Origin of the sequence: Zooshikella ganghwensis, from assembly GCF_018263875.1 — a bacterium.
GTDB classification, from domain to species: Bacteria; Pseudomonadota; Gammaproteobacteria; order Pseudomonadales; family Zooshikellaceae; genus Zooshikella; species Zooshikella ganghwensis.
This window is the reverse complement of record NZ_JAEVHG010000003.1, coordinates 115,344-173,014: the sequence shown is the minus strand read 5'-3', so window position 1 is coordinate 173,014 and position 57,671 is coordinate 115,344. Positions and strand designations below refer to the sequence as shown.

50 protein-coding genes and 1 tRNA gene (2 of these 51 cut by a window edge) are annotated in these 57,671 nt (G+C 42.6%); 29 read left to right on the top strand and 22 right to left on the bottom strand.

Translation table 11 applies throughout. From position 1 onward, the window contains the following. A protein-coding gene (locus tag KHS79_RS06785) for an osmoprotectant NAGGN system M42 family peptidase (RefSeq protein ID WP_027706805.1) crosses the window boundary here: on the top strand, nt 1–747 show its 3' portion. Its footprint begins 423 nt before the window's first position; 747 of the gene's 1,170 nt are visible here — the last part of the coding sequence; the start codon falls outside the window, past its left edge; its stop codon occupies nt 745–747. A 40-nt stretch (nt 748–787) separates the two neighbouring features. Here the strand turns inward: KHS79_RS06785 and KHS79_RS06780 are convergent, their stop codons facing one another. From KHS79_RS06780 to KHS79_RS06770, 3 genes are all read right to left on the bottom strand, one after another. Further along, nucleotides 788–1,234, bottom strand: a complete 447-nt coding sequence (locus tag KHS79_RS06780; RefSeq protein ID WP_212717779.1) for a chemotaxis protein CheW — start codon at nt 1,232–1,234, stop codon at nt 788–790. A 146-nt stretch (nt 1,235–1,380) separates the two neighbouring features. Beyond that, nucleotides 1,381–1,803: a hypothetical protein gene (locus tag KHS79_RS06775; protein ID WP_212717778.1), complete on the bottom strand. Its 423-nt coding sequence runs from the start codon at nt 1,801–1,803 to the stop codon at nt 1,381–1,383. 272 nt (nt 1,804–2,075) lie between these two features. After that, complete coding sequence (locus KHS79_RS06770) at nt 2,076–2,507, bottom strand: Rrf2 family transcriptional regulator (RefSeq protein ID WP_212717777.1); 432 nt, start codon at nt 2,505–2,507, stop codon at nt 2,076–2,078. A 124-nt stretch (nt 2,508–2,631) separates the two neighbouring features. Here KHS79_RS06770 and hmpA point away from each other — a divergent pair, with 124 nt between their 5' ends. Both hmpA and KHS79_RS06760 read left to right on the top strand, forming a co-directional pair. Continuing rightward, nucleotides 2,632–3,852 carry an NO-inducible flavohemoprotein gene (hmpA, locus tag KHS79_RS06765; protein ID WP_212717776.1) on the top strand — a complete coding sequence of 407 codons (1,221 nt, stop codon included), beginning with the start codon at nt 2,632–2,634 and terminating at the stop codon, nt 3,850–3,852. Nucleotides 3,853–4,151: 299 nt separating this feature from the next. After that, nucleotides 4,152–4,922 (top strand): methyltransferase domain-containing protein, encoded by a 771-nt coding sequence (locus tag KHS79_RS06760; RefSeq protein WP_212717775.1) that lies wholly within the window; start codon nt 4,152–4,154, stop codon nt 4,920–4,922. 21 nt (nt 4,923–4,943) lie between these two features. Here KHS79_RS06760 and KHS79_RS06755 read toward each other — a convergent pair whose 3' ends face one another. Continuing rightward, nucleotides 4,944–5,945, bottom strand: a complete 1,002-nt coding sequence (locus KHS79_RS06755) for a zinc transporter ZntB (RefSeq protein WP_212717773.1) — start codon at nt 5,943–5,945, stop codon at nt 4,944–4,946. A 442-nt stretch (nt 5,946–6,387) separates the two neighbouring features. On the opposite strand from KHS79_RS06755, the gene ptsP reads away from it, so the two are divergent. Then, on the top strand, nt 6,388–8,061 hold the full coding sequence (gene ptsP / locus KHS79_RS06750; RefSeq protein ID WP_212717771.1) for a phosphoenolpyruvate--protein phosphotransferase: 1,674 nt from the start codon (nt 6,388–6,390) through the stop codon (nt 8,059–8,061). Nucleotides 8,062–8,064: 3 nt separating this feature from the next. Here ptsP and KHS79_RS06745 read toward each other — a convergent pair whose 3' ends face one another. Next, nucleotides 8,065–9,033: a hypothetical protein gene (locus tag KHS79_RS06745; RefSeq protein WP_212717769.1), complete on the bottom strand. Its 969-nt coding sequence runs from the start codon at nt 9,031–9,033 to the stop codon at nt 8,065–8,067. A 600-nt stretch (nt 9,034–9,633) separates the two neighbouring features. On the opposite strand from KHS79_RS06745, the gene KHS79_RS06740 reads away from it, so the two are divergent. Then, nucleotides 9,634–10,365 carry a substrate-binding periplasmic protein gene (locus tag KHS79_RS06740; RefSeq protein WP_212717767.1) on the top strand — a complete coding sequence of 244 codons (732 nt, stop codon included), beginning with the start codon at nt 9,634–9,636 and terminating at the stop codon, nt 10,363–10,365. A gap of 30 nt (nt 10,366–10,395) precedes the next feature. On the opposite strand, the gene KHS79_RS06735 is transcribed toward KHS79_RS06740, so the two are convergent. Then, nucleotides 10,396–13,719: a DEAD/DEAH box helicase gene (locus KHS79_RS06735; protein WP_212717765.1), complete on the bottom strand. Its 3,324-nt coding sequence runs from the start codon at nt 13,717–13,719 to the stop codon at nt 10,396–10,398. Between the two features lie 401 nt (nt 13,720–14,120). Next, nucleotides 14,121–14,211, bottom strand: a tRNA-Ser gene (locus KHS79_RS06730). A gap of 300 nt (nt 14,212–14,511) precedes the next feature. Here KHS79_RS06730 and KHS79_RS06725 point away from each other — a divergent pair. The 5 genes from KHS79_RS06725 to KHS79_RS06705 all read left to right on the top strand — a co-directional run bounded on the left by KHS79_RS06725 (nt 14,512) and on the right by KHS79_RS06705 (nt 16,733). Then, complete coding sequence (locus tag KHS79_RS06725) at nt 14,512–15,195, top strand: Bax inhibitor-1/YccA family protein (protein ID WP_230400358.1); 684 nt, start codon at nt 14,512–14,514, stop codon at nt 15,193–15,195. A gap of 94 nt (nt 15,196–15,289) precedes the next feature. Next, on the top strand, nt 15,290–15,682 hold the full coding sequence (gene tusD, locus KHS79_RS06720; RefSeq protein ID WP_212717763.1) for a sulfurtransferase complex subunit TusD: 393 nt from the start codon (nt 15,290–15,292) through the stop codon (nt 15,680–15,682). An 11-nt stretch (nt 15,683–15,693) separates the two neighbouring features. Continuing rightward, the gene (tusC, locus tag KHS79_RS06715) at nt 15,694–16,086 is read left to right on the top strand and encodes a sulfurtransferase complex subunit TusC (RefSeq protein ID WP_212717760.1); all 393 of its coding nucleotides are present in this window, start codon (nt 15,694–15,696) and stop codon (nt 16,084–16,086) included. A 2-nt stretch (nt 16,087–16,088) separates the two neighbouring features. Then, nucleotides 16,089–16,394 carry a sulfurtransferase complex subunit TusB gene (tusB, locus tag KHS79_RS06710; RefSeq protein WP_212717757.1) on the top strand — a complete coding sequence of 102 codons (306 nt, stop codon included), beginning with the start codon at nt 16,089–16,091 and terminating at the stop codon, nt 16,392–16,394. A 3-nt stretch (nt 16,395–16,397) separates the two neighbouring features. Further along, the gene (locus tag KHS79_RS06705; protein WP_027706818.1) at nt 16,398–16,733 is read left to right on the top strand and encodes a TusE/DsrC/DsvC family sulfur relay protein; all 336 of its coding nucleotides are present in this window, start codon (nt 16,398–16,400) and stop codon (nt 16,731–16,733) included. A 51-nt stretch (nt 16,734–16,784) separates the two neighbouring features. Here KHS79_RS06705 and cysG read toward each other — a convergent pair whose 3' ends face one another. The 6 genes from cysG to KHS79_RS06675 all read right to left on the bottom strand — a co-directional run bounded on the left by cysG (nt 16,785) and on the right by KHS79_RS06675 (nt 24,280). After that, nucleotides 16,785–18,191: a siroheme synthase CysG gene (cysG, locus tag KHS79_RS06700; RefSeq protein WP_212717756.1), complete on the bottom strand. Its 1,407-nt coding sequence runs from the start codon at nt 18,189–18,191 to the stop codon at nt 16,785–16,787. A 42-nt stretch (nt 18,192–18,233) separates the two neighbouring features. Next, entirely contained in the window at nt 18,234–19,520 is a 1,287-nt protein-coding gene (serS, locus tag KHS79_RS06695; protein WP_212717755.1) for a serine--tRNA ligase, read from the bottom strand. Between the two features lie 61 nt (nt 19,521–19,581). Then, nucleotides 19,582–19,962: a fluoride efflux transporter CrcB gene (crcB, locus tag KHS79_RS06690; RefSeq protein ID WP_212717753.1), complete on the bottom strand. Its 381-nt coding sequence runs from the start codon at nt 19,960–19,962 to the stop codon at nt 19,582–19,584. Nucleotides 19,963–19,965: 3 nt separating this feature from the next. Then, a complete protein-coding gene (locus KHS79_RS06685) occupies nt 19,966–21,297 on the bottom strand; it encodes a replication-associated recombination protein A (protein ID WP_027706822.1) in 1,332 nt (443 codons plus the stop codon). Then, nucleotides 21,298–21,921, bottom strand: a complete 624-nt coding sequence (gene lolA / locus KHS79_RS06680) for an outer membrane lipoprotein chaperone LolA (RefSeq protein WP_027706823.1) — start codon at nt 21,919–21,921, stop codon at nt 21,298–21,300. 28 nt (nt 21,922–21,949) lie between these two features. After that, on the bottom strand, nt 21,950–24,280 hold the full coding sequence (locus KHS79_RS06675; protein WP_212718117.1) for a DNA translocase FtsK: 2,331 nt from the start codon (nt 24,278–24,280) through the stop codon (nt 21,950–21,952). 381 nt (nt 24,281–24,661) lie between these two features. On the opposite strand from KHS79_RS06675, the gene aat reads away from it, so the two are divergent. The 3 genes from aat (at nt 24,662) to infA (ending at nt 26,664) form a co-directional block, all read left to right on the top strand. Then, nucleotides 24,662–25,360, top strand: a complete 699-nt coding sequence (gene aat / locus KHS79_RS06670) for a leucyl/phenylalanyl-tRNA--protein transferase (protein WP_212717751.1) — start codon at nt 24,662–24,664, stop codon at nt 25,358–25,360. Nucleotides 25,361–25,389: 29 nt separating this feature from the next. Continuing rightward, on the top strand, nt 25,390–26,097 hold the full coding sequence (locus KHS79_RS06665; protein WP_027706825.1) for an arginyltransferase: 708 nt from the start codon (nt 25,390–25,392) through the stop codon (nt 26,095–26,097). 348 nt (nt 26,098–26,445) lie between these two features. Beyond that, the gene (infA, locus tag KHS79_RS06660) at nt 26,446–26,664 is read left to right on the top strand and encodes a translation initiation factor IF-1 (protein WP_027706826.1); all 219 of its coding nucleotides are present in this window, start codon (nt 26,446–26,448) and stop codon (nt 26,662–26,664) included. 323 nt (nt 26,665–26,987) lie between these two features. On the opposite strand, the gene clpA is transcribed toward infA, so the two are convergent. Next, nucleotides 26,988–29,246, bottom strand: a complete 2,259-nt coding sequence (gene clpA, locus KHS79_RS06655; RefSeq protein ID WP_027706827.1) for an ATP-dependent Clp protease ATP-binding subunit ClpA — start codon at nt 29,244–29,246, stop codon at nt 26,988–26,990. A gap of 37 nt (nt 29,247–29,283) precedes the next feature. After that, entirely contained in the window at nt 29,284–29,682 is a 399-nt protein-coding gene (gene clpS, locus KHS79_RS06650; protein WP_407704221.1) for an ATP-dependent Clp protease adapter ClpS, read from the bottom strand. A 210-nt stretch (nt 29,683–29,892) separates the two neighbouring features. Here clpS and cspD point away from each other — a divergent pair, with 210 nt between their 5' ends. After that, a complete protein-coding gene (gene cspD / locus KHS79_RS06645; RefSeq protein ID WP_094787400.1) occupies nt 29,893–30,174 on the top strand; it encodes a cold shock domain-containing protein CspD in 282 nt (93 codons plus the stop codon). A 121-nt stretch (nt 30,175–30,295) separates the two neighbouring features. On the opposite strand, the gene icd is transcribed toward cspD, so the two are convergent. From icd to moaC, 3 genes are all read right to left on the bottom strand, one after another. Beyond that, a complete protein-coding gene (gene icd, locus KHS79_RS06640; RefSeq protein ID WP_212717749.1) occupies nt 30,296–31,552 on the bottom strand; it encodes an NADP-dependent isocitrate dehydrogenase in 1,257 nt (418 codons plus the stop codon). Between the two features lie 311 nt (nt 31,553–31,863). Then, nucleotides 31,864–32,319 carry a molybdenum cofactor biosynthesis protein MoaE gene (locus tag KHS79_RS06635; protein WP_212717748.1) on the bottom strand — a complete coding sequence of 152 codons (456 nt, stop codon included), beginning with the start codon at nt 32,317–32,319 and terminating at the stop codon, nt 31,864–31,866. Beyond that, nucleotides 32,316–32,804, bottom strand: coding sequence for a cyclic pyranopterin monophosphate synthase MoaC (gene moaC, locus KHS79_RS06630; protein WP_212717747.1), 489 nt, complete (start codon nt 32,802–32,804; stop codon nt 32,316–32,318). The genes KHS79_RS06635 and moaC overlap by 4 nt, the downstream gene beginning before the upstream one ends. Before the next feature lie 151 nt (nt 32,805–32,955). Between moaC and KHS79_RS06625 the strand changes: the two genes are divergently transcribed. The 9 genes from KHS79_RS06625 (at nt 32,956) to KHS79_RS06585 (ending at nt 41,749) form a co-directional block, all read left to right on the top strand. After that, complete coding sequence (locus tag KHS79_RS06625) at nt 32,956–33,420, top strand: NUDIX hydrolase (RefSeq protein ID WP_038289776.1); 465 nt, start codon at nt 32,956–32,958, stop codon at nt 33,418–33,420. Nucleotides 33,421–33,467: 47 nt separating this feature from the next. Continuing rightward, nucleotides 33,468–34,595 (top strand): tRNA 2-thiouridine(34) synthase MnmA, encoded by a 1,128-nt coding sequence (gene mnmA, locus KHS79_RS06620; RefSeq protein WP_212717746.1) that lies wholly within the window; start codon nt 33,468–33,470, stop codon nt 34,593–34,595. Between the two features lie 19 nt (nt 34,596–34,614). Next, nucleotides 34,615–35,238 (top strand): high frequency lysogenization protein HflD, encoded by a 624-nt coding sequence (gene hflD, locus KHS79_RS06615; RefSeq protein ID WP_094787396.1) that lies wholly within the window; start codon nt 34,615–34,617, stop codon nt 35,236–35,238. Between the two features lie 55 nt (nt 35,239–35,293). Continuing rightward, nucleotides 35,294–36,661, top strand: a complete 1,368-nt coding sequence (gene purB / locus KHS79_RS06610; protein WP_212717745.1) for an adenylosuccinate lyase — start codon at nt 35,294–35,296, stop codon at nt 36,659–36,661. A gap of 73 nt (nt 36,662–36,734) precedes the next feature. Further along, nucleotides 36,735–37,898: a cupin domain-containing protein gene (locus tag KHS79_RS06605; protein WP_212717744.1), complete on the top strand. Its 1,164-nt coding sequence runs from the start codon at nt 36,735–36,737 to the stop codon at nt 37,896–37,898. Beyond that, a complete protein-coding gene (locus KHS79_RS06600; protein ID WP_212717742.1) occupies nt 37,885–38,934 on the top strand; it encodes a DUF7931 domain-containing protein in 1,050 nt (349 codons plus the stop codon). The genes KHS79_RS06605 and KHS79_RS06600 overlap by 14 nt, the downstream gene beginning before the upstream one ends. Continuing rightward, nucleotides 38,931–39,752 carry a secretin N-terminal domain-containing protein gene (locus KHS79_RS06595; RefSeq protein WP_212717739.1) on the top strand — a complete coding sequence of 274 codons (822 nt, stop codon included), beginning with the start codon at nt 38,931–38,933 and terminating at the stop codon, nt 39,750–39,752. Before KHS79_RS06600 ends, KHS79_RS06595 begins: the two co-directional genes overlap by 4 nt. A 143-nt stretch (nt 39,753–39,895) precedes the next feature. Next, entirely contained in the window at nt 39,896–40,501 is a 606-nt protein-coding gene (locus KHS79_RS06590; protein WP_027706839.1) for a hypothetical protein, read from the top strand. A gap of 480 nt (nt 40,502–40,981) precedes the next feature. Further along, entirely contained in the window at nt 40,982–41,749 is a 768-nt protein-coding gene (locus KHS79_RS06585) for a PEP-CTERM sorting domain-containing protein (RefSeq protein ID WP_212717738.1), read from the top strand. A gap of 205 nt (nt 41,750–41,954) precedes the next feature. Here the strand turns inward: KHS79_RS06585 and KHS79_RS06580 are convergent, their stop codons facing one another. Beyond that, the gene (locus tag KHS79_RS06580) at nt 41,955–42,725 is read right to left on the bottom strand and encodes a substrate-binding periplasmic protein (RefSeq protein ID WP_212717736.1); all 771 of its coding nucleotides are present in this window, start codon (nt 42,723–42,725) and stop codon (nt 41,955–41,957) included. Nucleotides 42,726–43,510: 785 nt separating this feature from the next. Between KHS79_RS06580 and KHS79_RS06575 the strand changes: the two genes are divergently transcribed. The 3 genes from KHS79_RS06575 to aceB all read left to right on the top strand — a co-directional run bounded on the left by KHS79_RS06575 (nt 43,511) and on the right by aceB (nt 50,507). Beyond that, nucleotides 43,511–43,966: a hypothetical protein gene (locus tag KHS79_RS06575; protein ID WP_212717734.1), complete on the top strand. Its 456-nt coding sequence runs from the start codon at nt 43,511–43,513 to the stop codon at nt 43,964–43,966. 303 nt (nt 43,967–44,269) lie between these two features. Continuing rightward, nucleotides 44,270–48,499 (top strand): family 16 glycoside hydrolase, encoded by a 4,230-nt coding sequence (locus KHS79_RS06570; protein ID WP_212717732.1) that lies wholly within the window; start codon nt 44,270–44,272, stop codon nt 48,497–48,499. Nucleotides 48,500–48,902: 403 nt separating this feature from the next. Further along, the gene (gene aceB, locus KHS79_RS06565; RefSeq protein WP_212717730.1) at nt 48,903–50,507 is read left to right on the top strand and encodes a malate synthase A; all 1,605 of its coding nucleotides are present in this window, start codon (nt 48,903–48,905) and stop codon (nt 50,505–50,507) included. Nucleotides 50,508–50,576: 69 nt separating this feature from the next. On the opposite strand, the gene KHS79_RS06560 is transcribed toward aceB, so the two are convergent. Next, nucleotides 50,577–51,533 carry a LysR family transcriptional regulator gene (locus tag KHS79_RS06560; protein WP_212717728.1) on the bottom strand — a complete coding sequence of 319 codons (957 nt, stop codon included), beginning with the start codon at nt 51,531–51,533 and terminating at the stop codon, nt 50,577–50,579. A gap of 115 nt (nt 51,534–51,648) precedes the next feature. Between KHS79_RS06560 and aceA the strand changes: the two genes are divergently transcribed. The 3 genes from aceA (at nt 51,649) to KHS79_RS06545 (ending at nt 55,794) form a co-directional block, all read left to right on the top strand. Then, entirely contained in the window at nt 51,649–52,956 is a 1,308-nt protein-coding gene (gene aceA, locus KHS79_RS06555; protein WP_027706844.1) for an isocitrate lyase, read from the top strand. 469 nt (nt 52,957–53,425) lie between these two features. Next, nucleotides 53,426–54,883, top strand: a complete 1,458-nt coding sequence (locus tag KHS79_RS06550) for a S8 family peptidase (RefSeq protein ID WP_212717726.1) — start codon at nt 53,426–53,428, stop codon at nt 54,881–54,883. 242 nt (nt 54,884–55,125) lie between these two features. Next, nucleotides 55,126–55,794 (top strand): outer membrane beta-barrel protein, encoded by a 669-nt coding sequence (locus KHS79_RS06545; RefSeq protein ID WP_094787384.1) that lies wholly within the window; start codon nt 55,126–55,128, stop codon nt 55,792–55,794. Between the two features lie 88 nt (nt 55,795–55,882). Here the strand turns inward: KHS79_RS06545 and KHS79_RS06540 are convergent, their stop codons facing one another. Further along, a complete protein-coding gene (locus KHS79_RS06540; protein WP_212717725.1) occupies nt 55,883–56,383 on the bottom strand; it encodes a GNAT family N-acetyltransferase in 501 nt (166 codons plus the stop codon). A gap of 326 nt (nt 56,384–56,709) precedes the next feature. After that, a protein-coding gene (gene pntB / locus KHS79_RS06535) for a Re/Si-specific NAD(P)(+) transhydrogenase subunit beta (protein ID WP_212717723.1) crosses the window boundary here: on the bottom strand, nt 56,710–57,671 show its 3' portion. Its footprint extends 418 nt past the window's final position; 962 of the gene's 1,380 nt are visible here — the last part of the coding sequence; its start codon lies beyond the right edge, outside the window; the stop codon is at nt 56,710–56,712.

Below are 57,671 nucleotides of genomic sequence, written 5' to 3'. Positions count from 1 at the left end.
ATTAACTGGGATCAGGTTGAAGTACGAATTGATGAACATATTCGCAGTGCGGCAGATGTCTACAAGCTAGGTATGGATGTGGGCGATTTTATTGCTTTTGATCCAAACCCTGAGCTTTTGGATAACGGTTATATAGTCTCTCGCCATTTGGATAATAAAGCGGGAACCGCTGCACTGCTGGCTGCACTGAAGGCTGTTTTGGAATATAAGATACCGCTGGCAATTGATTGCCATCCAATTTTTACCTTGACTGAGGAAGTAGGTTCTGGGGTGGGCCATGCCTTGGATGAGATGGTGACCGAATTTGTCGGGGTTGATATAGCCCCTGTTGCTCCCGGTCAGAACTCTACAGAGTTTGGTGTAACTATCGCGTTAAAAGACTCCAGTGGTCCTTTTGATTATCACCTGTCGAGACATTTAATTGGCTTATGCAAAGAGAATAATATTCCTTATCAGCGTGATGTTTTTCGTTTTTATTATAGTGATGCATTATCTGCTGTGCAGGCAGGACATGATATTCGCCATTCGCTCATTACCTTTGGAACAGATGCAACCCATGGTTATGAGCGAACACACTTATCCGCACTTGAGAGTGTGGCAAAATTATTGGTGGCTTATATGGAAAGTGGTCCAGCGCTCGATAGTGATAAGGTCGATGCAGCGCCTATGGAGGAGTTTGCCAAGCAGCTTAAGCCTGAAAATATGCCTAAAAAAAATACTAATGTACCCGACATTAACTGTTTATGATCTTTTGTCGTTTTATGGAAGGACTGATTATTAAGTGAGGTTAGTCGGCTTTATTTATACTGAGGAAGTTATGAATAAACGTTGGAATATCAATGGCACAAAATATCTCATCATTTATTTCAACAGAACCGGTGATGAGCTTATAAGGGTCATCAAGAGGGGATTCACTTTGGTCAATAACATCCTCAGTGAAATTTAAAATTTCGCCAACACCATCAACTTTAAGGCCATAAATGCCATGATTTATTTCATAGGTGATGATTTTTTGGTCTTGGGTTGGGTTGGTATAGTTCAAGTGTAGTATACTGCTGGCGTCTATAAGGGTAAGGATTTCACTCCGATAATTAATGATACCACTTACAAACTCTGGTGCGCCTGCAACACCAACAGGGGCGATGAAGTCGAGAATTTCTCTGATCACGCTGGTTTCGTGAAGGCACCACACTTCACCAATCTGAATCGTCAGCCATTGTTTTGTCTGAGACATAACGCTCGCTTGTGTTGGTGTATTGAATAGTTGAAGTATAGTCAACTATGCTCAGGCGGCGTCTAAAAATCCCTTATTTTTACATGATAACCTTTATGTCTCTTTGTTTAACCGACAAGTTGTATTTGCCTTCGGGCGGTAATGGATTACGGCGTCGCCTTAATATCTGAGTTATTGATTGATGCTTTGATAAGTACTTGCCAAATAATGGGAGTATTGGTAGTTGGATCAATTTTACGGAGTGTCTGCTGTTCTTTTGGTTTGATGATATGTTCAGGAAGAAAGAGGTAATCACTGTTTTTTAAAGAGTGCTTGGTTTTTACTTTTGCTAATAAAGATAGTTTCCCATCAGGTAATGTCGTGAGCAAAAGCTCCAGGCGTGTTTTCTGGTCTGATAAGAGAATACTGGCTTCTTTATTACTTTTTAGATCTTTAGAGATGACATTAAACTGTTGTTTGCCAAGCTGCAGCTTGCCTTGTAAATGATAAAAAGCATCTGCTAAGTTGAAGGGAGAATACATCAAAGTAATACTGGTTATACCAGTCAACAGTGCACGTTTAAGCAGCATAAAACTATTGTTCCTGGTCAATGTGTACTCCTGAAAAGAAAAGGTTTAGGCAAAGCATACTCATTTTTCTAGGAGTCTGAAGGGTTGTAAGGTAAATTATTATAGGGAACTTGCGGTATAACGACAGTCTTTTCAGCGGAGAATCGCGGCCTAACTTGAAGAATTACTCGCTTTGTGACGTGGTTTAATTTTTCTCCGTGGAGAACTGTTTTCGATTTGGCCAGAGTGACCACCACCACTTTTCAATCATTTACCACAGGCTTTTATGTCAGTTACGGTGGAAGCGTTAATAGCTGAACAAGTTCCGTTTTATTTTGGGTAATATCAGCCAGGGTATAACCATCCATTACTTGTAAAAAAGCATCCATAGCGTTGGCTAATGCTTGTTGTAATGCACAGTGCTCAACAAGCTTACAGCGCGGCGCATGGCATTCAACCGCTTGCAAATTGCCTTCCAATGCACGAATAACGGCACCAAGAATAATATCTGTGGGCTTTTTCGCTAGTCGAATGCCCCCTCCTTTGCCTCTGACACTGCAAATATACCCAAGCCTTGTAAGCTGGTTAACGACCTTCACTAAATGGTTTCGTGAAATAGCGTAGCGTGCAGCTACATCGCCGACGTTGCTTAATGTGTTAGGCGGTAGCGTGGTCAAGTAAATGAGGGTACGTAAACCATAGTCTGTGTATTGGGTGAGTTTCATAGTCGTTAAATGTGTTCAACTTAAATAGCTTGCTACCTAATAAATATATATTTAAGATGCATATTTTAAAATATGTATTTAGAATGCAACTTTATGATGTTTTTGAATGCTGGAGTTTAAGACAATGCTCGACGCCCAAACCATTGCTACTGTTCAAGCGACGATTCCTCTTCTGGAGCAAGCAAATACAGCGCTGACCACGCACTTTTATCAGCGAATGTTTAAGTGGAACCCAGAACTTAAGCATATATTTAATGTGAGTAACCAACATAACAGCTCTCAACCCAAAGCGCTGTTCAATGCAATTCTGGCTTATGCCAAACATTTACATGAGCCTGGTCGTTTAGCTGAAATGGTTGAACACATTGCGCACAAACATACTGGGTTTATGATTTTGCCTGAACATTACCCTATTGTTGGACAGCACTTGTTGGCTACGTTGCAAGAGTTAGCACCAGAAGCGGCAACACCGGAAGTGCTTGCTGCCTGGGACAAAGCTTATGCTGCATTGGCGGATATTTTCATCCAGCGTGAAGGTGAGCTTTATGATCAGCGAGAGGCGGTCATCGGTGGTTGGCGTGGAGCTCGGGTTTTTTATGTTGTCCATAAAGAGCGGGAAAGCGACTGTATTACCTCATTTGTGTTAGCGGCAGAAGATGGTGGACCTGTGATGGACTTTCAGCCAGGTCAGTATCTTAGTGTAATTATGCCCTCCGGTACGGCTTCGCCCTATCAACAAATACGGCAATATTCACTGTCGGATAAACCTAATGGAAAAACCTATAGAATCAGTGTTAAGCAGGAGCTGCATCCACAGTTAGGTTTGGTCTCTAGCTATTTACATGAACAGATTAATGTGGGTGACAAGCTCAGTATTTTGCCTCCTGCTGGGGATTTTTATCTTCAAGCAGATCATGAAACACCTGTTGTATTAATTTCTGCTGGTGTCGGTTTGACCCCTATGATGAGTATGTTGAATCAACTTTTAGAGCAGCAACACCCAGCGAAAATTTATTTTTTACATGCTTGTGAGCATAGTGAAGTACATGCGTTTCGCGATGAGTTGATTAGATTAAAACAACGCCATACAAACCTAGTAAGCTATACATGGTATAGAGAACCAAAATCAACTGATCGCTATCAGCATGATTATGACTTCCAAGGTTTTATGGACTTAACGGTGTTGTGTAAGACATTTTTTAACCCTAAGCATCAATATTATTTATGTGGTCCCCTACCCTTTATGAAAAATATTTTTAAACAATTAACCGCAATGGATAACATTTCGTCTGATCAGATTAATTATGAAGTATTTGGACCACATAATACGTTAAGTGACGCTTAAAATACTTTAGGGCCTGTTAACACTAATTGAATCATCACTGCCGTAGACTATTTTTTCGCCTAGCAAGGCACAAGGAATGCCGTGTAGTCATTCTACATAAATGACTTGTAACACCGCTAGGTGGAAAAATAATCCCGGCCCGAAGGGTTATGTCGGTAAAAGCACTACTCGTTGTTGCTCATTGTTTATTTAGAACAACTAAACTTCACGCTTCGCGCCTAGATTAGTGCTTTTACCGCCATAACAGTGATATTCAATTAGTGTTAACAGGCCCTAGTGCTTTTTTAACGGGAAAAAACATGTTTTCATGGGATCCAGACTGTTATTTACAATGTGCAAATGAGCGACGAAGACCCATCCAAGACTTGATTCAACATATTTCCTTTGAGCAACCTGCACACATTATTGATTTAGGGTGTGGACCCGGTAACAGTACTGCAGAATTAAGGAAGCGTTGGCCTGCAGCAGAAATAACAGGCATTGATCAGTCTACCACTATGCTGAATAAAGCAAGACAGAGTTGCCCTCAAGTGACGTGGGTTAAAGCAGATATTCGTTGTTGGCAAGCCTCTGAACCTGTCGATATCTTGTTTGCAAATGCTGTGCTGCATTGGTTGCCAAAACATGACGTGCTATTTCCTCAATTAATTGCTCAGCTTTCCCCTGTTGGTGTGTTTGCTATGCAGATGCCGGCCAATATTGATGCACCATTGCATAAAGTGGTTGATGATCTGGTTGAGTCGAGCTATTGGCGCAAACGATTTAGTTCAATTGTTAATAGGGTGACATTAGAAAGAACAACATTTTATTATGATTTATTAGCACCTTTATGCTGTTATCTTGATATGTGGGAAACGCGTTATTACCATGTAATGAAAAGTCATGAGGCTATTCTCAACTGGTTTCGAGGCACAGGGTTACGTCCATATTTAGCCGCATTGAACAATAAAGACTGGCAACAAGAATTTGAACAGCAGGTATTACAGGGGTATCAACACGCTTACCCTAAACAGATTACTGGCGATATCGTTCTACCCTTTCGTCGTTTATTTATCATTGCCAATCGATAATAAGCTTAGACTTTTTTAGTGCTAAAATATTTTTAATACTTTTAGAAGAACTAACTCAATAACCACAGTGATGAGTGTAATTACACAAACAATCAAAAAAGCATCTGTGTTTTCTGTACCTGGTAAGCCTCCAACATTTATCCCCAGTAGCCCTGTCAAAAAACTAATGGGAAGAAAAATCGCAGCAACCACAGTCAGTAAATAGGTATTACGATTTAATTTTTCAGAAAGCTGTTGTTGTAAATTATCTTTTATGATGATGGCGCGTTCACGCATCGTTTCTAGATCTTCGGTGGCTCGGGTTACTTCATCCTGGACATTGCGAAAACTTAAGCCCTCTTCATGGTTTAACCAGGAAAGCTGACTGAGGGTTAGGCTCGATAAAGCGGCAACCTGGGGGGCGATATACCTCCTCAGCTTAGTGACCTGGTTACGCAATTGAGTTACTTCTGTGATTAAACGAGAAATGGCTGTTAAGTCATCGTTGTTTTCAAGATTATCAAGCTGTTCATCCAGCTGCTCAAGGTAAATAGCCAGTTTATCTGTAAGTCCTGTTATTAACCAGACTAGTAGTTCAGCGGTGCTTTTAGGGAATATGCCTTCGTTAAACTGTTGCTGAAGTTCATTCACTGAAACAAAATGGTATTTGCTCAGAGTAATTAAACGTTTGCCCTGTATCCAGCAGCGCATAGAAATCATTTCTTCAGGTATGGCACCAGGGTTTAGGTTGATGCCTCGCAGATTGAGTAAACAGTTGTTCTGATAAAACTCACAACGAGGGCGGGTATCCTCTGACAAAAGCGCTAAACTTATAGCTTCAGGCAGCTGAAGTTGGCCAGTTAACCATAAGTCGAGGTTGGGCGTGTCTCGTTTTAGATGGATCCATACAAAACGATCGGGATGAGGAGCTATTAAAAGTTGTTCTGGTGTTAATTGTTGCCCTTCTCCTTTGCCATCAAAAACCCAAGCAGTTTGTAGTGCATGTTCAATGGTTTTTAGGTCTGATGTTATATGACTCATCATTATCTCAATTGGGGGTGAGCAAAAGTAAACGACATAAGTCGTTTAATAGGCCTGAGTTTTGTATATCCTTCACGAATCAATTTTATGCGTGCTATCTAAAGTGCTTACCCTGTCGGGCCAGTGAAGCTGTACTAATATATTCCCGACACATTGGTAGGGTTTGTTGTTAGTATTGTTGATCACGCGGCTAAAAACCCTTCGTTTAGGGTATGTAACACTCTATTTTAACGTTGTTAACCTTCAGCAAAAGGTTGCTTATATAGTACTTCACAGAGGGTATAATACATTCTACTTTTTTTGTGTGCGGCTTTTTTTTATTAAAATTTGATAGCATATTTAGACAATATGGTAGCTGTTAAAACTGAATGAACAATCTATTAATTGACACGAAGCTTAATTAAAGTATCAACGTTCGTTTGACATTGGTGTGATGAGGTTAGTATTGAAGAGTATCAACTTGAAAGCCGCAGAGTGTAACAACAAACTGGTCAGTGGTGTATCCGTTTCTTCTGGCCTGGCATGGGGACGTGCTTATCATTACCAGGATATTCTTTGGCGAGAACATGATCACTATGCGGTTAGTAAACAGCAGCTGACAAATGAGTATGATCGCATTGATACGGCTATTGACGACGTTCAAGATGAGTTAATGCACTCTGTCAAGAACACCAAAGAACAGTTAAATGACGAAGTTGCTGATATCTTTTATGTTCAGTCCATGATGTTGGATGATGCGACCTTACTTGAGCAGCTAAAAGATACGTTAAAGACAGAGCAAATTAATGCGGAACAAGTGATTAAAATCGTTTTTCGACGTTTAGCTGAACAGTTTCGAGAAAACAAAGATGAAGCCTTTCGCAGCAAAGCGGATGATATTGAAGACTTGTGCCGTCGCCTGTTAATGTCCCTTGGAGGAATTCAAGCCCATATGTTGGAGCGTCTTCCACCACACAGTGTGGTGGTTGCCAGGCGCCTATTACCATCAGATACCATTTACTTATCCCGCCAAGCCGCCGCAGGTGTGGTCTTAGAACAAGGGGGATTGGGTTCCCATGCTGCATTATTAACACGTGAGCTGGGTATTCCTTGTGTAGGCCACGTCCAGGATGTGTTTAATAATGTTACCAATCGTTCATTGCTTCTACTCGATGGGGACAATGGTTCTGTGATTGTTGATCCTGACCGAGAGACTTTTCTTGGGTTTCGGGATCTTGTTAAAAATCAGCGTAAACGTCTCCGCAAAGCTCAGCAGCAAAGGTTTGCCCCGGCAGTCAGCGCTGATGGTGAAATGGTCACTGTCATGGCCAATGCGAACTCACCTGAAGATGTGCTGAATGCTAAAGCTCAAGGATGTGATGGCATTGGTTTGTACCGTTTAGAAGGCGTTTACTTAAGCAATAAAATGGTACCCACTGCCGAGGAGCTTTATAGTTATCTGCGTGAAGCTCTTTATGTGGTAAGAGATCAACCTCTGATTATTCGACTGCTGGATGCGGGGGGGGATAAAAGGCCCCCGAGCCTTAACTTACCTGATGAGCCAGACCCGTTTTTAGGACTTCGAGGTATTCGCTTACTGCGAGAAAATTTGGATTTACTGAAGACCCAGCTTGAAGTGCTAGCGAAGCTTTCATTGACGATGAAAGTGACCATTTTAATTCCAATGGTGACACTAAAAGAAGATATTTTAGTAGTGAGAAGGATGCTTCAGGAAGTTGTTGCAGAGAAAGGTTATCGTCAAGTGCCACCTCTTGGTTTTATGGTTGAAACCCCTGCAGCAGCCTTATGTATTGATCAGCTTTTACCGTTAACTGATTTTATCAGCATTGGCAGCAATGACTTAACCCAATACACCATGGCAGCAGGTAGAGAAAACATGTCTGTCAGTAACTACTATATTGAGCATCACCCTGCCGTTTTGAGTTTGATACGCCAGGTTGTTGCCGCGAGTCATTCACAAATACCCGTTTCACTGTGTGGCGAGCTCGCTGCTAATAAACAACATATTACATCGCTGTTACAGCTGGGATTAAGGTCATTTAGTGTGGCACCTCCCATGATTCCTGAAGTGAAGTCCATTATTCGGTTATGTCGTATTAAGGAAGCCTTTCAGGCGTAACACCTAAAGCCATTTAACAAGTGCAACAGCCGTAAGACAAAGCCCTAGCAGAGATACGGTCAGTGGTAATAACCATCGGTTGGTTTTAGCCGGGGTGGGTGAAGATGATTTCACGGTATCAACCGTTAAATTGATTTCTTCTTCTGGTAAGTCTATTTCTGGCTCACAATTGATGAGTGAAAGTTTGGGAGAGGCATTTTTACTGGTGTGATGCGGTGTTGGTGCTGTCGATGAGTGACCAGATTGTGCACAATAAATTAATGCCAACCGTGTCATGATGATTTGCTTGTTGGGTGCGCAAATGTACTGAAACCAGTTAGCAGGAAAGTCTATAAAACGCTGACTAACAGTAAGAGTATGCCCTGCAGGAATACGTAAAAGGTTATTTTCTTCGATAAATAAACTGAGAAAATCTTGGTCATCTTCACTTAGCTGTTTGATTTTCCCGACAAGTGGTTGCATAAGGCGCACAATCGCTTGATCTTGAGTATGTGCTAATACCAACACTGCACATGGCTCATTAGTCCAAGTTAAGAGTGCTGGGTAGGGAAATTGTTCTGGCTGCAGTAACTCATAATTGATAGGAATAGCAGGTTTATCTACTGGAGCGTTGGCTGGATTGGTGAGCAATAAGTTGAGTCCAGCATAAATAAAATTGCGTTGTAATGGGAACTCATCAGCAGGTAAACAACAGCTCCGAATTAAAGCGTTAAGTTCAAATTGAAATAGCAACGGATGCAATGTGTTGTTTTCATGAAAGTAGTTATACAACGCTTCACTTTCTATCGAAAAACCGTGGCCCTTAAAATAGGGATGCTGGCGATGGCTAAAAAATAAACTGGGGCGCTCCCCTGCTTGTGTTGACCAGCTAAAATTAATACCGATCAGATAATCACTAACTGGAAATAAGCGTTCCCATACAGGTTTTAGTTGGCTATCAATCAGTTTTAGGTACCGGTCCACTCGCCGCATACGTTTTTCCTATCCCTTACTTTAACTAGGCATACCCTTTAGAACGGGATTACAACAGGTGATAGGTGCATGATACCCGGTATTACGCTCTTAAACTGTTGGCTATGTTGCAAACTGTTCTACATTATTTTTTGAGCTTGGTTTTTGACTTTTTTGCAGATCACTTTCTACTTTGATGAAGTTAATGCTGAAGGATGGATTGAGAGTGTATACCCAATACGAATGGTTTTTAGGTGCGGCCATCGAGTGACGAACCCCCATGAGCCTATACTAATAGGTGATTGGGGTGAGGAGTGAAGATAACAAAACCTGGAAATCATTCGTGAAGGGTATAGTTATTTGTCTCTCATGATCAGCTTTTGCTCAGAGTGCTTTCAGGCAATGCTTTATTGGACGTACTAAAACACACTAGTTTTAAGAAGGCTCATAAGTCAGCAGAGAATGGGATTTTGTACTTAACTAATGAAAATGGATACGAGATGAAAAAAGCGAGTTGGACTCACAGTAAAGCATTTTTTTGAACGAGATTAACTTTTCAGAAAGTGTTTTTTGTCGGGAACAGTTAGGTGCAGAATTTATTCAACTGTAGGTAAAATTATCATGAAAGTACTGATAACAGCGTTATTTATTTGCCTATTTTCAATAGGTAATGTAACGGCAGAAAAACTAAAAATTGCAGCAAACTCATGGGCGCCTTTTGTTGGAGAGGAGTTAGTGAATAAGGGGTTTTCTACCGATTTAGTGACGAATATTCTGAATAAGGCGGGTTATGAGTATGAAGTACACATCGTGCCATGGGCGCGAGCGCTAAATGGCACTTATGATGGTGATTATGATGCACTTTATGTCGCCTGGTATAGTGATGAACGGGCAAAAAAGCTCAACTATGCTGAGCCTTACTTAGTTAACCGAATTAAATTTATTAAGCGCAAAGGGGAAAAGGTTACCTATAAAACACTGGAGGACCTTAAAGCCTACAAAATTGGCATTGCGCGTGATTATGCTTATCAAGCTGAATTTGATAATGCGACTTTTTTAAAAAAAGAAACTGCAAGAACATTTGTCTTAAATCTCAAAAAACTACTTGCGAAACGAGTGGACTTAACTCTGGAAGACGAATGGGTAGCTAAATATGAAATTGCCAATAAGCTCAAGGAGGCTGAGGGCAAAGTAGAGTTTATTGACAATGCCCTTAGCGAAAATCCATTACATTTTGTGGTAAGCCGAAAAAATCCTAATCATGAGACGATTGTGAAGAAGTTTAATGAAGCGCTTGCGGCTCTTAAAAAAGACGGTACTTATGATGAAATCAAAGCGCTGCATGGCTTTTAAGCACCGTATTATTAAATGCCTGTTACCCCGTTACTCATGATGATCAAATGGCTGTAATAGTAACGCCAAATCTTCGTCAGTGAGTGACGTTTTGACCGTAGGCGCCTCATTGTAAAGTGCATCCGCCAGTTGTTGTTTTTTAGCCTGTAGCATGAGCATTTGTTCTTCAATGCTATGTTGGGTAACCAATCGGTAAACAAACACTGGCTTATCCTGCCCGATACGATAGGCTCGGTCTGTGGCCTGCTGCTGAACAGCTGGATTCCACCAAGGATCATAGTGAATGACGGTATCAGCCGCTGTCAGGTTCAAGCCCACACCTCCAGCTTTCAGGCTTAGTAAGAAGATAGGGATTTCTCCTTGCTGAAACTCTTCAATCACTGCTTGTCGATTACGCGTTTGACCCGTGAGCTTTACATAGGACAGCTGTTTGGCATTTAACTCTTTTTCGATTAATTGCAACATGCTGGTGAATTGAGAAAAAACCAGAATTTTCCGGTCTTCAGCGACCAACTGTTCTAGCATATCGATAAGCATTTCACGCTTAGCAGACTGGGTGACTTGTTGCGCTTCAGGGAGCTTAACCAGTTGAGGATCGCAGCAGACCTGACGTAGCTTCAAAAGAATATCAAGAATTTCAATTTGACTGCGCTTTAAGCCCTTTTCTGCAATCAGGCTAGAGACTTTATCCGCCATGATTTCACGTAAGGTAGCATACAGTTTTCGCTGTTTACCTGTCAGACAAACCAGTTTGGTCATTTCTGTTTTTGCTGGTAGTTCTTTTGCTACTTGGGCTTTGGTGCGGCGTAGTAAGAAAGGCCGTATGCGTTGAGTCAGCTCAGCCTGACTTTGGCTGTTTTCCTGCTGCTCAATGGGTTTCCGGTAAAGCCGGCGGAACTGTTGTTTGTTGCCTAACAGCCCTGGCGTAAGGAAGTCAAACAAAGCCCAAAGCTCTTCAAGGTGATTTTCGACAGGTGTACCTGTTAAGCACAAGCGATGTTGTGCATCAATTAGACGTACAGCTGTTGCCGCTTTGGAGCGGGCATTTTTTATGGACTGGGCCTCATCAAGCACCATTAAATAAAAAGGTCGGCTTGCAAGGTGGGCAGCATCTCGCTGTAAGGTGCCATAGCTGGTAATCAGCATATCAATGGCGTTACCGGCCACTTGTGACCAAAGCTTCATGCGGTCGGTACCATGCCAAATTAACGTTGTCAGTTGTGGTGTAAAGTGATTGGCTTCTTTTTGCCAGTTTTCCAACAAGCTGGTGGGTGCAACAATGAGGGCAGGTTGTCGCAATCTCCCCTGTTCTTTTTCATAAAGAATATGGGCAAGGGTTTGCAAGGTTTTTCCCAGCCCCATGTCATCGGCTAGAATGCCTCCCAAATGTGACTTTCGTAAAAACTGCAGCCAGTTTAAGCCTTGATGCTGGTAGTCTCGAAGCTGTGCTTTTAGCCCTTTGGGTGGGATAACCACTTCCATCAAGTCATGACTGAGCTGTTTACCTAGTCCAAAAAGCGCCTTATCTCCCTGACGGTGGATATTATGCAGCTGTTCTGTCAGTTGATGGATTCTACCTAGAACGGCTTTGGGCAATGATAAGCCAGGTTTTTGTTTTAACGCTGGGCGATCGTAGAGTTCAACCAAAATTCCAATAATAGGGGCAATATCTTCAGCGGGTAGCGTAATCCAACGCTTGCCGTTAGGGTGTAGTAATACCACTGGATCAGGTAGTGGGTCATCCGGTTGGAGAGTTGTTCGCTTCAACCAATCAATGAGCAGTGGTAAAAGTGGGATGTCTTCACCATCAATATTAACAGTGAGATTAATTAATACTTGGCTTTGTGTTTCTGGTTGTAAAGCAATAGACCATTGCTCTGGCTCTATAAACAGCTTCTCACCGCTGTCTTTGATATCAACAGTCCAGCCCTTTTGTGTCAGCTGACTGAGCTGTTGACTAAAAAATTGGTAGTTACTGATGGGATCAGCTTTTGCGTCAGGTAAAGCAAAAGGTAGGCTAACATCTGTGGTCAATTGGCAATGCTCAATAAATGCAGCCAGTACGTTTAGCAGCTCATCAGTTAATGCTTCTTCTTGGGCTATATCTCGCTTTAGGGTAACGGAATGGCCCTGTTCAACACTGAAAGTATGGTACGTATCTGCTGTGGTATCGCCTGCAAGAAAATGTTGCTGGCCATAGACAAACATAGCATTAACCGCATAGTGGTTTTCAATCCACTGGATAAGCAGTTTAGGCTTGGGGGATGCTATGGGGGTATTTGTGGTTTCAGGCGAAGGTAATGGCAGTACCTTAGACAGCTTTTCTTGCTGAATAAAACCGCTGAGTTCATCAAACTGCGAAGTACTTATGCCAGGCATATAGCGAAGCGCATCAAATAAACCACTATCGAGTGGTTGCTCAATAATACCGCAAGCACCAGAAGTTTCATCAATATAAAAAGTGGGCGTTGTAGCGAGGGATATCCAGCTTTTTGAGGTGTTTTGCAGCACTGTTTCAAGCTTATAGTGCCCTTTGACTTCAGCCCAGCGTAAACTGGCATGTCGAGATTTATCCAAGAAAAGTTTATGACCTTCCGTTTGTACTAAATAGGCTCGACCTGTTGTGATTAAGCGTTTGAGTAGTTCACTATTAATTGTTGGTTGCAGACGCTTATCAAACGCAAACATATCGGAGATGGGCTTTAAAGCACCAATAATAACCTGATCTTCTCGTGTTAAAGCTGGATGGGCTGTTACATTTCCGGTCAAAGGTTTGATAAGTTGCCAACCGTTCAAACCTTGCTGGTAAAGACCTATCGAGAAAAAAAGTTCAGTGCTTGCCGCGCTGGTCAAAGGTTGCAATAAATACAGGACAGTTGGTTGACGAGGAATATCTGAAGCAGCAGGTAACTCTATCGTTTTATATGTTTCAGGTGTGGTTTTTTTACGTCGTTGGTATTGCTGGTACCAGACGGCCCACTGGTTTTCTGGAACTGAAGGCTGTTTACCAGCAGACGTTTGATCCTGCTTAAGCTGTTGCAGTAAAGGTTGCTGTTGATACTCAATAAAGTGTAATAAGGCGGCTACAACATGCTTGCAGTTGAAGCCAGTATTACATGTGCAGTCTCCATTAATAGAGGAATGACCGGTTTCACGACGTATGATTATGTGTTGTTCGTGTGGTGATGCTTCATGGTTGTCAATATGACTGATCAGTGATACGACGTTAGACTTAACTTGATCAATACGAACACTGAGCACCTGTCCTGCTTTAAAGCAGTGCTTACCGCGGCCAAGCGTGGCATTGGAAAATGCATGATGGAAGTCTTGTTGTTTGAGAAATGTTTGGATCATGAGCTAGCAACCTAAGCAGATCAATCCTGTAGCAACCCAGAATAAATAGTCATTGCAAGCAAGCATCAGGGAAAACGAAATGTATGACTGAGTTATTAAATTGTTGATTCATATTGAGTGGTAGAGATGTATACCTTTCAAACATCATGTATTAGCCACTATTTTGGGTGGGTACTGTTATTTCTCCATCTTAATAGCTTGATCATATTCTGCTAATTCATGTTATGTATTGTTTCGTATGAGAACGCTAGTTAAACCCCTATGGTACTCTGATTACTAAGGCACTGACCAGTGCCAGATGCTGCAGAGTAATGCTTTTTGATTAGGTTAACGGTGTTACCCGTCTTGCTAGACAATAAAAAAAGCCGTCTACAAGTAGACGGCTTTTTTTATACTTTATATGGCGGAGAGGCAGGGATTCGAACCCTGGGAGGGGTATTAGCCCTCGCCGGTTTTCAAGACCGGTGCTTTCAACCGCTCAGCCACCTCTCCGGAATTGAATTTCGGGTTGGATTATAGCGGCTTGATATAACATTGCAACTTTTAATATTTTGATGTGTTAGCTTTACTTAATACATCGTATATCTAATGTTGCTAAGCTTATACAGATAAGCTTGCTAAATCTCACCGGTTGCCAATTTGCTTGGTTGGCAGCCCCCGAAACACGAGGCGTATCTTACTGAATTTTTTTGGAGAGTCAACAGTCTAATTTCTTGATTTATATGAAGTACAAGGTATGATCATTTAAAAGATTCTCAATTGCACAAAATATCATCAAGCGAGGGTTTAGACGTGTTCGAGAATAAAGTGACAGCGGCGACTGCAACTACCCATACCATAGAGCGTGAGCGCTCAATACTTGAAACTAACAAGGTATTAAAAAATACCTATATTTTATTGAGCCTATCACTAGGCTTTTCTGCGTTGATGGCGTATGTGTTCCGTTTTTCTGCACCGATTAACCCTTGGGTCTTTTTAGGTGGCTTTATTGGATTATCCTTTTTGGCACAAATGCTGAGCCGAAGTGTCTGGGGTCTGGCTGCCGTATTTGCATTTACAGGATTTGTAGGATACGCGATTGGTCCTATCATAGGCATGTTTTTACAGACAGCTGGCGGCACATCAATCGTCGTCAATGCACTAGGTGGCACTGCTGCTATCTTTTTAGGTCTTTCTGGCTATGCGTTGATGACGAAAAAAGACTTCTCTTTCTTAAGAGGCTTTATCACTGCAGGGGCTATTGTATTAATGGTTGCTGTTGTGATGTCGCTGATTTTTGATATTGGTGGCTTTAGCCTAGCTATTTCCTGTGGATTTATGCTGTTTGCCAGTGCTTTAATTTTGTTTCAAACTGGCCAGATTATTAATGGTGGTGAAACTAACTATATCTTAGCCACAATCACGCTGTATGCATCAATATATAACTTGTTTATATCTTTACTGCATATCTTTATGGCACTAAGTGGTGATGACTAATTTCTGGTAACCAATAATTAGTTAATACTAGCTTTATTAATAAACCCTGCTTTTGCAGGGTTTTTTTATTAATGGTGGTTTAAGGAAATCAGCCATGATTTTTTCATTAACCATTCTTGGTGCGCCTAACCATTCTGCTGCACCAAGTACTGGGCTTCGCTTTGCTAAAGCATTATTGGCCGATGGGCACCAAATTTACCGGATTTTCTTTTATGGTGAAGGAGTTTATACGGCTAGTCGAATTATGGTCCCCCCTCAAGATGAGTATCATTTGTCCAAGGCCTGGCAAGACTTAATAACGGAGTATCAGCTGGATACGGTTGTTTGTATTGCTGCAGCACTGCGGCGCGGTATTATTGATGAGCAAGAACAACAACGCTATCAACTGGATACCAATAATATGATGAGTCATGCGGAGCTATCAGGTTTAGGGCAGTGGGTTGATGCTTGCTTGCAAAGTGATCGTATGATCACTTTTGGTGAATAAGGAGTATCCATATGGTTGAAGATGCTGAGAACAAAACAGGTAAGGCTGCAAAAAAAATGGCTGTGGTGATTACCCGCCCCCCTTACCAGTCGCTTGCAGGTAAAGAAGCTTTAGATTTAGCCTTGGTAGCAGCAACCTTTGAACAGTCCGTAAGTTTATTTTTTATGGGGGATGGCATTTGGCAGCTGGTGAAAGGCCAACAGCCAGAAGTGATCAATCAAAAAAATAATAGTGCCAGTTTTGGGGCTTTAGAATTATATGGGATTAAGCAGGTTTACACTGATGCTTCAGCAATGAAAAGCAACAATCTGACAGTTCAGGATTTTGTGCTGGCAACAAAAGTGACTGCATTGAATGAGTTAGGCAGTTTAATTGCCTCCCACGATATTATTATTAATTTTTAATTATGACGATACTACACACAGTAAATAAATCTGCTGCCTCTCATCCAGCCCTTGAGCAATGTTTGGCAACCATGCAAGCAGATAGTGCGTTATTATTGATTGAAAATGGCGTATTAAATGCCATTAATGAGGGTTTAAAAGCAGATCAACTCGCTTTGCTGGCAGCGCAAAAGCGTTTATATGTTTTGGAAGTTGATGCAATAGCTCGTGGTATAACTCAGCGCTTATTACCTAATACTCTGCTGGTTAATGATAGTGAGTTTGTGCGGTTATGTACGGTGTTTGATGCGACTCAAAGTTGGTATTGATGTATGCAACAGTTAGTAATGGGCGAGCGAACAATTAGCCTGGACAAAGAAGGTTATCTGGTGGATCTTCAAGACTGGAGCCCTGAAGTAGCAGCAGCACTTGCAGCAAAAGAAGGTCTTGAACTTACCGACAAACATTGGCAACTGATTGAGTGTATACGTAATTTTTATCAACAGTTTCAACTGTCACCAGCTATGCGACCTTTGGTCAAATATATTGGTCAGCAACTGGGACAAGAAAAAGGTAACTCAATTTATTTAATGAGATTATTTCCTGAAAGCCCAGCAAAACTAATGGCAAAAATAGCTGGTTTGCCGCGTCCTGATAACTGTTTATAGGACATGCTTTATTTTTGATGGAAGCCAAACATACCTGTTCTGGCGTATTTTTTATTGAGGCGATATCGTTGGCTGTGGTTGATACCAGCGTAGTTTGTTGTGGAGCTGGACTACCTCGCCAACAATGATAAGCGTGGGTGGCTTAATGGTGTGCTGCTGGATAAGGTCAGGCATGCTGGACAGTGTTCCGGTAAAGACCTGTTGCTTTTCAGTTGTACCTTGTTGCACAAGGGCAATGGGTGTTTGAGATGAGCGACCATGTTGAATCAGCTGCTGACAAATTTCTGGTAGCCCCATTAATCCCATATAAAATACTAATGTTTCATTGGTAACACATAAGCTAGGCCAATCTAAGTCTAGCTTGTCATGTTTGCGATGGCCGGTAATAAAACGCACAGACTGTGCATAATCCCGATGCGTTAAAGGAATTCCAGCATAACAGGCACAGCCTGATGCTGCGGTAATGCCAGGTACCACTTGGAATGGAATACCTTCTTCTGCGAGTCGGTCGATTTCCTCCCCTCCCCGGCCAAATATAAATGGATCTCCGCCCTTAAGACGAAGTACACGCTTGCCTTCTTTTGCTAATGAAACCAGTAGTTCATTAATCTGTGTTTGTGGCAAGGCATGGTTAGAGCGGGCTTTACCCACATAAATACGTTCTGCATCACGGCGGGTTAGCTCAAGAATAGCCGGTGCCACTAACCTATCATAAAGTACCACGTCGGCTTGCTGCATTAAGCGCAGAGCCCTAAAGGTTAGTAAGTCTGGATCACCTGGACCGCCACCCACTAAATACACTTCACCTAGTGTGAAATGAGCTGGGTGAGTTCCTTCGAGCTGTTGCTGTAGTTGAGTTTCTGCTTCTTGAATCTTACCGGCTAAGATTAATTCAGCAGTATTACTTGAAAAGAACTGTTCCCAGAAAATACGGCGTTGGCGTACAGTCGGCAAGGCTGCTTTAACTTGAGGGCGAAATCGCCCAGCAAGGGCTGCCAGTTTGCCGTAGGCTGCAGGAATTAGGGTTTCCAGTTTGCCCCGCAACAACCTGGCGAGGACTGGGGCTTTTCCGCCACTGGTGAGAGCGATGACCAGTGGCGATCGGTCAATAATTGCGGGAAAAATAACGGTTGATAACGAAGGTGAATCAACCACATTAACTGGTATGTTTCTTTGTTGCGCTAATTGTGAGATGTGCTCATTCGTTGCTGTGTCATTGGTACAGGCAATTACAAGACGAAATTCGCCAATATCATCAGGTAAAAAGCAGCGAGCAAGGTGAGTACCTTGATACTGATTGAGCAAATCTTGAAGCTCAGTGGTGCAATCTGGCGCGATAACGGTGAGTTGAGTACCGGCTTGCAGCAGCAAGCGGGCTTTGCGGGTGGCGACATCGCCACCACCCACAATCAGGCAAGGTTGATCCTGTAACTGATGAAAAAGTGGTAAGTACTGCATCACCTTGCCCTGTGAGTTAATTTTAAAAAATGGCAGCTTTCGTTATTCAATCACCGTCAATCCACCCATATAAGGTTGGAGCACTTCAGGGATATGAATACGTCCCGCTTCATCCTGATAGTTTTCCATGACTGCAATCAGGGTACGGCCTACTGCTAGACCAGAGCCATTGAGTGTATTCAGCAGTTCAGGCTTATTGGATTCAGGATTGCGCCAGCGGGCCTGCATACGACGTGCCTGATAGTCCCGAGTATTACTGCAAGATGAAATCTCCCGGTAGCGTTGCTGGCCTGGTAGCCACACTTCGATGTCATAGGTTTTTGCCGCAGAAAAGCCCATATCGCCACCACACAGCACCATGACCCGGTAAGGTAAGTTCAGCAGTTGCAGAATTTTTTCCGCATGACTGGTCAGTGTTTCCAAAGCATCATCAGACTCTTCGGCTTTAACAATTTGCAAAAGCTCAACTTTGTCAAACTGGTGTTGGCGGATCATGCCACGGGTATCGCGTCCAGCACTACCTGCCTCACTGCGGAAGCATGGGGTATGACAGACAAACTTTAATGGAAGCTGATCGGCAGCCACGATTTCATCCCGAACTATATTGGTTACAGGTACTTCAGAGGTGGGAATGAGGTAGTAAGGCTGCAGAGAGTCATCACCACGGTCCACTTTAAATAAGTCTTCTTCAAACTTAGGCAGCTGACCAGTACCAAGCAGACTTTCTGCATTAACCATGTAAGGTACATAGATTTCCTGATAGCCATGCTCCTGGGTATGGGTATCCAGCATAAACTGTGCTAAAGCACGATGGAGTCTGGCGATAGGGCCTTTCATGGTAATAAAACGTGAGCCAGTGATTTTGGCGGCACGTTCAAAGTCCATACGCTGATGTTGTGCACCAAGATCAACGTGATCTTTTGCTGTAAATGAAAAAGTCTTAGGCTCACCCCAGCGACGTATTTCCTGGTTATCGTCTTCGGTCTCACCGACAGGCACAGATTCATCAGGAATATTGGGGATTTGGAGTAACAGCTTATTAAACTCTTCCTGGACTTCAGCAAGCTCAGTTTCAGCGGCTTTAACCTCTTGGCTCAATTGATCCATTTTGGCCTTTAACGGAGTAACGTCTTCGCCACGTTTCTTTAGTTCGCCGAACTTTTTTGATTCAACTTTACGCTCATTTTGTAATTGTTGAGTACGGACCTGAATCGATTTACGACGACTTTCCAGTGAATGGATACTGGACACATCAAGCTCAAAGCCACGAATTTTGAGTTTTTCTGCTAGTTCTTCAGGGTTGGTTCGTACTAGTTTTGGGTCTAACATGAGCGTTTATAACCTTATTGAAAAAGCTCGCGCAATTTATTGTATTTACTAAAGTTCAATCTTACACAAGGAAGCGTTCAACAATCCAGAAACCAAGCCAGGTTGCGATTAAACACAATACAACACTGAGCAGCAGGTAACCTAGTGCGATTGATAGCTCACCATTTTGCAGAATACGTAATGCATCCAGCGAGTAAGTTGAAAAAGTCGTGAACGCACCTAAAAAGCCTACAATTAATCCATTACGCCAAACAGTCTGCAACTGCAAGCGTTCGACAATAGCGTAATAAGCAATGCCAATTAGGAATGAACCCACAACATTGACCACAAGTGTGGGTAACGGAAATAGCTTACCGCCAGTTGTCGCATAAATAAAGTACACTGAATAACGAGCCATAGCGCCAAGTGCGCCACCAAGGCCAATAATTAATAATTGTTGCATGAATTAATCCTGATAGCGCTTGTGGTCACTGTTTGCATTTAACATGGCTAGGTGTTTTAGCTTGTCATTAATCTTTTGCTCTAAACCACGAGGCACAGGCTGGTAATAATGGCGCTGCTTAATTTCCTCTGGAAAGTAACACTCCCCAGCAGCAAAAGCGTCAGGCTCATCGTGAGCATACCGATAGCTATCGCCATAAGCCAATGACTTCATTAGTTGAGTTGGGGCATTGCGTAAATGAAGGGGTACTTCATGAGAAGGGCTTTGTTTTACATCTGCCATAGCTGCTTTAAATGCCTTATAGACTGCATTGCTTTTTGCAGCACAAGCACAATAAACAACTGCTTGTGCAATCGCTAGCTCCCCTTCTGGACTGCCTAGACGCTCCTGGACCTGCCAAGCATTTAAGCTAACCTCTAGCGCTCTAGGGTCAGCATTGCCAATGTCCTCACTGGCCATACGCACAACTCGGCGCGCAATATACAGAGGATCACAGCCGCCGTCTAGCATCCGGGCGAGCCAATAGAGTGCTGCATCAGGATCTGAGCCACGAACTGACTTATGTAAAGCAGAGATCTGGTCGTAAAAGGCCTCTCCCCCTTTATCAAATCGGCGCAGGCTTTGGCTTAGCACGGGTTTGATAATGTCTGCAGTAAGGGTCTGCTGGGGTGCCACCAAATCTGCAGCTATTTCAAGTAAATTTAGCAGCCGGCGGGCATCGCCATCAGCGGCTTGACGTAACAGGTTACCTGCCTCATCTGTAATGTGCAGTTGCTGTTGACCAAGTCCATGTTCCTTATCTGTTAGTGCATTTGTTATGAGTTTACTTAAGCTATCATCACTAAGTGCTTGTAATACATAAACTCTTGCTCTTGATAACAGAGCATTATTTAACTCAAAAGACGGGTTTTCAGTGGTCGCACCAATGAAAATCAGCGTGCCATCTTCGACATAAGGTAAAAAAGCATCTTGTTGTGCTTTGTTGAATCGATGCACTTCATCAACAAAGAGAATGGTTTTTCGTTGCTGCTGGCGTGATATCAGGGCTTTATCGATAGCTGCACGAATTTCCTTTACCCCTGATAGGACAGCAGACAGTGTTAAAAAATCAGCATGGGCATGATGGGCAATCAGTTTGGCAAGAGTGGTTTTGCCAACACCTGGAGGTCCCCAGAAAATCATAGAGTGGATAGCCCCCTGGCTGATGGCATCATACAGTGGTTTACCAGGTGCTAGCAGATGGTCTTGGCCGAGGTATTCGCTGAGTTGCTGGGGGCGCATACGCGCCGCCAGAGGTTGATAGGGTGTTTCTTCAGAAAAAAGTGATAAAGTCATCTAACGCTCAATAACGTCGACCCCTTCAGGGATATCCAATTTGAACTGGCCTGGCTCAACGGCAACATTGTTTTTTACATTGGAAAAGGCAATATTCGTCACTGAGCCTAGGGTATCTTTCAGCATCATGCCAGTAATCTGCTCACCCTTAAAGCTGATTTGCAAAGACTCGAAAGCGCTGTCTTCAGCTTTGGGTTTGAGTAAAAAGCTGGGCTTGTCTCCTGATTTACTGGTTTGAGAAATATCAAAATTTTCTTTGAGTTTTTTTACATCACCGCTTAATAGTAAGGCTGGTGTGGCGCTGAGCTGCTTATCTAACTTTTGGATCGTAACTTGCTCCAGGTCTGGATCATAAACCCATACCTTTTTGCCATTGGAGATGACCAACTGTGGAAAAGGACCGGTTACTTCCCAGCGAAATAGGTTTGGACGCTGCACAGATAAAGTGCCATTAGACTCTCTGGAACGAGACTCGGCATCATTTTGTGTTGTTTGTTGAAATTTTGCGGTGACTGTATTGGCTTTAGCCAGTAAGCCATTTAATGCTTTGGCTGCTTCGGCATCGGCAAATAGTGCCATGGGTAAACCGGTTAACACCAAAGCAAGAGAAAGTTTACGCAACATGTTTAACCCTTTTTAATGTCAATGCAAATTATGGTTGAGGTGGTGCCGCGACCAGCACTTCTCGCGAGCCATTGCTACCCATGGGGCTAACCACACCTGCTGTTTCCATTGATTCAATTATTCGAGCTGCTCGGTTATAACCGATTTTAAGTTTCCGTTGTACAGCTGAAATTGAAGCGCGGCGTGATTCTGTGACAAACGCCACTGCTTCATCATAAAGCGGGTCTTGTTCTGAGTCGCTATCCAGGCCAGCACTGAAGGCACTGCCTGTTCCGCTATCATCAACCGCACCACTTAGAATATCCTCGAGATAATCTGGCTCAGCTCTTTGCAGCCAGTCATTCACCACCTGGTGGACCTCATCATCGGCGACAAACGCACCATGCACCCGTATAGGGACTGCGGTTCCGGGTGGGAGATATAACATATCGCCTTGCCCAAGTAGCTGCTCTGCTCCACCCTGATCCAGAATGGTGCGGGAATCGACCTTAGATGAGACCTGAAAGCTAATACGAGTCGGTATATTTGCTTTAATTAAGCCCGTTATCACATCCACTGAGGGTCGCTGAGTTGCCAAAATCATATGAATTCCCGCAGCCCTGGCTTTCTGTGCCAGTCGAGCAATCAGCTCTTCGACCTTTTTGCCTACTATCATCATCATGTCAGCAAATTCATCAATAACGATGACAATAAAGGGCAAAGTCTCTAAGACTTGAGGTTCTTCACCTTCAATATTTTCATGAAAGGGGTCAAGTAAAGGCTCGTCTTTGGCCTTAGCTTCTTTAATCTTGCGGTTGAAGCCTGCAATGTTGCGAACCCCCATGGCCGCCATAAGCTTATAGCGGCGCTCCATTTCGGCCACACACCAGCGTAAGGCGTTGGCGGCCTCTTTCATGTCAGTCACCACAGGAGCCAGTAAGTGTGGTATACCCTCATACACTGATAACTCAAGCATTTTAGGGTCAACCATAATGAGGCGAACTTCTTCCGGGCTGGCTTTAAACAGCATACTGAGCAACATACTGTTAACCCCGACCGATTTACCTGAGCCTGTTGTACCTGCCACGAGCAGGTGAGGCATTTTGGCAAGGTCAACGACTACCGGCAGACCTGCGATATCATGGCCCAGTGCCAGACTAAGCGGTGATTTGGCATCAGCATAGGCTTCAGAGTTAATGACTTCACTGAAGTACACAACTTCACGATCTTCATTGGGAATCTCAATACCCACCACCGACTTGCCTGGTATGACCTCCACGACACGGACACTGATAACCGCTAGGGAGCGGGCTAAATCTTTTGCCAGGTTGGAAATTTTGCTGACTTTAACTCCTGGGGCGGGTTGAATTTCAAAGCGAGTAATGACGGGACCTGGGTGAACAGCAACGACCTCTGCAATAACGCCAAAGTCTTTTAGGCGGTCTTCCAGTAAGCGAGAAAGCAGTTCTAGTGTTTCAGGTGAAAAGCCTCGTTCTACTGATTTATCAGGCTCATTTAACAAGGAAACTTCAGGGAGCGAACCGTCACTTTTCCCTTGGTAACGGACTTGTCGGCGCTGTTTGGGTTGAGAAATCTTGGGTGGGCTGGATACCGCTAACTCAGTAGTGGGTTCCTCAGCAGCCAGGGTTTGGGTTGAAGCCTGGTACACTAAGTCAGCCTCTGGTGCTGAGAGCAGTAATGGGTCCTGCCGCTTTTGGCTCGCTTTTTTGCGACGCGGCTGGGATGCGGTTGCAGCTTGTCTTTGTGCCCTTCCCTCCCAATAACGTTGCCATTGACTAATCATTAGGCGGCCAACATGGGCTAGCGCACCAAAAAAGTCCAAGGTCACTTTGCCCAGAAGGTCCATAAAGAGAAACCAGGATAGGTCTGTGGCAATGGTGAACCCAAATAGGAAAAGCGAGAGCAGTAAGAGGGTTGAGCCAATGGTATTGAACAAGGGCATGGTTTCAGCAATCAGCAAGTTACCTAGAATGCCACCCGCAGTGGCCGGCATTTCTGCCGCATACTCAGTAAAGTGCAAGGTTGCTAAGCCTGCTCCACAAATAATACTGATCCCTAAGCCGGTCAGCCGTAGCGCCCAAATCGGCAGTCTGAACTGCAATGGGTCGTGACGTTTGCGTAATAACTGAATGGCCATAAACCCAATAAAAAAGGGAAACAGGAAGGCAAAGTAGCCAATAAACCAAAGTAAAAGGTCGGCTACCCAAGCTCCACTGCGTCCAACTAAGTTATGGACAGCACCATTGGTCTGCCCGGTATGGGACCAACCTGGATCTGCTGGGCTATATGAAAAGAGTGCCAGTATTAGATAAATACAGCTAGCAATTAACGCTATCAGCAAACCTTCACGAAGGCGCATGCCAATATGCTGGCGTGCTCGTGGGGGTGTACTTGGGGTCGTCGGAGTTTTTCTGTTACGCTTTTTAACTGTTTTTGAGCCTTTCAAATCAATGACCTTAACGCGATCTTACACTTAAAGAGTTTGACCAAGTTGACACACGTTAGAATTAAAAGTTCTTACATTGTACGGGTTTAGCACTTGGATGCTAGCCGTGCAATCCCTTATGCTGTCGATTTTTTGACATTAAATGTTCGTTAAGCCACAACGCATATACCCTGTAGGCTATTTGCGATGTAGCTTAAAAAAACGGTTGATTATTCAGAGCCTGTGAAGCTGTGGAAATGAAGTAGCGGCTATGGTTTTATTCAAGCTAATTCGCATCACAAATTTTCGATACCTATGATTCGATTACCACGTTTGTTACCTGGACAAGTTTATTTTCCACCTGTGTCACAAGCCTTAAAAGAGCCCAATGGGCTGCTGGCTATGGGCGGAGATTTAGAAGCTTCTAGCTTGGTTAGGGCTTACCGGCAAGGTATTTTTCCTTGGTTTAATGAGGGTGAACCTATTCTGTGGTGGAGTCCTGACCCTAGACTTGTCTTATTTCCACATGCTGTTCATGTTAGCCGTAGTTTGCAAAAAACGCTTAACCGCAAACATTTTAGCTTTACCTTCAATCAAGCTTTCAATGAAGTTATAACAGCCTGTGCAGCTCCTCGAACAAAGCAAGCTGGAACCTGGATAACACCACACATGTTGTCAGCTTATCGTACTTTACATGAGCAAGGCATTGCTCACTCTATTGAATGCTGGCAAGGTGCTCAGCTGGTGGGAGGACTCTATGGTGTGGCCATTGGCCGAATATTTTTTGGCGAGTCTATGTTTAGTAAGGTATCAGATGCCTCTAAATGCACTTTGGTTGCTTTGGCCAGGCAGCTGGATGCATGGCAGTTTGGCTTAATTGATTGCCAGGTAGAAAGTGACCATTTAATGCGTATGGGTGCTGAAACCCTTTCCCGAGAATCTTTTCTAAACTACTTAGAAAGGTATTGTTCAATACAAGGTCCTGAGCAATGGTCGATGACTGTGGATATTTGATTTAATTGTCTGATAACTATGAAAAGACTATGTCAGAGTTAAAGGAATTAAAATTTTTTGCGACCCATCCTCATACCTGTAGCTATTTGCCTGATCAGGAGGCTACCACACTGTTTCTTGATCCGAATAAGGAGCTAAGTACAGTTTTGTACAGTCAGCTTACTGACTTTGGTTTTCGACGAAGTGGTCAGCACTTGTATCGTCCACATTGTCGCTACTGTCAGGCTTGTATTCCCGCAAGAATTCCTGTTGCACGCTTTCAACGCAAGCGACGTTTTCAGCGTATCTGGCAAAAAAATAAAGACTTGGTGGTTGAGGTGGTTAACCCCAGTAGTGAAGATGAGATTTACCACCTTTATGAAAAGTACATTTTTCTTCGGCATCAGGATGGCGACATGTTCCCACCCAGCAAAGAGCAGTTTGAGTCTTTTTTAGTGGGGGGCTGGGATTTTGCCCAGTTTTATCTTTTTTGGGAGCAGTCAAGGCTGATTTCAGTAGCGGTTACCGACCAGTTAGCTAATGGCTTATCGGCAATCTATACCTTTTATGATCCAGAATATAGCCAGCGCAGCCTAGGTACCTTTGCGGTTTTATGGCAAGTAGAAGCTTGTCAGCTATTAGGGTTGGATTATGTGTACTTAGGGTACTGGATAAAGTCTTGTCAAAAAATGCAATACAAAGGGGAATATCGTCCGCTGGAGGTTTTTGTTAATAATAAGTGGATAGAGTTGCAGTAATATGCTTAATGCCTACAATTAAGGTCTGATGACACTTAGGGAAGAGTTACTCGTTTCACTTAGCGCTGAGCTAGTCAGTATTTGTTTCGGTCATATCACCCCTGGCAGGCACTAAGGCAGGTTTTAATTTCTAAGAAGCTTTTCCTTCTGTTCATTTTTAGTGAAGCGTGGCTATATGGAGCCAGTTTTTTCTTCTGGGCTGAGAAAAATGTCGTCATAAAATACGATATTGTTATAGCAACCTTTACTTTTCTAGTTGTTTTCAGGCAGAATTCACCCCTATTTTGGGCTGGTCATGGCTAGGCCTGATACAGACTTGGTAAGTAACATGAAGAGGTAAAGCGCCGAATGGCAAAAGAAGATTCAATTGAAATGGAAGGTACAGTTATTGATACCCTCCCTAATACTATGTTTCGCGTTGAGCTGGAAAATGGTCATGTAGTGACTGCTCATATTTCTGGCAAGATGCGTAAAAATTACATCCGTATTTTAACGGGCGATAAAGTACGCGTTGAGTTAACGCCTTATGACTTAAGTAAAGGGCGTATCACGTATCGTGCACGTTGATAACCTTTGCAAGAAGGTATGCTGCTATAAGGCTGTTTGTGTACGTTTTATTTATGAGTGATGATTAGCGTTAATTCTCATCTTTTTAACACTGACACCCGATGATTTCATGCAATAGTAGAGATCATTTTTGCTGATGAAGACTACTGTGTAAAGCGAGTGCAGTGCATAGCATTTAATAGTCTAATAGTTTGAAAGCATCCGAATAGCAGTTGGCTCTGTTATTCGGATGTTTTTGTTTGAGAGTGCGGCTTTTGAGTGAGAGGAGATATCGTTGGCTGCTGAGTATGCCCCAGATAGACAGAAACTGAGGCATGATTGAGTTAATGATCTTCTAGCTCAAAGTTCAGCTCATCTTCTTTGACAAAGACTTTGACAGTTCCTCCATTACCGGCCAACTTGCCGAAGAGGATCTGTTCTGCCAGAGGCTTTTTCAATACGTCTTGAATGACGCGTACCATGGGCCGGGCACCCATTTGTTTGTCATAGCCTTTATCTGCCAGCCAAGCTCGGGCTTCTTCATCCACTTCCAGCAAGACTTTTTTATCATCCAGTTGGCTCTGTAGCTCAGTGAGAAATTTATCCACCACATGCTTGATAGTTTCTTCAGTAAGTGGCTGAAACTGAATAATGCCATCAAGACGGTTACGAAATTCTGGGGTAAAAGTCTTCTTGATAACTTCCATGGCATCTGTTGAGTGATCTTGCTCTGTAAAACCAATTGAGGCTCGACTGGTTTGTTCTGCGCCGGCATTGGTAGTCATTACCAGAATGACATTACGAAAATCAGCCTTACGACCATTGTTGTCTGTTAATGTGCCATGATCCATAACTTGAAGGAGTAAGTTAAATACTTCAGGATGCGCCTTTTCAATTTCATCCATGAGTAATACGCAGTGCGGCGATTTATTAATCGCTTCAGTGAGCAAGCCTCCCTGATCATAGCCAACATAGCCTGGTGGAGCACCAATTAATCGCGAAACTGTATGCCGCTCCATATACTCGGACATATCAAAACGGACCAGCTCAATGCCAAGAATTTCGGCAAGTTGGCGACTGACTTCTGTTTTACCAACCCCTGTTGGTCCGGCAAATAGAAATGAGCCTACAGGTTTTTCTGGGGCTTTTAATCCAGCACGGGATAGCTTGATAGCCGTGGTCAATGAATCAATAGCTTCACTTTGGCCAAAGACCACCATTTTTAAGTTGCGCTCTAGATTTTTAAGTACTTCTTTGTCTGATGCTGAAACACTTTTAGGTGGAATCCGTGCAATTTTGGCCACAATAGTTTCGATATCGGCGACACCAATCGTTTTTTTGCGCTTGTTTTCGGGTTGTAAGCGTTGAAAAGCACCTGCTTCATCAATAACGTCGATTGCTTTATCTGGCATATGACGATCATTGATATAACGATCAGCTAACTCTGAGGCTGCCTTTAAGGCAGTATCCGTGTATTTAATGGCATGGTGTTCTTCAAAGCGAGATTTAAGACCCTTGAGAATCTGAAAAGTATCTTCCACAGAGGGTTCATTGACATCAACTTTCTGAAAACGTCTGGCCAATGCACGGTCTTTTTCAAAAATACCACGAAACTCTTGAAAGGTCGTAGAGCCAATACAACGTAACTCTCCTGACGTCAATAAAGGCTTGAGTAAATTGGACGCATCCATAACGCCACCGGAGGCGGCTCCTGCGCCAATGATGGTATGAATTTCATCAATGAACAGGATGGCGTGGCGTTTTTTACGCAGTTCAGCCAGTAGGTGTTTAAAGCGTTTTTCGAAGTCACCGCGGTATTTGGTTCCTGCCAGCAACGCCCCCATATCTAACGAGTAAATGGTAGCATCATTTAAGATATCAGGTACTTCACCATCGACCACACGCTTGGCCAACCCTTCAGCAATAGCCGTTTTACCTACCCCTGCTTCTCCTACTAATAAGGGGTTATTTTTACGCCGACGTGTCAGTATTTGCGAAACACGCTCTAATTCGCTGTCACGTCCTACAAGGGGGTCAATGCGGCCTAACCTTGCCTGCTCATTAAGGTTGGTAGCATAATTCTCTAGTGGGTTACTAGACGCCGTTCCTTCTGCAGTCCCCTCTTCCTCTTGTTCATGGCCTACATCTTCTTGTTCAGAGGTGCCTGGCACTTTTGAAATACCGTGCGCGATATAATTAACAACATCAATGCGGGCAATGGTTTGCTGTTTAAGAAAATAAACTGCCTGACTTTCTTGCTCGCTAAAAATAGCGACTAATACATTTGCGCCTGTAACTTCTTTTTTGCCAGAGCTTTGCACATGAAAGACAGCCCGCTGTAATACTCGTTGAAAGCCCAACGTGGGCTGTGTTTCGCGTTCTTGTTCATTACTGGGAATTAGCGGCGTTGTGGAGTCAACAAACTCGGTGAGGTCTCTACGCAAACGATCCATATCAGCGCCACAAGCTCTCAACACCTTTAACGCGGCTTCATTGTCCAATAGTGCTAGTAGTAGGTGCTCCACGGTCATAAACTCATGCCGTTTTGCCCGAGCGTCCTTGAAAGCAAGGTTCAGGGTCACTTCGAGGTCTTTGTTCAGCATACTGGTACCTTAAGCATTCGCCATTAACTTTTGCTATTTAATTAGCTTTTTCTATTGTGCAGAGCAGTGGATGTTGGTTCTCTCTAGAATATTGATTAACCTGCTCGGCTTTAGTTTCGGCAATGTCGCGGGTAAAGACCCCACAAATCCCTTTCCCTTCTGTGTGCACCTTCAACATTACCTGAGTGGCTTTCTCACGGTTCATGCTAAAAAACACTTCTAAGACTTCGACTACAAAGTCCATTGGTGTGTAGTCGTCATTGAGCAGGACCACCTTATACATTGGCGGTGGCTTAAGTTTCGGCTTAGCTGGCGCAACAAGAAGTTGACCATCCTCATCGAAACTTTCTTGTCCGTCCTCATTTTCTAATGTTAGACGAAGTTCCTTTAGTTTACCCATTGCATACCAATCTGTTTTTTCACGACCAAGATTCATAAAGTAAGTATAATACCTTGCTTATGCTACAAATGCAGTTGTTAAAAACTTGACAGAAACCGCTGCATGTTAAACACTAGTTTAAAAACCACGCGTTGGTTTAAGTGTCTTATGTGTGACAATGTGACGTGAAATTTTGTGACGAGGGACAGTGTCGCATATTTGTTGTAGGAACTACTCCGCAAGGAGTTTTTGCAGAGGGAATAAAGCATGCCAACAGGTAAAGTTAAATGGTTTAATAACGCAAAAGGTTACGGATTTATTTTGCCTGAAGATAGTAATGAAGACCTGTTTGTGCACTATTCATCAATTGAGATGGATGGCTACAAAACACTAAAAGCGGGACAGCAAGTGAACTTTGACATTTTACAGGGACCAAAAGGGCTTCACGCGATTAATATAGTACCTGTAGAAGATAAAAGTGAACATGAACCAAGGGACGCTCAACCCAACCATATTCACTCGGCAGATGATGTACATCTTCCAGCGTAAATTATTGGTGTCTGTTTGAGTGAAAAACCATAACAGGTTTAAAAAAAAGGGGCTAATCAGCCCCTTTTCTGTAAGCGTTGTTATGCTTTCATACTACCCTGTAACCCCATTAAGCTCGGGACTACATGTTGGCAACAATAGCATCCGCAAACTCGGAGCATTTCAGTAGAGAAGCACCTTCCATCAACCGCTCAAAATCATAAGTCACGGTTTTTGCACCTATTGCCCCTTCCATCCCTTTAATAATTAAGTCAGCTGCTTCTGTCCAGCCCATATGACGTAACATCATTTCTGCAGAAAGAATCAGTGAGCCAGGGTTTACTTTGTCCTGCCCGGCATATTTTGGTGCTGTTCCATGTGTGGCCTCAAAAATAGCGACGTTATCGCTGAGGTTGGCACCTGGAGCGATACCTATTCCACCTACTTCAGCCGCTAAGGCATCAGATAGATAATCACCATTTAAGTTTAAAGTAGCGATGACGTCATACTCTGCTGGGCGTAGAAGGATTTGTTGCAACATGGCATCAGCAATAACATCTTTTATGATGATCTCACGGCCTGTGTTGGGGTTTTTAAAAGTACACCAAGGACCGCCATCCAGTAGTTTTGCGCCAAACTCCTGCTGAGCCAACTCGTAGCCCCACTCTTTAAACGCCCCCTCGGTGTATTTCATGATATTGCCTTTGTGGACAAGGGTGACGGATGATTTGTCATTGTCGATAGCATATTGAATAGCACGGCGTACCAGACGCTTAGTACCTTCTTCAGAAACAGGTTTAACACCAATACCACAGTTTTCGTCAAAACGAATTTTAGTGACACCCATTTCTTCTTTTAGAAATTTGATGACCTTATCCGCTTCAGGGGTGCCTGCTTTCCATTCGACACCTGCGTAAATATCTTCGGAGTTCTCGCGGAAAATACACATATCAACATCTTGAGGGTTCTTGATTGGGCTTGGCACACCAGTGAACCAGCGTACAGGACGTTGACAAACATACAGATCAAGTTCTTGACGAAGTGCTACGTTTAATGAGCGAATGCCACCACCGACAGGTGTTGTCAATGGGCCTTTAATACCAACGGCAAATTCTTTAAATGCTTCAAGTGTTTCTTCGGGTAGCCAGGTGTTCTCGTCATAGACCTGAGTGGCTTTTTCACCTGAATATACCTCCATCCAGGCGATTTTTTTGCTACCACTGTAAGCTTTTTGTACAGCGCTATCGACAACGTTAATCATGGCTGGAGTGACATCAATGCCTATGCCATCCCCTTCAATGTAGGGAACAATCGGATTGTCAGGCACGTTGAGGGACAAGTCAGCATTAACCGTGATTTTTTCACCATGGGCTGGCACGTTGATGTGTTGATATCCCATTACTTACTCCATTATTTCGTGTATGAATTTTTTGGTTGAAACACTGTATGACAACCTTATTGGTGGCATTATTGTTGTAGGTTTTGCCTTAAAAGTCACGTACTTTTTCCTTGTAAATACAACATGATAGGTGGGATTTTTCTCGTGAATAATGAATATAAATCTCAGTTTATTGCGTTATTTTATCGGCTGTTTTATACAGTTATTTTACGTGACTTTTTGATGATGTAATTACATCACATAAATGAAGAATAAATGTCTATGTATTAAATTATTTTAGTTTGCTGACATTATGAGCTGAGTGAACATATTTATTTAAGCCACTTTTTTCTTGCCTCTTGGTCTGAAGTTTTTGCGGCTACCCAGTGGGCACCACTTGAATGCACTTCCTTTTTCCAAAATGGCGCTTCCGTTTTAAGGTAATCCATCACATAGGAAGCTGATTCAAAGGCGGCCTGACGATGTTGTGCTGCAGTGCCTACAAAAACTATTTGTTCGTGGGCGTATAATTTTCCAATACGATGAATAACCGTACAGCCTAAAATACTCCATCGATTAACAGCTTCTTCAGCAATTTTTGCTAATGTTGTTTTAGCCATAGCCGGATAACACTCAAGCTCCATGTGTTGTATATCACCTTGCTCGCTGAACTCTCGGACTAAGCCTGTAAATGTTACTATGGCACCTGCACTTGGCGCTGCCTGTCGAAGCTGGTGATAGAGGTGGTGATGATCAAAATCATCTTCTTGAATTTTAATTGTGATCATGACGTGGTCCGTTGCCAGTGACCAGACTTACCCCCTGTTTTTTCTAACAGGCAAGTATGCTCAATAACAATACCTTTATCGAAGGCTTTACACATATCATAGAGCGTTAACGCAGCAATGGAGGCGGCCGTTAAAGCTTCCATCTCAACCCCGGTTTTTCCGGCAAGTTTGCATTGAGCTAAAACTTGAACTTGGTGCTTGTCAGGAAGCAGGTTAAAGTCAATAGATACGTTACTTAATGCTAGGCTGTGGCACAGGGGGATTAGATCTGCACAGCGCTTGGCAGCTTGTATTCCCGCAATTCTTGCGACTGCAAATACATCTCCCTTGGGGTTATCTTCAGTGAGTTTATTAAAGCTGTCAGCAGAAAAACCGACGATACTTTGCGCGGTTGCGGTTCGAGAGGTCACTTGTTTTTCTGTGATATCCACCATATGGGCCTGGCCCAATTTATCTAAGTGGGTAAAGGGCGATGTCTTTGTCATCTGCAGCTCGCTTAAGTGTTAATTCTTATCGTGGACCAGTGAAGAAAGCGTCCAGAACCATTACACAGTATGATGCTTATTTGTGTGTTTCTTGTAAATGAAAGCCATACTGTAAATAAAGTATCCCTCCTCTTTAAATTTGGATTTAGGCATGACGGATAATTTTCAACCTTGGTGTCCTCGGGTAGCGGTTGCCTCCATTGTCGAGTCAGAAAATAGATTTTTGCTGGTAGAAGAGACTATTTTCGGGGAGTTGGTTATAAATCAGCCCGCTGGTCATTTGGAATATGGCGAATCTCTGGTTGCCGCGGCTCAGCGGGAAACCCTTGAGGAGACAGGGTGGGAGATAAATGTGACAGGATTAGTGGGGATTTACCGATTTAATCCTCCACAATCTCCCGGTATTACATACCATCGTTTTTGTTTTGTGGGTGAGGCCGTCAATCATATTGGCCACCAACGCCTCGACGATGAAATAGAGCAAGTGCTCTGGCTTACACATGCAGATATTATACAACGCAAGTCGTCATTACGGAGTCCATTAGTACTTCGCTGTATAGAGGACTATCAAAAGGGATATCGATATCCATTGGAACTTATTGTAGAGCCTGCGTAGAATAGCACTTACTTAATATTAAACATGAATAGCATGTTCGGTAGTGTATGAGTAACCAAGAATATCCTGAACCGCATAATACCCGCGTTATTGTTGGCATGTCTGGTGGTGTTGACTCTTCCGTTGCAGCCCTGAGCTTAAAGCAGCAAGGTTATCAGGTGGAAGGCCTGTTCATGAAAAACTGGGAAGAGGATGATGGCACTGAGTATTGTACTGCTCGTGAGGACTTAGCTGATGCCCAGGCGGTCTGTGACAAGCTGGGAATCCATCTGCATACGGCCAACTTTGCTGCTGAATACTGGGATAATGTGTTTGAGCACTTTTTACAAGAGTATCGTGCAGGAAGAACCCCTAACCCTGATATTTTATGTAACAAAGAAATTAAATTTAAGGCATTTTTGGATTACGCTGAGCTGCTTGGCGCAGATTTTATTGCAACCGGGCATTATGCGCGTCGAAGTTTTAAAGATGGCAAAGCGTGCCTGCTGAAAGGTAAGGACCCTGATAAAGATCAAACCTACTTTTTACATGCCGTGGGTCATCAGCAACTGGCTAAAACATTATTCCCTGTAGGGGAAATGCATAAGCCTGATGTACGAAAACTGGCGGCTGAACATGATTTGATTACCCATAATAAAAAAGACAGTACAGGCATATGCTTTATTGGTGAGCGTCGGTTCAGCGATTTTTTAAAGCGATATTTACCCGCACAGCCTGGCCCGATAAAAACGACAGAAGGTGAGCTTATTGGAGAACACCAAGGATTAATGTACCACACATTGGGACAACGCCAAGGACTGGGTATTGGGGGGGTGAGCGGTGCTAATGAAGCGCCATGGTATGTCGTTGATAAGGATGTTGCGAATAATGTGCTGGTGGTAGCACAAGGTAATCAGCATCCTTTGTTATTCTCTGAAGCACTGTTGGTCAGTCATGTTGACTGGGTGTCTGGAGACAGTCCCACTCTGCCTGTCAGATTGCATGCTAAGGTACGTTATCGACAATCTGAGCAGCCTTGTGAAGTTCAACCCTTATCAACAGGTGGCTACTTAGTGATATTTGACCAGCCTCAGCGTGCTGTCACACCAGGACAATCTGTGGTGTTTTATCAGGATGATTTATGTTTGGGGGGCGGCGTTATTGAATCCCGCTCACACACTAAACCGATAGAATAAATATAGCTTTTCTCCATCAATGAGTACGTATTCATACAAAGATCAAGCATTGGCGCTAGCGGGTGTGTTTCAGGCTGCGAACCTTGTAGAAAAGGTTGCTAAAACAGGTCAGGCCCCAGAGGATGCTTTAATTACTTCTTTATCCAGTATTTTAAACACATCACCTAACTCAGTGGCAGATGTTTATGAGGGTGCGAGTGGTGTGATGCTTGGATTACGTGTACTGCGCAGTGTTTTACAAAAAGAAGCATCTTCCATGCAAACAGATACCATTCGTTATGCGTTAACTTTGCTGCACTTAGAGCGCAAGCTCAGTAAAAATCCAGCCATGTTAACAGAAATAGCCAGCCGCCTTGACAAAATAAAAGACCAAGTCAATCACTTTGCGGTTACCCATGAAAATATTATTGCGGCTTTTGCCAGCTTGTACCAGGACACTATCAGCACCTTTCGGACCCGGATCCAAGTCACTGGTGAAATGCGGCATCTTCAGCAACAGGTAAATGCCGATAAAATACGTGCCTGCCTGTTAGCGGGTATACGTGCGGCTATGCTCTGGCATCAGACTGGAGGTAGCCGCTGGCAACTATTACTATCGCGCAGCAAATTACTGGGCGGTGTTGAGTCCTGTATTCACGTTTAATACACGTTTTGGGTTATATACGTTTTAGCAACTGTGAGTTATAAGTGGTTTTATAATGCAACTATCTTCTTTAACCGCGTTATCCCCTGTTGATGGTCGTTATAGTAATAAGACAGCTGATTTACGACCATTTTTTAGTGAATATGGCTTGCTCCGCTATCGAGTGGAGGTTGAAATTCGCTGGTTACAGCAGCTGGCAGCAACACCCGAAATAGTAGAAGTGCCTCCCCTTTCCTCTGCAGCCAATGCTTTTCTTGAGCAAATACTGGAAGAATTTGATGAACAAGAAGCCGCTCGAATTAAAGCGATTGAGCAAACCACTAACCATGACGTTAAAGCGGTAGAGTATTATTTAAAGGAGCAGTTAGATCGGCAACCTGAGCTAGCGCCTATTAAAGAGTTTGTTCATTTTGCTTGTACATCTGAGGATATTAATAACTTAGCCCATGGCCTGATGTTGAAAAATGGCGTAGAGCATGTGTTAGTCCCCACCATGGAGCAAGTGGTAGATGCCATACGCGCCTTAGCGCATCAGTATGCCAGTACACCAATGCTGTCTCGTACGCATGGACAAACAGCCACTCCATCTACACTAGGTAAAGAGATGGCCAATGTGGTGGTGCGATTAGAGCGTCAAGTATTACAGCTTAAAGGGGTTAAGCTACTGGGTAAAATCAATGGAGCGGTTGGCAACTTTAATGCACATTATGTGACTTATCCCGAGGTGAACTGGTCCTCTCTGGCTGAGTCATTTGTCCAGCAGCTTGGCTTGTCATGGAACGCCTATACTACACAAATAGAACCTCATGATTATATGGCAGAGCTATTTGATGCTGTTGCCCGTTTTAATACGATTATTTTAGATTTTGACCGGGATGTTTGGGGCTATATTTCGCTGGGTTATTTCAAGCAAAAAACAGTGGCAGGTGAAGTGGGATCATCCACGATGCCTCATAAAGTAAACCCTATTGATTTTGAGAACTCAGAAGGTAATTTAGGGCTGGCCAATGCTATCCTGCAGCACTTAGCTGCCAAGCTACCGGTATCTCGCTGGCAGCGCGATTTGAGTGACTCAACGGTGTTACGCAACTTGGGTGTTGGTTTGGCTCACAGCTTATTAGCTTACCAGTCAACCCTCAAAGGTATTAGTAAGCTGGAAATTAATGAGCAGCGTTTACAAGAAGATTTACTGAGTGCCTGGGAGGTTTTGGCTGAGCCTATTCAAACGGTGATGCGCCGTTATGGCATTCCTGAACCTTATGAAAAACTAAAGGCATTGACACGCGGTAAAGCGATTACAGCCGAAGTCCTTCAGCAATTTATTAATACATTGGCATTGCCTGAGGATGTGAAACAGCAGCTTTTAACATTAACACCTGCAACCTATACAGGTAACGCGAGTAGCCAGGCACAGCAAATATAATAAGTTACTCATAAACGACTGTGTATTCTCTTTATGGGTATTTTTTTACAAATAACGGGTAATCATTGCCATTATGAATACATTACTGGGTAATATCAGCGCCGCAGAATTTTTGCGTGAGTACTGGCAACAGCGCCCTCTATTAATACGGCAGGCGTTACCTGCTTATCAGTCACCCGTTTCTCCAGAAGAGCTGGCTGGCTTAGCGATGGAAGATACGGTAGAAGCTCGGCTTGTGGTTAATGATGATGAAGCTGAGCCTTGGCAAGTCTGGCATGGTCCATTTTCTGAAGAAGCCTTTTTGAACTTACCTGTAGATAATTGGACCTTATTGGTGCAAGCGGTTGATCATTGGGTGCCCGAAGTAGCTGAACTACTTAGCCATTTTGATTTTCTACCTGGCTGGCGGCTGGACGACATTATGGTCAGCTATGCTCGTCCTGGTGGAGGTGTTGGGCCTCATTATGACCACTACGATGTGTTTTTACTGCAAGCCCGAGGCCGACGAAAGTGGCAGGTAGGTCAACGCTGCACAGTGCAAACACCACTCATGACTCATAATGACTTAAAAATAGTGGCGGACTTTCAAACTGCTGAAGAGTGGATTCTAGAACCTGGAGATATGCTCTATTTACCACCAGGTGTGGCGCATAATGGCATTGGTATAGACGATTGCATGACATTTTCTGTGGGTTTTCGAGCCCCTTCTGCGGCTGAGGTCATTACCCATTTTAGTGACTATGTTGCAGATAACCTATCTGATGATAATCGCTATGCTGACCCGGCATTGTCTCTGCCTGAGCATCCTGGTGAAATTACCCACAGTGCCATTGGGCGTTTAAAAACGTTGCTTAGTCAACTAGACGATGAGCAAAAGCTGGTGGAGTGGTTTGGACGTTTTATGACAGAGTCAAAATATAATATGACTCCTGAATTACCTACCATTAAGCCTACAGACTGTGATGAGCTGGCGGGTCGGCTAAAACAGGGTTATTCGCTAACGGTGGTGCCCGGAGCACGGCTGGCTTATAGCGCACTTAATAACTGTTGGCAGGTTTATGCAGATGGTCAAGTTTTGCATGCCAGTGAGCAGGTTTCTCCTATTCTGACACGCCTGGAGCGTCGACAGCCTATTGATCAAGCTGATGTCTCGGAGGCCGATGCAGATACTCTGCTATTACTTACCCAGCTGGTAGCTTTAGGGACACTGGCCTGGAAGCGGAATGATGACTGCTGAGGTTAGCTCTGCTACTGAAGAGCAGGTGTTATCGTTTTTTGCTCACTATAGATGTGCAGGAGTTAACCATAGTGAGCAGGAAATTCTCCTCTGTCCACTACAATCAACTATGCACGCTGACTATAGCTGGTTTTTGATTGGCGGTGATTCACCACAAGGCTTGGGGTGGTTTCACCCTGAGCATTCTACCATTGGGATTTATTTGCCTTTTGCTGAAGAGAATGGCTCAACGTTCAAAGACTTACTTGAATACCTCATTGCTTATACCCGCGCTGCCGGTGTCAAAATGCTTAAAGCATGTACCCTGCCCCATTGGTTAAGTTATTATCAAGCTCAGGGGTTTAGCTCGCTAGCCATTGACAGCTTAGGGGTAGATGCGGCTGATTCGGAAAATGTCTTCCTTGGATTAGGTCTGGCTGCTCCCATTCCATTTGCCTCGATTCCCGATAAGCAAGGTATTGAGGTGATTCATGCTAAGTATCGTCATGACTACCAGCCTCGGGCTATCAAGCCAGCTGCAGAAACGGTGACTGCATGTCAGCTTATTCTGGGAGAAGACAGTAAGCTGCAGGTTTGGCACAAGCAGGCTGATATTATGTCAGCGCTGCTGAGCATTGTGGCCCAGGCTGATGAAATGGTGCTGATTTACTCCCCACTGTTACAGCATGAGCTTTTTGCAGATGAGTCCTTTATTCGAGAGTTCTCAATGTTTGCTAGACGAAATCCGATTAGCCATGCGCGTATCTTGATCGATGATTGTCGCGCCATTGTCAATTATTCTCATCCATTACTGAGTCTGCAAAAAAGAATTCCCAGTCTTATAGAAATTCAACAAACTCACCCACAGTACCCTGTAGAAAGTTATGGTTATGTGTTGGTGGATCGTGTGGGCTGGTTAGAGCTGTCTGATGCCGATTTATTGATTGCTAAGGGATCATTTGCAGACCCAGGAAACGTTAAATTGCGCCAAGAAGGTTTTCAGCGTGCATGGGACAAAAGCTCTAAACCAGCAGACTTAAGGAATATCTCATTATGATTCGCTTAAGATCAGCTACCTATTTGCTAGTCACTCTGTTGCTAATAAGTCGTTTATCGATAGCTGCAGCGTTGCAAACATATACCATTGACATGAGACATCGGCTGGCAGATGAGCTAGTTCCCATATTACAGCCTTTGGTGGCTCCTGGAGGGGCTGTCACGTCATACAATAATGTTTTGATTATTAAAACAACAGCCAAGAACTTTCAACAGTTGCAGCAAACAGTAAAAAAACTGGATACGCCAATACGCCAACTTTTAATCAGTGTCAGCTCTGATTCAAGTGTGGTTTATGCCGAGCGTGGAATAGAAGCCGATGTTGATGTGCGAGTGGGTGATGTGACGATTCGAACAGACGACCGTCATGCAGCTAGCGACCAAGTTGTTATTCATCACGGCACTCAACGCAGGCAAGATCAGGGGATACAGCAAGTGACTGCACTTGAGGGACAGGCTGCTTTTATTCAAGTAGGACAAGAGGTACCTGTACATGAACGTACCCAGTGGCCTGGGCATATTGAACAGCGCTCCTCTTATAAGAAAGTGAGCCAAGGCTTTTATGCGACGGTGAGGCTATCAGGTAATGACTTAGCTACTATTCAGCTAGAGGCTCAGAATAATCGTTTGGCTCGCAATAACTCAGGCAATATTGATATCAATTCAACCAGTACGGTTATTCAAGCACCTATTGGGCAGTGGGTTCCTGTAGGTGGCGTTAATAATCAGGCTAATCAGCACAACTCAGGTTTGAATCAACGAGTGTATCGTACCCGGGACCAACAGGCTCAGTTTTATATAAAGGTGGACTTTCAGTAAGGCGTCTTAAGGCGCTCGCATATTTGCCCCTCTTTTTTCTGCTTACCATGGGTTGCACCAGCTCTTGCCCTTTTCTTGTAAGTTAAGACAAATGGACTAGCCTTGTATTGCCACTTACAACCCGGCAAGGAAGGACATTTATTATGGGATTTTACACACTCATTGATGCACATGAGGTAAACGCTACCTTCGTAAGTACCAGTGATCAGCAAAAAGAAGGCCAGTTGATATTACATGCTAGTGGTATTGTTCAAGAGTATGCGACCACGCCTGAATTTTCGCGAGATGAACAATGGACAGGTGGCATCAAGTTTTGTTTAGGGGCTTGGATCGGTCCACTGGGGGCAGGAAAACAAAATTATCGAACGGAACGTTCGTTTTCTAACCTGGCACCACCAAAAGAAGTGGTTATTGCTATGGCTTCTGGAGACAAGACAATTCCCGTGGAGTATATTCCTGAACAAAAAAGTCATGCCTTCTTGGCTGCACTCCAAACTGCAAGTCCTCATAAGTCAAGCGGACAAGCTGAACACATGACAGCCTCAGGAAGTTCACTGCGCTTGGATTTTAATGAAGCTTATCAAGCCGCATTAAATACACTTATTGCCAAACTACCTGAAGCGAGCTTATTAACTCGTTATGAGCTAGTCATTGATAAGCAAGTAATGTCCTATGTTGGTTTGGTCAAAGGTGCTCCGACTTACGAGCTAGTAGTAACTGTCTCCCTTTCGAGTCCCAAAAAACACTAGTTATACCCTAATGGGCAGAACTGAGTTCTTGCCCATTGCTTTTCATGCCAACAAGTAAATCAGGTTGCGAGAGCTAAGTGAGTGCTATTCAAATCGATATCCATAGTAAAGCCGCTGTCGCCTCTTCTTTACACTTCGCTAGTAGATAATCTCAAGATAATTATTTGTAATTTAATTATATTTTTATATGCCAATTTTTTTTAAATAAAAAAACCTTAAAAATCATTGAATTACGATAAACGGTATTTGGGGGTGTGAGTTGTGTTGCGGAGCTTGTGGGATTTAATTCAAATTATTAATTTTTACAGTCTCGTTACCTTAATATGAAGTTTTGAAGTTAAGTATTTGTTATAAGTGTAAAAAATAATTTTGGCATCAATGTTGCTGAATAGTGTCTGCGTTTTTACATGCGTTTATTCAATATGCATGAAGTTTGGATTAGTAGTATGCACGACGGCGTGCATTTTATGGAGAGTTATAATGAATAAATTAGCCGCACTATTTGGAACTGCAGTAGTAGCTCTATCTTCACAAGTAATGGCATCACCTCTCGACGCAAAAAATATTACTGTTTTTGATGGACAAGCAGGTAAGTATGGTACTCGAGAAGATAATGAAGTAGAGCCATATAATAGTTATGGACAAAAGTGGGACTTAGAAGGTTTTTTCCAGAAAGGAAATAATGTCAGTATTGTGAGTGGTTACAACCTGAAAAATGGCGAACAACAAGGCCGTCACCACTGGACTTCTGGCGATATTTTTATCGATATTAATAACGATGTAACCCGCGGCAGTCGTACATGGTCAAATGGTAATAAAACCGTTAAAAACACTTACGGCTTTGACTATGTATTGGATGTTAACTGGTCTAACCTGACGTACGATATTGTTAAGTTAGATGCAAACTCTTATACAAAAACTTCCTACTTTAAAAATAACCAAGCCGCTAACCCATGGTTGTATGCTGGCGGTGGTGATGTTATCGGAAATGGTGCTTTCTCTTTAAGCTCACTGACCGACGCCGAGTCAGGTTTCCTAGGTGGAAAACACTACTATGCTAATGGTTTTGATTTAAGCTTTTTAGGTGAAAATGCTGACTTCAATTTACACTTTACTATGCAGTGCGGTAATGATGACCTCCGTGGTAAAGGTAAAACACCAACTACACCCGTTCCTGTTCCTTCTGTAGCTGCTTTAATGGGTATTGGTTTACTCGCTTTAGGTCGTGCACGTCGTCGTAAAAAGTAAGTAGCGTGTAGTAATCCATGAACGATATGGGTTAGACCGAAAAAGCCTTGCATTTATGCAAGGCTTTTTTAGTTTCTATCTATAAAAAAGGAAGTGTTCTGAAGCAGATTTATTAGATACCTTTTTGGGGTGGATAAGAAATATTTACATGATTTTCTATTTTAGAGATTTTCATGAACTAATCATGCCGGTAGTTTTTTTACACTTACAAATACTCGCTTAAAATATCATTGTATAATGTATCACTAATTTGTCCTTTTGTTTTCTTCACTTCGTCTATACCTTTCTGTAACTGATTAATTAAATCGTCAGACGTTTTTTGGCTAAAGGCGTAAAACAGCTCAGCTTCTTTAAGTATGTAGACTGTGCTGAAGTCACTATTTTGCAAGCCATTTTTTTTGATAAACCAGCGTGCAACATTTTCTTCATAGGCCCATAAGTCTACTCGACCAGTGTTAAGTTTTTTTACCAATGAGTCAGCATTTGATGATGGTTTGATTGAAGCGTCAGGTACGCCAAGCGCTTTTACCAGCTGTTCACCAACATCGTCACGAATAGTGCCTACGGTATACTTAGCGATATCTTCAGGGGTATTGATTTTTACGTCGTTGTCGTTTTTAGCAAGCAAAACGATTTTAGTTTTGGCGATGGGTCCTGCCCATTTGAAGAGAGGTTCTCGTTCTTTAGTACGTGTTGTGGCGAACAGAACATGATTTGGTTCTTCAAGAGTAGCTCGGTACCCCCTTGCCCAAGGGTAAACTTTGATTTGGCCTCTTTTTACTGGAGAACCTGCTTTGTTAGATGCAGCAATAAGCAAGTCGACAGCAATGCCTTTTAATAGGCCTGATGTTTCAAAGTTATAAGGTGGGTATGATTCAGTAATAAACGTTAGTTTATTCAGCTCATTACCATACGATAGTGAACTTAAAAATAATGATAATACTAATGTTGTAATAGCACCTTTGATATGGAACATAACGTTATTCTCCGAGCCTTTATTTGTATATACTTTCGATGAGTTATTTTTGTATACATCTAATTAGGTAGTTAATGAGTTTTACCACACACTGCTTTTAGAATTTCTTATCATTGCTGATACTTTATGGCTAGTTTAGCCTAATATAGACTCTAGCTTGTGCAAAACAATAATAAAATAAGAGGTAAATTATAGCTTGAGCGCTAGTTAATCTAAGCTTTTTTATTTTTTTATGGTTAACTATTGAAGCGTAATTTTATTGATAGATTTAACCTAAAAGTTTTTTGCTTTATGTTTTCTTGCAGAAAAATTCACTGTTAAATAAAAGGTGGCTTTCTGTTGCGTGAAAATGATTTAATTTATACGCTATGTAGGCACAGATTCTATTTTTTTGTCTATTTGTTTAACGCTAAGAAGCTTAAGTCATTTAAAGGTCTTTCGTTGATAGAATCGTGGTGAAGGTTATATTCTTGTTAAGCTGGTATGTTGGTGTTGATTTCTTTGTTGTATGAGAGCTGTATATTAAAAAATACTATAATAAAAGCATAAAAATCACCTATTCTATGGTTGCTAAACGCTATGTCATCATTACCTCTTTGTAGGTAATACATCCCCTGATGTACTTAATATTTATTTAGGCAGCTTTCCTGTTATTTTATGGTACACATCATAAGTTGCACTTATAATGAATACTTGAAAGAGGTATTTAGCTAGTAAGTGACTTAAAGTAGTTTTATTCATGCTATACCTTAACTACAAGGCATAGTATTACTAGGGTACCCACAATGCATTGGCTAAAAGACTGGCTTGGTTCAAAAGAAGAATCTGGACTCGAGAGAAATGAACAGGCGCACTATAAAAATATACGAGAACAAAATAATAAAACGCTGGTAAATTATTTGTTTCAAAAGGTGATTATTCCTCAGCTGTATGAGTTCAAGAGCAAGCTAGCCCTTCATTCTGAAGTCAAAGTGGTTGATATTCGTTACTATCAGTACTCTTGTGAATTACATATTATCCAGCAACTGGCTCAAACACGACATTTTGTGCTTTCTTTTACCACGGACTTAGTGGATAACTTAGTGGTTGTCAGTGCTCAGATGAATGAACTACCAATCGCTGAGTGGAGCAATAAGCATTTATTTATTATGTCTGTTCAAAAAAGTGACATACAACTGTTACTATCAGAGTTTACGAAACGTCTCGATTGTGAAGCCCAGTTTCAACCTGATAGCAATTGAGTTGTTATCCCTTGCAATGAGCGCTGGTCTATCCCTCCTTAGTTTGCAGGGCAGCCCCTTTTAAATGTATCTGTAATAACTGTCTTATTACTTTACATTTACATCACAAATAAATATGTGGTGAGCACTGCTATAGGTGTTTTTGCCTGTATAGGATGAGCATCTTACGAATCTTATTAAATAGCAGGCATTATGTTTGCTTAATTTTCGCGAAAAAACTTCATAATATAAAGAGATTTAGCCATCACTCTTTATGGCTGTTTTTTTACAAATAAAAATAAATACTCAGTGGCCATTCTGGTGATGGATGTAATGATATTGGCAGCAAAAAAGCGGGTTAAGGCATTATTATATTATGCATTCTTTGTCTGTAGTACGGGGGCTTCATGGGCAGATGATGGAACACCAGACTTAACTGCATTGTTAGCAGAAATATCTGCAATGCCTGAAGGCAGTTGGCGTCAAGTGAGTCTTAATCGTTTTGATGATGTGTGGGTACCTGCGGGATTACGGCCACTATTTGGCCTGTCAAACCCTGAGCCTGATCGTATTATTGCGGCGTGGAGTTCTTTTGCTTGGGATAGCCAACGTGGTGATTTAGTACTGTATGGTGGAGGGCATGCCAACTACACAGGTAATGAAGTCTATCGTTGGCGAGGTACGACACGTCAGTGGGAAAGAGCTTCGTTACCCAGCGAAATTATTCAAGATGATTTTGGCAATTGGCGTGCTGTCGATGGTGTGGATGCGGCGCCTAGCTCTGCGCATACCTATGATAATACTCTTTATTTACCCTTTCATGATCGTGTGTTGACCTTTGGTGGAGCGGCTTACAACAATGGTGGGATGTTTATTCGCCAGGTTGATAGCACAACAACACGGCCTACAGGTCCTTACCTCTGGGACCCTGGCAAAGCAGATAAAGATAAAGTAGGTGGTACAACAGGCTCGCATGTCCAGCGCATGGACCCACATCCAGAAATATTGGGTGGGAATATGTGGCAAAACCGCGATATTCATACTCACCTCATGGGACTGCCCACTCTTCCTAAAAGCCATGTGGAGGGTACCACTGCACTCCGCAGTAGTGAAGGTAAAGATGTGGTACTAGTAAATGCTCGGCCCGGTGGCACCCATGAGTATCTTTATCAGTACACTATCAATGACATAAATGACCCCGCTAGAGATTCATGGACACTTTTGGGGACTTATTGGAATGGAGTTAATAATCAAGGTGCAGGCTTATTTGATCCTGTATTAAATCTGTATGTGCGTAGTGGACGAAAGGTCATTGGCTTTTGGGATTTATCGACACCTGGCACTGAGAACAGGGATCAGCTTTTTTATCCTCAGTCACTTGGTAATGAGTTTAATGTCACGCGTGATATGGGGATGGATTATGATGCTAACCGTCACCAGTATTTGTTATGGCGTGGTTATAATGAAGTTTGGGCGATTATTCCACCAACTACAGTCAGTACTGGAGGCTGGCGAGCAGTTAAGCAGCCACTTTGGTCTGGTGATGCCCCAAGCCTGGGTCCTGGCACCGGTATATTAGGTCGTTGGAAATATATCAAACAGCTTGATGTATTTATTGGTTTGCAGGGCATTAGTGCAGGTCAGATTTGGATTTATAAGCCTATAGGTTGGGAATCACCAGCATTAGCTGAACGCACCTTAGCACCGCAAATAGCCCCTGTAGCAGGTACCTATACTAACGCTCAACGGGTGACACTGACTGCAAATGAGCCTGGAGCTTCTCTGCTGTATACCATGGATGGGCTTGATCCAGAGCAATATGGTTCGCCCTATGATGGACCTATTTCACTGAGTACCTCAACCACGGTTAAGGCGGTCGCTATTGCCCCCGAAAAGCGACCAAGCCGGGTGATGTCTGCAGAGTATCACTTCAATGCTCCTCCTGAGATTGCCTCTTTGACACTATCCTCAACACATATATCTGACCAGTCATTTGTGTTGTTATCTGTAAGTGCGAGTGATCCTGATAATCAGCCACAAGCCCTTCAATATCAGTGGGACATTATTAATGGTCAGGGATCTATTGAGCCGGTGTCCGCCACAGAGGTTCGTTATTATCCCGCAGATACTGATAAGACAGAACTGCACTTGTTGCAGGTTGTTGTGAGTGATGGAGAGCAGACCGACGTTGAATCTGTTTACCTCACTGTGACGGATGCTGATGGGCCACCATTACTTTTTTATACAGCTTTTAGTGAAGGAGAAGACGGTTTACCTCCAGCCGATTGGCTGGTGTTCGATGAGGGTAACATTTTTGCCCCTTCTCGCTGGGTCAAAATGGGGCTGCAGTTGGTTCAGCAGAGTAATATTTATGCCAGGCCCATTGTTGCGAGTGATCTGGCTAAACTGGGTACAGTGCTTTATTACCCCAATAGTCTCTCATGGCAAGATTATCAGTTAACCACTTTTTTTTACTCTAAAGACGATGATGCAGTTGGTGTGGTTTTTCGTTTGCAGGATGCAACCCACTACTATCGATTTACCTGGAATAAGGCTTTAGGCTATCGGCGTTTAGAGCGTCGAGAGGGGGCCATATTTACGCTGCTGGCGGAGGATTTTGTGCCCTATGTGCAAAACCAGTTGTACCAGCTGACGGTTAAAGCTGAGGGTAATCAACTTAAGGTTATTATTGATCAAAATGAAATATTTAATGTAAGCGATAATGCTTTTTCGCAAGGAGGTGTTGGCTTTTATAGTTGGGCGAATGAAGGTTATCACATTCACTCGCTGGAAGTACTGGATAATAGAAGCAATGTGGAGCCAGGTGAGGCCCCTGTTATTGAGAGTTTAACCGCTACACCTGTCTCAGTGTCTGCTAATGAATCTACTTTATTACAGGTAGTTGCAAGTGACACTGATAGTCCAGAATCAAGCTTAATTTATACATGGCAGGTGTTGTCTGGTAATGGTGTTTTATCAGCGGCAAATCAGCATACCACGAACTATACCCCCGAGGCTGTTGATGAAGTGGAAGTGCATAGGTTACAGGTCACTGTCAGTGATGGTCTGCAATCGATTACAGAAAACCTGAATATTACGGTTTTACCTACCAGTGCTACCCCTGTGCTTGAGGAAGTATTTGCATCTGGGTTAAGTCACCACTGGCATATGGTTACTACAGGAACGACTCAAGGGCCTGCAGACTGGGCGGTGAAGGATGAGGTGCTTTGCCAGTCGAGTAATGTCTATGCCCCACCCTCCTCTGCTGAGGCAACACTGAAGCCAGGGACTCTATTGTTATACCAGCCAGGTTATCGATGGCAGGATTATGCACTAAGCCTCAATGTTAAATCAGATGACGATGATGTTATGGGGGTGCTATTTCGTGTACAGGATGAGCAGCACTATTACCGGTTTAGCTGGTCAAAAACGTTTGCTTTTCGCCGGCTTGAAAAGATTGAAGGCAGTGACGTTACGGTATTAGCAGAAGATCAAGTTCCGTTTAGCGTTGGGCAGTGGTATTCACTTGATATTAATTTACAAGGCAATACGATTGAGGTCGCTATTGATGATAATTTAATACTATCTGCAAGTGATAATACTTTTCTTCAGGGATCGGTAGGACTGTACACATGGGCAAATCAGGGAACGTGCTTTGATGATATTAAAATACAGACTAAGGCTTCAGCAAATAAGCCACCAGTAATATCTTCAATCCAATCATTACCAGCCTTTTTACCATCAGGTAGCTCTCTACCGTTATCAATCGAAGCAAGTGACCCAGAAAATCAACCGCTTTCTTGGGTTTGGTCTGTTATTGGTCCTGCCTCATTGACAGGCGAATTTACAACAATGCCGATGCTATCGACGCAAACAGTTACTGAGCCGACAACCTTGACCATTACCGCTACTGTTTCTGATGGACAATGGTGGGATAAGGTTCAGCAACAGATTACGCTAATGCCTGCGCAACAGCCTACGTTGTTATTACCAAGCAGCTATGAGGGGCAACGTTTAATCAGTGATTGGTGGTCGGTAAGTGAAGGTAGCCGGTTAGCGCCCGCAAAATGGCAAACAAGTTCAGGAACGTTATACGATAACTCTAATATTTATAGTTTACCCATTACTTTTACTGACTTACGAAAAGCAGGTAGTGTTATTTATTATCCTGCAGGAAAACACTGGGGTAATTATGAAGTGCACTTAAAGCTAAAATCAGGCGATGATGATGCATTAGGTGTTGTTTTTCGTATGCAAGATCCACAGCACTATTACCGTTTTGAATGGAATAAAGCAGGTAATTATCAGCGATTGGTTCGGCGTATGGCTGATGAATATACCCTGCTTGCAGAGGTTGCTGAACCTTATATTCAAGGACGCTGGTATGAGCTTGTTATTAAAGTGAATGGTAATCAAATTGAAGTTTTCTTGGACAATACATTAGCCTTTCAAGTAGTGGACTCGCTATTAAGTAAAGGAACCATTGGTTTATATACCTGGGCTAACCATGGTAGTAAGTTTAAGGATGTGACTGTTTATCCAGTTAATGAGTAATAAAATAACCTTTACTTTTTATGTGGTGTACATCTGCCTCGAATAAGCGTATTAAAAACGGCACGTATTCGTTATTTATATTATTTATAATCACTATTCTTGAAAAGGGCACTCAAGAGAATTGACATTATCATTGGAGAACAACAGTATTGTATTAACGATATCACTATAATTATTTTCCTTTTATATAACGAGGGTAATTGATCAGTGTTCTTGAGTACCAATAGTGGTGGGAGTGCACTTTACGTATAAAGAATACGGAAAAGAAAAGGAAAATAGCGGCTAATGGAGTGATCGTTTTTATATAAGACACTAAGTTTTTTTTATGAGATTGAATGAACTTGCAGTCAGTTGTCTTACAGAATAAACGTAAAAGTAATTACCAATAAAAATGAGGTTTAAAATGACTGAACCAACCCAAATTGGAGAAATGACATTTTTGGGTAAACTGTCTCCCGCATATCAGGAAATACTAACCCCTGAGGCAGTCACCTTTCTTACGGAGTTGGTCAGAGAGTTTCAGCCTCGATTACAACAGTTGTTGGCTGAACGGGCCAAGCGTCAGGCTATATTCGACAAGGGACAGTTACCAGGTTTTTTAACAGAAACCAAAGAAATACGAGATAGCCACTGGACAGTTTCCCCTATTCCTCAGGATTTACAGGATCGCCGCGTTGAGATAACAGGCCCTGTGGATCGCAAAATGATTATTAATGCGCTAAATGCCAATGTAAATGTCTTTATGGCTGACTTTGAGGATTCTCAGTCACCCACGTGGGAAGGTGTTATTGAAGGACAAATAAACCTCCGTGATGCAAACTTAGGTACAATAGAGTATGTACACCCAACCACTGGCAAGGAGTATACTCTAAAAGAGGACCCTGCTTTATTAATAGCTCGGGTACGTGGTTTGCACTTGCAAGAAAAACACGTGCAGCTTCAGCAGCAAAGTATTCCCGCCAGCCTTTTCGACTTTGCCCTGTACTTTTTTCATAACTGGCAAGTCAGAAAACAACAGGGAACAGGTGTTTATTATTATCTTCCCAAACTACAAAGTCACCATGAAGCGGCATGGTGGTCGGATGTATTTAAGTACACAGAAAGCCGATTCCAGCTTCCAGAAGGAACGATCAGAGCGACAGTATTGATAGAAACCTTGCCCGCTGTATTTGAAATGAATGAAATTTTATTTGCATTAAGGGAACATATTGTTGGTCTTAACTGTGGGCGTTGGGATTATATTTTCAGTTATATTAAAACCTTGCGTAACCATGCTGATCGGGTATTGCCAGACCGCCAAAAGGTTACCATGGACCAACCTTTTTTAAGTGCCTATTCCAGACTGCTTATAAGAACCTGTCATCGCCGTGGTGCACTGGCAATGGGAGGGATGGCTGCACTTATTCCCGCTAAAAATGAGATGGCTAATGCCCGGGTTCTCCAAAAAGTCCGTGAAGATAAAGAGTTAGAAGCGCGTAATGGACATGATGGTACCTGGATTGCCCACCCAGGCTTAGCAGATACGGCATTAGATGTATTTAACCAGTATATTCCTGAAGGTAAGTTTAACCAGTTACATGTTCTGCGCGAGGATGATCCAGAAATTACGGCAAAAGATTTACTTGCACCCTGCCCTGGTGAGTGTACTGAAAATGGTATGCGTAATAATATCCGGGTTGCAATCCAATATATTGAAGCTTGGATTAATGGTAATGGCTGCGTTCCGATTTACGGCTTAATGGAAGATGCAGCCACCGCAGAAATTGCGAGAACCTCTATTTGGCAGTGGATGCGTCATGGCCGAAAATTAGACTCAGGTAAAGCGGTGACAGTCACCCTGTTTCGGGAAATGCTACAGGAAGAGTCTTTAATTGTAAGACAAGAAGTAGGTGAAGCGCGTTGGGAGACTGGTAGTTTTGAGTTGGCGATGAACATTCTTGATGAGATTACCACCTCAGAAGAACTGGTTGATTTTTTGACATTACCCGCTTATAACCACTTAAATTAAAGCAAAAAATAAAGGTCTGTATAAAGCAGTCCTTTATTCCTTTTTCGCTTGGCTTGTTGCGGCGCCTTTTCATGACGAAGCGGTAAGGGTAAGCTCAGTTTTAGCGACATCGCCTACCAATCGTCTTAACCACTGGTGTCCTGGGTTATGTTGTAATAAAGGACTCCAGGCCATTTTTAGCTCAAAGTCTGCCACCGCGAAGGGTGGCTTACGAATAACCAACTGTGGGTTATCTTTGGCAAGCAGTGCGGCTCGAGTGGGTAATGTAGCAATAAGGTCGGGTTGTTGGGCTAGTAACATTGCAACCTGGTAATGTCGAGTAAAAACGCTAATACGGCGTTTTTTTTCGAGTTTTGCCAATGCTTCATCAACCCACCCCAAGCGTTGTACATCTTGTGGTGTCATGCCAACCCCTACCCCCATGCCGGTTTTACTCACCCAAATATGCTGAGCTTGTAAATAAGTGTCCAAATTAAAGTTTTTTAAAATAGGGTTTTGAGCGCTGATTAAGCAGGAAAAACTATCTTGCCAGACTGTGGTTTGATGAAAAGACTGTGGCATTTCATCAAAACGATTAATGGCCATATCCACGCGGCCTTGCTCTACATCTAAAAAACTGACGTCACTTGGCGTTAATATATCCAAAGTGACATGGGGAGCAAGTTGCCTTAACTTTGTTAATAAAGGGGGAATCAGGGTTGATTCAGCATAGTCACTGGCCATGATGCGGAATACACGGTCGCTGCTATATGCATCAAATGCTTTTTGGGGTTGAAGCGCTTTTTCTATGTTGGACAATACATCTCGAATCATGGGTTGTAATGAAAGAGCTCGCTCTGTTGCGGTCATTCCTTCACTGGTTCTGACGAGGATAGGATCATCAAAAAGCTCACGTAAACGACGCAAACCATTACTCATGGCTGGCTGGGTGATTCCTAAGTGGCTTGCCGCTTTAGTGACATTTTTTTCACGTAATAAGACATCTAAATACACCAATAAATTAAGATCAACCCGTGAAATATTCATTTTGTTGATACCGAGAATAAAAACTATAAATTTCCTAAATCATGGCATAATTTCTAGACTTTGTCGTGCCTTGTTCGTAATTCATAATAAATACAGCTAACTACAGGAGCCAACGATGGCTATTTATAACCGCAATGAAGAAATCGCTCGTATTGAAAAGGATTGGGCAGAAAATCCTCGCTGGAAGCATGTTAAACGTACTTATACGGCAAGTGATGTTGTTCGTTTGCGTGGTTCAATTCATGTTGCCAATACATTAGCAGAACAAGGTGCCACAAAGTTGTGGTCGTTGATTAATGGTGGTGTGAGTAAAGGCTATGTTAACTGCTTAGGTGCCTTAACCGGAGGTCAAGCGGTTCAACAAGTTAAAGCGGGTATTAAAGCCATTTATTTATCGGGTTGGCAAGTCGCGGCAGATAATAATAGTTCGATGACTATGTACCCTGATCAATCACTCTATCCTGTTAACTCTGTTCCTGCAGTGATTAAGCGGATTAATAACGCCTTTCGCCGGGCCGATCAAATTCAATGGCAGCGTGGCATTAAACCTTCTGATGAGCAGTATATTGACTACTATGCCCCTATTGTGGCGGATGCAGAAGCGGGATTTGGCGGTGTATTAAATGCCTATGAATTAATGATCGCCATGATTGAAGCTGGTGCAGCAGGTGTTCACTTTGAAGACCAGTTAGCCTCAGTGAAAAAATGTGGTCATATGGGTGGCAAAGTATTAGTGCCTACACAAGAAGCCGTACAAAAATTGATTTCAGCACGTTTAGCGGCTGATGTTATGGGGACCAGCACTATTGTATTAGCACGAACAGACGCTAATGCGGCGGATTTGATAACGTCTAATATTGATGAATATGATGCACCTTTTATTACCGGAGAACGTACGGCAGAAGGTTTTTATCAAACACGTGCGGGTATAGATCAGGCAATCTCTCGTGGTTTAGCCTATGCACCTTATGCTGACTTACTCTGGTGTGAAACAGCTAAACCAGATCTTGATGAAGCTAGAAAATTTGCTGAAGCGATTCGTCGTGAATACCCAGATCAACTGTTAGCCTATAATTGTTCACCTAGCTTTAATTGGAAGAAAAATCTGGATGATGCCACCATTGCCAAGTTTCAGCGGGAATTAAGTGCAATGGGCTATAAATTCCAATTTATTACGTTAGCAGGTATTCATGCTATGTGGAATAGTATGTTCGACCTGGCTTATGATTATGCACGTAATGACATGTCAGCGTATGTGAAATTACAGGAAAAAGAATTCCAAGATGCTGAACGAGGTTATACTTTTGTTGCACATCAACAAGAAGTGGGTACAGGCTATTTTGATGATGTAACTAACGTCATTCAGGGAGGCTCATCTTCCGTTACTGCTTTAAAAGGTTCAACAGAGGAGGACCAGTTCTAACTTGTTTAGGATTAAAATAGCAGTAGCGATTGTAGTAAACACATTATCTGCAATGTATGATATTGTTGAAACACAGATCGTATTATTCTTATTAATACTCTTAAAAAGGATCACACCAGTGATCCTTTTTATTTGATTTGAATTTATGAAGAATAAATTAAATGAATATTTTTCATTATTGGGATTAATCGCCATATTGTTAAAAGTACACTTCGATATAGGTGTACACAATGAATAAAGACTGATAACGTTGCATCCAGACTTAAAAGTCCGGTGTTTTATGAATAATTATTGCTCTAAGACAAGTTTCATATTTTTGAGTCATCTAAGATAAATCCATACTTATGTTTTTAGGTTAAAAATACACTCACTCAATGTACAAAAAAGTGTATCCATACGTATCTACAGTTTATCATATCGGCAGACGGATCCTGTCGTATAAGTAGACTTCCAAACCGGAGGGATTTCAATGAATGTTAAGCAATATATGGTCTCAACCGTAGTAGTGTCTGCCCTCACCTTTACCCAAGGTACATTGCTATATGCTGGCAATACAACAGAAGCTACTACTTTTCCTGCTAATAACATGGCCCCTGTTGAGTTTGCACAAACAACTAACCGGTTAATTATGAGTTTTAACAAAGTACATGCAGCAATCCCTGTAGAGGATTTATTAGCACAACTAAGCGACCGAATTTCAGTACAAATGACTTATGTTAGAACAATGGGGACAGGCGCTATTGTTTTTAAACTACCCTCTTTTCAGAATATAAAGCAAATTCAGCAGTTAGTTGAGCAGTTAGAACAACAACCAGAAGTTGAATATGTGGAACCTGACTGGATGATGCGGCCTAAGACACCCATGTCTGTCACACCGACTGACCCACTTTTTAATCAGCAATGGAGCTTACTTTCGAGTCAGTATTTAGGTGATATTAATGTGCAACAAGCTTGGCAACAAAATCAGGGACAAGGTGTCGTTGTTGCTGTGTTAGACAGTGGTTATCTTCCTCACCAAGATTTAAAAGACAACCTGCTTGCAGGTTATGACATGGTCAGTGATTTAGCCATGGCGAATGATGGTGATGGTCGAGATGGTAATCCACTCGATCCAGGTGATGGTCATATGGCCGGTGAGTGTAGTCAGTTAGGAACGAACTCCACTACACAAGACACATCAAGTAGCTGGCAGGGAACACAAATAGCAGGTGTGATTGCTGCTGCTGCAAATAATATTGGTATTAGCGGCATTGCCCATCAATCAAAAATTCTGCCGGTACGTACTGTAGGCAAGTGTGGAGGATATACTTCAGATTTGGTCGATGGCATCCGCTGGGCAGGAGGACTTACTGTAGCTAATGCACCTATAAATAAGCACCCTGCTCAAATTATCACAATTGCTAGTAGTGAACCAGGTCAATGTAAGGCATCACTTCAACAGGCGATTGATGAAGTTAATCAGAAAGGCGTGACTGTCATTGTTGCGGCAGGTAATAATGGTGATCAAGCGAACCAATATAGTCCAGGCAACTGTCAAAATGTTATTGCCGTCTCTGCTAGTGATATCGATGGCAAGCTAACAGACTATAGTAATCGTGGTAAAGGGATTACAGTGGCTGCGCCTGGAGGGGTTAAAGAACCATTACATGCAGGTATTTTATCGACATCAAATGCTGGATATCGAAAAGCCGCTAGTGATAGTTACCAGTATGCGGCAGGTACTGGATTTGCTGCAGCCCATGTTGCGGGTGTCGCTGCTATATTATACAGCTTACAACCATCAACTACGCCAACAGAAATTAAACAACTGATTACCAGTACGGCTAAAAAACAACCAAAGTGTAGTGAATGTGGGCATGGTGTTATTGATGCTGGTGCAGCAGTCAATAAGGCGATGAAATATAAGTACCGCTTTTTCTCTTACTGAGGTATTTTGCTACAACTATTAATAATTGTTAAAGGATTAATGCAAGTTTAAAAAATAATGTAACCTTTTTTATTAATATAACGCGTAAGTTTGTAGCACCTTTGTTTTTTATTAAAACAAAGGTGCTTTATATTTGTGGTTAATACGTATTCAACCGTTTATCTGTTCTCAATGAAAATGGATTGCAGATCATAAAAAACCTGTTCTGTAGTACTAATTTGAGTTGTAATAAAGGTTGAATAATGAAAAAAACTGCTTTATTTTTTGCTATTTCTTCAATAGTTTCCACGCCGCTTTTTGCACAAGATAGTATTAATCCATTCGCAGATGAAAAATCGGGCTTTTATCTAGGGTTGGGGGCTGGTGCGGCTAGTTATGATGATGCTTATTCAGCTTATACAGATAGAGTTGAAAGCCTAGGCTACTCTGGACATAAAACTAAACGCGATGGATTAGCAAAGGTATTTGGTGGCTATCGCATTAATAAATACTTTGCACTTGAAGCGAATTATACTCGTTTTGCAGATACTGAATTTGATGTTAGTCGTTTGTTCTTTAATAATTATCAAAATCTCGAAGTTGATAATGAAATTAGTGGTTATGGAGTAAAAGCAGTTGGTATTTATCCTGTGTCTAAAAGTGTTGAGCTAAATGCTAGTTTTGGCTTAATGAAGTGGAAGATTGAAGAGGATTACCGCGCGTCAGCTAATGGTAGAGAGATAGATAAAGAAAGTGAAACAGCTAAGGGAACAAGTAAAGTATTTGGTTTAGGTGCAAGTTATAGCCTGACTAATAATGTTGCTTTTGGTCTTGACTGGGAGCGTATTAATGACCTAGGTGATAAAGACAAATTACATTTCGGTGAAACTGATGTAGATACCTTTACACTGTCTGCTAAGTATACTTTCTAAACTGCTTCAATTTTATATATGCTTTGCTGCCAAAGGATGGTGGCAGCAGTTGACTGCTAAAAATTATTCTTAAAAGCATCCATATCTTCTATAAGAAAAGCACCATATGTTTAGCATCATATGATTTCTGTCCTAGACGGAGTGCATCTCGCTCAAACGCAAATGTTTCAAATCCATATTTTTGATAGAGTTTAATGGCCGATGTGTTTTCGGAAATAACAACAAGCTGAAGTTGTGATAAGTCATTAAGCTGTTTTGCTTCATCTATTATCCTTTCAAGTAAGCGTTTGCCAATACCATTACTTTGAAAGGGTTTATTAACATAAAACCCCGAAATCATACCTTTATGAGATCTTTTTAGATAATCTTGTCGGCTAACACCTGCAGTACCTACTAATGTAAGTCCATTAAACGCACCAATGATAAAAGATTGGTTGCTTGGGGTAATTTTATTAGCAAAATAACTGAGTGGTTGAGAGAGTTCGTTGTCAAAACTTTGCGCAAAGGATTCTGGGCATGCCCGCAAGGCAGTGAGTCGAATTTGTTTATACTGCTCTGCATCATTACGATTCAATACCCTAATATCCATATTGTTTCTCCATTAAGGGTTTTGCCCTTCTTTATTGGTATATCTACATTGCTTTATTTATGGTGCTGGTTTTTAGTTTGCTGGGCAATAGGAAATACACTACATGTTGTATTAGAAAAGGTTGGTATTTTAGGCTAAAGGCTGGTGAATTAACACTGAACTGTTTGCCGCAAGGATGCGGCAACCAAGCTTCCAAGGATGGATTTACAGCGTGTTCAGTGTAATTCACTAGCTTTAGGTGTCGATCGTTTATTTTTCAATATAAAAAAAGCCGAAGTCAAAGACTTCGGCTTTAGTCTAAAAAATATGCGTTTAAACGTATATTTTTACAGGGCTTTCAGAATAGCTTCAACACTTTCTTTGGCATCCCCAAACAGCATACGCGTATTCTGTTTGAAGAACAGCGGATTTTGAACACCAGCATAACCGGTAGCCATGGAGCGCTTAAATACGATGACTTGGTGCGCATTCCAAACTTCCAGTACAGGCATACCTGCAATAGGGCTTGCAGGGTCTTCAGCCGCAGAAGGGTTTACAGTATCGTTTGCGCCAATCACCAAGACTGTATCTGTTTCAGGAAAGTCTTCATTAATTTCATCCATTTCCAAAACAATGTCATAAGGCACTTTGGCTTCTGCCAGCAAGACATTCATATGGCCTGGCAAACGACCTGCAACAGGGTGGATACCAAACCGGACGTTAACGCCCTTTTCACGAAGCTTCTGGGTGATTTCGTATACGGGGTATTGTGCTTGCGCAACAGCCATACCATAGCCAGGAGTGATAATGACAGACTTGGAATCCTTAAGCATTTCCGCCACTTCTTCTGCAGATGTGGCTACATACTCGCCCTGCTCTTCACCATCACTCAATACGGTACCACTTTCAGTACCAAAGCCACCCGCAATCACACTGATAAAAGAACGGTTCATCCCTTTACACATAATATAAGACAGGATGGCACCTGAGGAACCGACTAGTGCACCGGTTACAATCAGCAGGTCATTGGCGAGCATAAAGCCTGCTGCAGCTGCAGCCCATCCTGAATAAGAGTTCAGCATGGATACAACGACAGGCATATCTGCACCACCAATAGATGCGACTAAATGCCAACCAAAAGCCAAGGCGATAATTGTCATCAGAATCAATGAGAAAGTAGCGCTATCACTGTTGACGAAGTTGAGCATTAACAGAATGGATACAACAACACCAGCCAGGTTAAGCTTGTGCTTGTGAGGTAATGACAGCGGACGTCCACTCATAATGCCCCGTAACTTTGCAAATGCTA

What these genes read in the sequence shown, in the direction of transcription:
- mnmA (WP_212717746.1), top strand. Translation starts at nt 33,468, where the DNA reads ATGAGTAACCAAGAATATCCTGAACCGCATAATACCCGCGTTATTGTT.
- hflD (WP_094787396.1), top strand. Translation starts at nt 34,615, where the DNA reads ATGAGTACGTATTCATACAAAGATCAAGCATTGGCGCTAGCGGGTGTG.
- KHS79_RS06755 (WP_212717773.1), bottom strand. Translation starts at nt 5,945, where the DNA reads ATGATGAGTCATATAACATCAGACCTAAAAACCATTGAACATGCACTA.
- infA (WP_027706826.1), top strand. Translation starts at nt 26,446, where the DNA reads ATGGCAAAAGAAGATTCAATTGAAATGGAAGGTACAGTTATTGATACC.
- icd (WP_212717749.1), bottom strand. Translation starts at nt 31,552, where the DNA reads ATGGGATATCAACACATCAACGTGCCAGCCCATGGTGAAAAAATCACG.
- KHS79_RS06740 (WP_212717767.1), top strand. Translation starts at nt 9,634, where the DNA reads ATGAAAGTACTGATAACAGCGTTATTTATTTGCCTATTTTCAATAGGT.
- cysG (WP_212717756.1), bottom strand. Translation starts at nt 18,191, where the DNA reads ATGCAGTACTTACCACTTTTTCATCAGTTACAGGATCAACCTTGCCTG.
- KHS79_RS06600 (WP_212717742.1), top strand. Translation starts at nt 37,885, where the DNA reads ATGATGACTGCTGAGGTTAGCTCTGCTACTGAAGAGCAGGTGTTATCG.
- KHS79_RS06560 (WP_212717728.1), bottom strand. Translation starts at nt 51,533, where the DNA reads ATGAATATTTCACGGGTTGATCTTAATTTATTGGTGTATTTAGATGTC.
- KHS79_RS06735 (WP_212717765.1), bottom strand. Translation starts at nt 13,719, where the DNA reads ATGATCCAAACATTTCTCAAACAACAAGACTTCCATCATGCATTTTCC.
- KHS79_RS06760 (WP_212717775.1), top strand. Translation starts at nt 4,152, where the DNA reads ATGTTTTCATGGGATCCAGACTGTTATTTACAATGTGCAAATGAGCGA.
- KHS79_RS06780 (WP_212717779.1), bottom strand. Translation starts at nt 1,234, where the DNA reads ATGTCTCAGACAAAACAATGGCTGACGATTCAGATTGGTGAAGTGTGG.
- aat (WP_212717751.1), top strand. Translation starts at nt 24,662, where the DNA reads ATGATTCGATTACCACGTTTGTTACCTGGACAAGTTTATTTTCCACCT.
- KHS79_RS06595 (WP_212717739.1), top strand. Translation starts at nt 38,931, where the DNA reads ATGATTCGCTTAAGATCAGCTACCTATTTGCTAGTCACTCTGTTGCTA.
- moaC (WP_212717747.1), bottom strand. Translation starts at nt 32,804, where the DNA reads ATGACAAAGACATCGCCCTTTACCCACTTAGATAAATTGGGCCAGGCC.
- aceB (WP_212717730.1), top strand. Translation starts at nt 48,903, where the DNA reads ATGACTGAACCAACCCAAATTGGAGAAATGACATTTTTGGGTAAACTG.
- lolA (WP_027706823.1), bottom strand. Translation starts at nt 21,921, where the DNA reads ATGTTGCGTAAACTTTCTCTTGCTTTGGTGTTAACCGGTTTACCCATG.
- serS (WP_212717755.1), bottom strand. Translation starts at nt 19,520, where the DNA reads ATGTTAGACCCAAAACTAGTACGAACCAACCCTGAAGAACTAGCAGAA.
- KHS79_RS06575 (WP_212717734.1), top strand. Translation starts at nt 43,511, where the DNA reads ATGCATTGGCTAAAAGACTGGCTTGGTTCAAAAGAAGAATCTGGACTC.
- KHS79_RS06570 (WP_212717732.1), top strand. Translation starts at nt 44,270, where the DNA reads ATGGATGTAATGATATTGGCAGCAAAAAAGCGGGTTAAGGCATTATTA.
- KHS79_RS06745 (WP_212717769.1), bottom strand. Translation starts at nt 9,033, where the DNA reads ATGCGGCGAGTGGACCGGTACCTAAAACTGATTGATAGCCAACTAAAA.
- tusC (WP_212717760.1), top strand. Translation starts at nt 15,694, where the DNA reads ATGGTTGAAGATGCTGAGAACAAAACAGGTAAGGCTGCAAAAAAAATG.
- KHS79_RS06625 (WP_038289776.1), top strand. Translation starts at nt 32,956, where the DNA reads ATGACGGATAATTTTCAACCTTGGTGTCCTCGGGTAGCGGTTGCCTCC.
- hmpA (WP_212717776.1), top strand. Translation starts at nt 2,632, where the DNA reads ATGCTCGACGCCCAAACCATTGCTACTGTTCAAGCGACGATTCCTCTT.
- KHS79_RS06705 (WP_027706818.1), top strand. Translation starts at nt 16,398, where the DNA reads ATGCAACAGTTAGTAATGGGCGAGCGAACAATTAGCCTGGACAAAGAA.
- KHS79_RS06775 (WP_212717778.1), bottom strand. Translation starts at nt 1,803, where the DNA reads ATGCTGCTTAAACGTGCACTGTTGACTGGTATAACCAGTATTACTTTG.
- clpA (WP_027706827.1), bottom strand. Translation starts at nt 29,246, where the DNA reads ATGCTGAACAAAGACCTCGAAGTGACCCTGAACCTTGCTTTCAAGGAC.
- KHS79_RS06665 (WP_027706825.1), top strand. Translation starts at nt 25,390, where the DNA reads ATGTCAGAGTTAAAGGAATTAAAATTTTTTGCGACCCATCCTCATACC.
- KHS79_RS06590 (WP_027706839.1), top strand. Translation starts at nt 39,896, where the DNA reads ATGGGATTTTACACACTCATTGATGCACATGAGGTAAACGCTACCTTC.
- aceA (WP_027706844.1), top strand. Translation starts at nt 51,649, where the DNA reads ATGGCTATTTATAACCGCAATGAAGAAATCGCTCGTATTGAAAAGGAT.
- KHS79_RS06585 (WP_212717738.1), top strand. Translation starts at nt 40,982, where the DNA reads ATGAATAAATTAGCCGCACTATTTGGAACTGCAGTAGTAGCTCTATCT.
- KHS79_RS06685 (WP_027706822.1), bottom strand. Translation starts at nt 21,297, where the DNA reads ATGACTTTATCACTTTTTTCTGAAGAAACACCCTATCAACCTCTGGCG.
- KHS79_RS06605 (WP_212717744.1), top strand. Translation starts at nt 36,735, where the DNA reads ATGAATACATTACTGGGTAATATCAGCGCCGCAGAATTTTTGCGTGAG.
- cspD (WP_094787400.1), top strand. Translation starts at nt 29,893, where the DNA reads ATGCCAACAGGTAAAGTTAAATGGTTTAATAACGCAAAAGGTTACGGA.
- tusB (WP_212717757.1), top strand. Translation starts at nt 16,089, where the DNA reads ATGACGATACTACACACAGTAAATAAATCTGCTGCCTCTCATCCAGCC.
- KHS79_RS06540 (WP_212717725.1), bottom strand. Translation starts at nt 56,383, where the DNA reads ATGGATATTAGGGTATTGAATCGTAATGATGCAGAGCAGTATAAACAA.
- KHS79_RS06770 (WP_212717777.1), bottom strand. Translation starts at nt 2,507, where the DNA reads ATGAAACTCACCCAATACACAGACTATGGTTTACGTACCCTCATTTAC.
- KHS79_RS06635 (WP_212717748.1), bottom strand. Translation starts at nt 32,319, where the DNA reads ATGATCACAATTAAAATTCAAGAAGATGATTTTGATCATCACCACCTC.
- tusD (WP_212717763.1), top strand. Translation starts at nt 15,290, where the DNA reads ATGATTTTTTCATTAACCATTCTTGGTGCGCCTAACCATTCTGCTGCA.
- KHS79_RS06545 (WP_094787384.1), top strand. Translation starts at nt 55,126, where the DNA reads ATGAAAAAAACTGCTTTATTTTTTGCTATTTCTTCAATAGTTTCCACG.
- KHS79_RS06550 (WP_212717726.1), top strand. Translation starts at nt 53,426, where the DNA reads ATGAATGTTAAGCAATATATGGTCTCAACCGTAGTAGTGTCTGCCCTC.
- KHS79_RS06675 (WP_212718117.1), bottom strand. Translation starts at nt 24,280, where the DNA reads ATGCGCCTTCGTGAAGGTTTGCTGATAGCGTTAATTGCTAGCTGTATT.
- clpS (WP_407704221.1), bottom strand. Translation starts at nt 29,682, where the DNA reads ATGAATCTTGGTCGTGAAAAAACAGATTGGTATGCAATGGGTAAACTA.
- crcB (WP_212717753.1), bottom strand. Translation starts at nt 19,962, where the DNA reads ATGCAACAATTATTAATTATTGGCCTTGGTGGCGCACTTGGCGCTATG.
- purB (WP_212717745.1), top strand. Translation starts at nt 35,294, where the DNA reads ATGCAACTATCTTCTTTAACCGCGTTATCCCCTGTTGATGGTCGTTAT.
- KHS79_RS06580 (WP_212717736.1), bottom strand. Translation starts at nt 42,725, where the DNA reads ATGTTCCATATCAAAGGTGCTATTACAACATTAGTATTATCATTATTT.